The following is a 55,198-nucleotide window of genomic DNA, read 5'->3' as shown; positions in this document are numbered from 1 at the left end:
AACGGCGTGGACTTACGCGAGCCCTTGAAGCCGACGTGCCCGGAGGAAGCCCACGAGATCACAGCACCGTTCGGGTCGGTGATCGAAATGATCGTGTTGTTGAACGTGCTCTTGATGTGAGCATGCCCGTGGGCAACATTTTTCTTCTCTTTGCGGCGCACCTTCTTGGCGCCGCCACTGCGGGGTGGCATTGGGTGATCTCCTCGTTAGCGCGAGTGCTTCTCGTCGGCGGCCGCGGCGGCTTCCTGCTGCCCGCGCCGGATGATCGTTCCGGCGTCGGAGTACAGCTCGCGCAGCGCCATCGGACGGGCGTACAGCGACTTCGGCGACGTCGCGTGGTTGCGACGCGAGCCGACGCCCGCGCGCATCGCACGCCGCTTGGTCCGTACGACGGTCATCAGCGGCCCGCCTTCTTCTTGCCGGCGACCGTCTTCTTCGGGCCCTTGCGCGTGCGCGCGTTGGTCTTGGTGCGCTGACCGCGGACAGGCAGGCCACGGCGCCAGCGGAGACCCTCGTAGCACCCGATCTCGATCTTCCGACGGATGTCGGCGTTCACCTCGCGGCGGAGGTCACCCTCGACCCTGAAGTTCTCTTCGATGTGGTCACGCAGCTTCACCAGGTCGTCGTCGCCGAGGTCCTTGACCCGCGTGTCCGGGTTCAGCTCCGTCGCGACGGCGATCTGCTTGGCGCTGGTACGGCCGATGCCGTAGATGTATGTCAGCGCGATCTCCAGCCGCTTCTCGCGGGGGAGATCGACGCCAGCGAGTCGTGCCATTGGCGCTTGTGCTCCTCGTAGTTTCTCTTCAGGTCTGCTCCCCGACCACTTCCGGGACGACTCGCGTCTCCACCCGCTCGCGCGGGCGGTGTCCCGGCCCCGGCCTGAAGTCCGGGGGTCGGCGCTGTCCGGCTCACCGGTCAGCGCAGGTTCGGGGAGGCTGTAGTTGTCACAGTGCTCTTGTGATGTGCCAGTGCTCTGGTGTCACGTCACTGTCGACAAGTGGACGAGCTGCTCAGCCCTGCCGCTGCTTGTGCCGCAGGTTGTCGCAGATCACCATGATCCGGCCGTGCCGCCGGACCACCTGGCACTTGTCGCAGATTCGCTTGACGCTCGGCTTGACCTTCACGTCTCCTGCTTTCGTCGTGTCGAATAACCGCGTGCCCTACCGGGGAGGGCACCTCAGGCATCCGCCACGCCCTCCGTGATCACTTGTAGCGGTAGACGATGCGACCACGAGACAGGTCGTAGGGCGACAGCTCCACAACCACCTTGTCCTCAGGCAGGATGCGGATGTAGTGCTGCCGCATCTTGCCGCTGATGTGGGCCAGGACCTTGTGGCCGTTCTCCAACTCGACACGGAACATCGCGTTGGGGAGCGGCTCGATCACGCGGCCTTCTACCTCAATGGCCCCGTCTTTCTTCGCCATGTACTCCGCAATTCGTGATTGGTTGAGCGATGGTGCTTACCTGGACTGACGAGCGCCCCATCCTGCGTCCGAACACGTCGAGTGGCCGGGAGGATTCCGGAACCGGAAATCCGCACCTGCCCCGAACGGGCGTCGGAGAACAGCATGGAAGGCACGCCAGCTGTACAGTCTACGCACCTCGTGTCACGACTCCCAAACCGGGGCCGGTTGTGATAGGTGCGGGTAGCATCCGTGCGCTCCGCGGACGCGGAGAGTGAGCGACTCTACACCGTCCGAGTGACGGTTCGCAGCAACGTCGCCTGCCGGTCCAGGTTACCCCGCCGACGCCGCCTCCGGCGCGGTGAGCACCCACGGTCCGTCCTCGGTGACCGCCACGGTGTGTTCCCAGTGGGCCGCGCGGGAGCCGTCGTCGGTGATGACGGTCCACCCGTCGTCGAGCTCCACCGTCCCGCCGGACCCGCCGGTCAGCATCGGCTCGATCGCCAGGGTCACCCCCGGCCGCAGCTCGGGACCGCGACCCGGTTTGCCGACGTTCGGCAGGAACGGCTCCATGTGCATCTCGCGCCCGATGCCGTGCCCGCCGTACTCCTCGATCATCCCGTACTCGATGCCGTCCTCGAGGATCTTGCTCAGGGCTTCCATCTCGACGGCGTGGGAGATGTCGGTGAGCCGGCCGCCGGGGCGGGCCGCGTCGATCCCGGCCTGCATCGCCGACTTCGTCGCCGCCGACAACTTCCGGTCGGGCTCGCTCACCTCGCCGACCGAGATGGTCACGGCCGAGTCGCCGTGCCAGCCCTCGAGGATGGCGCCGCAGTCCACCGACAGCAGGTCGCCCTCCGCGAGGACCAGCTCCGACGACGGGATGCCGTGCACGATCTGGTCGTTCACCGACGCGCAGATCGACCCCGGGAAACCGTGGTAGCCCTTGAACGAGGGCACCGCGTCGGCGTCCCGGATCAGCTGCTCGGCCAGAGCGTCGAGTTCGAGCGTGCTCACGCCCGGCCTGGCCGCGGTCGTCACGGCGGCCAGGGTGCGCGACACGACGAGGCCCGCCGCACGCATGGCCTCCAGCTCACCGTGCGACTTCGCCTCGATCGAACCGCCGCGGCGCATCCACCGCGGCATCCTCAGGCCGAGCAGGTTCACGAGCTCTTGCCGAGCGCGTCCAACACGCGCTGCGAAACCTCGTCGACCTCGCCGATGCCGTTCACGGTCACCACGATGTCGGCGTAGTACTCGAGCAACGGCGCCGTCTCCTGCCGGTAGACCTCCTGCCGACGGCGGATGATCTCCTCGGTGTCGTCGCTGCGGCCGCGGGCCAGCAGGCGCTCGACCAGCTCGTCCTCGCTCACCTTCAGCTCGATCACACCGTCGAGCGCCGTGTTCTGCGCGGCGAGCATCTCGCCCAGCACGTCGGCCTGCTTCGTGTTGCGCGGGAACCCGTCCAGCAGGAAACCGGCCTTCGCGTCCGGCTCCTCCAGACGTTCGCGCACCATCTCGTTGGTCACCGAGTCGGGTACGAGCTCGCCGGCATCCATGTACCGCTTGGCTTCGAGGCCCAGCGGCGTTTCGTTGCCGACGTTGGCACGAAACAGATCACCTGTCGAGATGTGCGGAACGCCCAGTCGCTCGGAGAGAGAGACCGCCTGCGTCCCCTTGCCCGCTCCGGGAGGACCCACAAGGAGCACACGCGTCATCGGAGGAACCCTTCGTAGTTGCGCTGCATGAGCTGGCTTTCGATCTGCTTCACCGTGTCCAGTCCGACACCGACCATGATCAGAACCGCCGTGCCGCCGAGCGGGAAGTTCTGGTTCTGGCCTTCGCCGGTGAGGGACAGGAAGAAGTTCGGCAGGATTGCCACGATGCCAAGGTAGATCGATCCGGGCAACGTGATCCTGCTCAGCACGAAGCGCAAGTACTCGGCGGTCGGCCTACCCGGACGGATACCCGGGATGAAACCGCCGAACTTCTTCATCTCCTCGGCGCGATCGTCAACGTTGAAGGTGATCGTGATGTAGAAGTACGTGAAGAAGATGATCAGAGCGAAGTACAGCAGCATGTGCAGCCAGCTGCTCTGATCACTCAGGTACGTCTGGATGAACTGCGTGAAGCCACCCGGGTTCTGCGGGTCGCCGGTCAGGTTCACCAGCAGGTCCGGCAGGTACAGCAGCGACGAGCCGAAGATCACCGGAATGACACCGGCCTGGTTGACCTTGATCGGCAGGTACGTCGACGTGCCCCCGTACATGCGCCTGCCGACCATGCGCTTGGCGTACTGCACCGGGATCCGGCGCTGCCCCTGCTCGACGAAGACGACGCTCGCGATGATCACCAGTGCCAGCAGGCAGACGAACGCGAACACGAGCGGCGTGTTCTGGTTCAGGATGTTGGCGCCCTCGGCCGGGATCTGCGCCGCGATGTTGAGGAAGATCAGCAGCGACATGCCGTTCCCGACACCGCGCTCGGTGATCAGCTCACCCATCCACATCATCACGGCGGTACCGGCGGTCATCGTGAGGACCGTGATCGCCATGGTGACGACGCTGTTGTCCGGGAAGATCGACTCGGTGCAGTTCGGGAACATCCCGCCGCGCTCTGCCAGCGCGATGACACCGGTGGCCTGCAGAATGGCCAGCGCGATCGTCAGGTAGCGCGTGTACTGCGTCAGCTTGCCCTGCCCGGACTGGCCCTCCTTCTTCAGCTCTTCGAAGTGCGGAATGACCACCGTGAGCAGCTGCACGATGATGCTCGCCGTGATGTACGGCATGATGCCCGTCGCGAAGACGGAGAGCTGAAGGAGCGCTCCACCGCTGAACAGGTTCAGCAGCGTGAAGAAACTCTGACCCTCGACCTGCGCCTGACAAGCCTGAACGCTGTTGTACGACACGCCAGGCGCTGGAATGACCGCGCCGAGCCGGTACACGGCCACGATCATCAACGTGAACAGGATCTTCTTGCGCAGGTCCGGCGTGGCGAGAGCCGAGCGGAAGGCGCTGAGCACGCGGGGGACCTCCTCAGGCGTCGCCGGCGGGTTCCGGCGAGCGGCTTGGCCGGCGGTCTCGGACGCCGGCGGGACGACTCACTTCGCTGGCGAGCTGGCCAGACGGACGCTTGAAGACAGGGGACGTCCCCAGGCGCCTCGACGACTCTAACAGCCGCTCAGGGTGGCGATTCACCGAGTTGCCGAACTGACCGCAGGGTACCGACGGAAGTCGCGCAGCCCTCGGCCGCACCCTCCGCGACGCGACGAACGCCACTCCCCTGAGGCCCGGCTGTAGCACGCACCACACCCGCCGACCGACGAGGCGAGCCCCTCCGGCACACACGACCGCACACACGCAGCGGCCCGCCCGGGTGTCGCCGGACGGGCCGCTGCCGCGAATCCTCGAACGTCAGAGCGAGGTGGCCGAGCCACCCGCCGCCTCGAGCTTCTCCTTCGCGCTCTTGGAGAACGCGTCGGCCGAAACCTCGAGCTTGACGCCGTCGACGTCGCCGTTGCCGAGAACCTTGACGAGGTGGCCCTTACGGACGAGACCGTTCTCGACGAGTTCGTCCTTGCCCACCTTGCCGCCGTCGGCGAACACGCGGGCGATGTCGCCCACGTTCACCGGCTGGTACTCGGTACGGAAGCGGTTCTTGAAGCCACGCAGCTTCGGGAGCCGCATCTGGATGGGCATCTGCCCACCCTCGAAGCCGGCGGGCACGTTCTTCCGGGCCTTGGTGCCCTTCGTACCGCGACCGGCGGTCTTGCCCTTCGAACCCTCACCACGGCCGACGCGCATCTTCTCGCGCTTGGCGCCGGGTGCGGGCTTCAGGTCATGGATCTTGATGGTCATGAGTTGACCTCCTCCACGCTCACCAGGTGCCGCACCGTGCGAACCAGGCCGCGAACGTCGGGAGTGTCCTCACGTACCACGGACTGACGGATCTTCCGCAGTCCCAGGGTACGCAGGGTGTCCCGATGACTCTGCCGCGAGCCGATCACGCTCTTGATCTGGGTGACCTTCAGCTGCGCCATCTCAGACCTCCTGACCCGCACGCTGACGCAGCATCCGCGCCGGCGCGACGTCCTCGAGCGGCAGACCGCGACGGGCCGCCACCTCCTCCGGACGGGACAGCCCCTTCAGCGCGGCGACGGTCGCGTGCACGATGTTGATCGCGTTGTCGGAGCCCAGCGACTTCGACAGCACGTCGTGCACACCCGCGCACTCCAGCACGGCACGAACCGGGCCACCGGCGATGACACCGGTACCGGCGGAGGCCGGGCGGAGCAGCACCACACCCGCGGCGTCCTCACCCTGAACCGGGTGCGGGATGGTGCCGGCGATGCGGGGCACGCGGAAGAAGTTCTTCTTGGCCTCCTCGACGCCCTTGGCGATCGCCGAGGGCACCTCCTTGGCCTTGCCGTAGCCGACGCCGACCTGACCGTCGCCGTCGCCGACCACGACCAGAGCGGTGAAGCTGAAGCGACGACCGCCCTTGACGACCTTGGCCACGCGGTTGATCGCTACAACGCGCTCGAGGTGCGGGTTCTTGTCCTGGGCCGCCCCGCCACGGCCACCGTCACGACGGTCCCTGCGGTCCCGGCCGCCACCGCGCTCGCGGTTCTGCTGCTCGCCGGGCCCGCCCTGGCCGCCGGATTGCCGCGTACGTCCCGGCATCAGGCGTTCCTTCCGTTCTCGAACTTGTTCACCATCAGAATTCCAACCCCGCTTCGCGAGCGGCGTCGGCCAGCGCCGCGATCCGGCCGTGGTAGGCGTTGCCGCCGCGGTCGAACACCGCGGACTCGACACCCGCGTTCTTGGCGCGGGAGGCAACCAGCTCGCCGACCTTGGCGGCCTTGGCCTTCTTGTCGCCCTCGACGGCGGCCACGTCGGCCTCGAGCGTCGACGCCGAGGCCACGGTGTGGCCCGCCACGTCGTCGATCAACTGCACGTAGATGTGCCGGGAGGAGCGCTTCACCGACAGCCGCGGACGCTCCGCGGTGCCGAAGATCTTCTTGCGCAGCCGGGTGTGCCGGCGAGCCTTGCTCACGCGGCGACGGGTCGAGACGTCCTTGCCGATCGGCCTGCGCTTCGTAACCGTTTCGCTCATGATCACTTACCCGTCTTTCCGACCTTGCGACGGATGCGCTCACCCTCGTAGCGCAGGCCCTTGCCCTTGTACGGGTCAGGGCGCCGCAGCTTGCGGATGACCGCAGCGGTCTGGCCGACCTTCTGCTTGTCGATGCCGGCTACCGAGAACTTCGTCGGGCTCTCCACGCTGAACGTGATGCCCTCCGGAGCCTTGATCAGTACCGGGTGGCTGTAGCCGAGGGCGAACTCGAGGTCCGAACCCTTGGCCTGCACGCGGTAACCGACCCCGTGGATCTCCATCTTCTTCTCGTAGCCTTCGCTGACGCCGACGACCAGGTTGTTCACCAGCGTCCGCGTGAGGCCGTGCAGCGACCGGTTCTCACGCTCCTCGTCCGGGCGCTTCACCACGATCGCGCCGCCGGAGTCGCGCTCGACGACGATCGGCTCCGGCACCGTGTGCTCAAGGGTGCCCTTCGGGCCCTTCACCGACACGTGCTGGCCGTCGATGTTCACCTCGACCCCGGAGGGGACGGTGATCGGCAGCTTTCCAATGCGTGACATTGCCTTGTCCCCTCCCTTACCAGACGTAGGCGAGGACTTCGCCGCCCACGCCGTTGCGCATGGCCTGCCGGTCGGTCTGGAGGCCGGCGGACGTCGAGATGATCGCGACGCCGAGGCCACCGAGAACCTTCGGCAGGTTGTTGGATTTCGCGTACACACGCAGACCCGGCTTCGACACGCGGCGGAGGCCGGCGATGCTGCGCTCACGGTTCGGCCCGAACTTGAGGTTCACGACGAGGTTCTGGTGCTTCTCGCCGGGCTCCGTCCGGTAGTCCGCGATGTAACCCTCGCGCTTGAGGATCTCGGAGATGTTCTGCTTGATCTTCGAGTGCGGGAGCGTCACCTCGTCGTGGTGCGCCGAGTTCGCGTTCCGCAGACGTGTCAGGAAGTCTGCGATCGGGTCGGTCATCGTCATGGTGACCTGTCAACCTTTCTCGCCCTGGTTCCCCGGCACTGCCGGGGCCTGTGGCGAAGTGGGAGTTATCGGGGCGCCTTCACCAGCTGGACTTGCTCACGCCGGGAAGCTGTCCCGCGTGCGCCATTTCCCGCAGGCAGATGCGGCAGAGGCCGAACTTGCGGTAGACCGAGTGCGGCCGGCCGCAACGCTGGCAACGCGTGTAGGCCCGCACCTTGAACTTCGGCTTCCGAGCGGCCTTGGCGATGAGGGACTTCTTAGCCATGGCTCACGCCTCCTTAAAGGGGAAGCCGAGCTTGCGGAGCAGCGCACGGCCTTCGTCGTCGTTGTTGGCGGTGGTCACGACCGTGACGTCCATGCCGCGCGCGCGGTCGATGGAGTCCGGGTCGATCTCGTGGAACATCGACTGCTCCGACAGGCCGAACGTGTAGTTGCCGTGCCCGTCGAACTGCTTGCTCGACAGCCCGCGGAAGTCGCGGATACGCGGCAGCGCGATGTTCAGCAGCCGGTCCAGGAACTCCCACATGCGGTCGCCGCGCAGCGTCGCACGCGCACCGATCGGCATGCCCTCACGCAGCTTGAACTGCGCGATGGACTTGCGGGCCCTGCGCACCTCGGGCTTCTGCCCGGTGATGGCGGCCAGGTCACGCACTGCGCCTTCGATGAGCTTGCTGTCGCGGGCGGCGTCGCCGACGCCCATGTTCACGACGACCTTCGTGACACCCGGGATCTGGTGCACGTTCTCGAGGTCGAACTCCTCGCGCAGCTGGCCCGCGATCTCGTCACGGTAGCGGACCTTGAGCCGCGGGGTCGGGTATGTCGTCTCTGCGGTCGTCATCAGATGTCCTTGCCCGTCTTACGCGAGATCCGAACCTTCTTGCCGTCCTCGTCGAAGCGGTAGCCGACCCGGGTCGGGTTGCCGTCGGAGTCCACGACCATCACGTTCGACACGTGGATCGGGGCCTCCTGCGTGACGATGCCGCCGGACTCGGCGCCACGCTGGTTCTGGGAGATCCGCGTGTGCTTCTTGATCCGGTTCACGCCCTCGACGAGGACCTTGCTGCGCTCCGGGTCGGCCTTGATGACCTTGCCCTTCGCACCCTTGTCCTTGCCTGCGACGACGAGAACGGTGTCGCCCTTCTTGACCTTCATTCAGAGCACCTCCGGCGCCAGCGAGATGATCTTCATGAACTTACGCTCGCGCAGCTCGCGACCGACCGGTCCGAAGATGCGCGTGCCTCGCGGCTCGTTGTCGTTCTTGATGAGTACCGCGGCGTTCTCGTCGAAGCGGATGTAGGAGCCGTCGGGGCGACGCCTCTCCTTCGCTGTACGGACGATGACCGCCTTGACGACGTCACCACGCTTCACATTGGCGCCCGGGATGGCGTCCTTGACGGTGGCGACGATGACGTCGCCGAGGCCCGCGTAGCGCCGCCCCGAGCCACCGAGCACGCGGATGGTCAGGATCTCCTTGGCACCCGTGTTGTCGGCGACTCGCAGTCGCGACTCCTGCTGGATCACGTCAACTCCTGTATGTCGCGCCGGTTCTCGGGGTTTCTACCGAGCCTGGCGGAACGAATGGGGCTGCTTGCCGCCCCCTGATTACTTGGCCTTCTCGCGGATCTCGACCAGCCGGTACCGCTTGGTGGCGGACATCGGGCGGGTCTCCATCACGATGACGCGGTCGCCCACGCCGGCCGTGTTCTGGTCGTCGTGCGCCTTGACCTTCTTGGTCGAGCGCATGACCTTGCCGTACAGCGGGTGCTTCTTGCGGTCCTCGAGCTCCACGACAATCGTCTTGTCCATCTTGTCGGACACGACCAGGCCCTCACGGACCTTCCGGTAGTTCCGACCGGAGTCAGCCTTCTGCAGCGGCTCGCTCATGCGGCACCTTCACTCTCGTCAGTCTCGTCAGGCGCGATCGAGAGACCGAGCTCGCGCTCGCGCATCACGGTGTAGATGCGCGCGATGTCCGCGCGGACCGTGCGAAGCCTGCGGTTGTTGTCGAGCTGGCCGGTCGCCATCTGGAACCGGAGGTTGAACAGCTCCTCCTTGGATTCCTTCAGACGCAGCACGAGCTCTTCCGCAGTAAGCTCACGCAGCTCCGACGCAGCAACTCCAGCTGCCGCCATCAGAACTCACCACCTTCACGGCTCACGATCCTGCACTTCATCGGCAACTTGTGGATCGCGCGGCGCATGGCCTCGCGGGCCACGGCCTCGTTCGGAAAGCTCATCTCGAACATCACGCGGCCCGGCTTGACGTTGGCGACCCACCACTCCGGCGAACCCTTACCGGAACCCATGCGGGTTTCGGCCGGCTTCTTCGTGAGCGGACGGTCCGGGAAGATGTTGATCCAGATCTTCCCGCCACGCTTGATGTGGCGCGTCATGGCGATACGAGCGGACTCGATCTGCCGGTTCGTCACGTAGGCGTGCTCGAGCGCCTGGATGCCGTAGTCACCGAAGGTGACCTTCGTGCCGCCCTTGGCGGCACCCTTGCGCTTCGGCGCGTGCTGCTTACGGTGCTTGACCTTGCGTGGGATGAGCACGCCTCAGCCCTCCGTCTTCTCTGCAGCGTCCGGCGAAGCCACCTCGGGGGCGTTCGCGGACGCGACGTCTGTGTCGGCCTTGGCGGCACCGGAGCCGGACTCCTGCGCGGCCGCGCGGCCTGCCTCGGTCGAGGTCGGCGTGGTACCGGAGGCACCACCACGACGCCGCTGCGGACGCTCGCGGCGCGGCTGACGCTCGGACGCCGCTGCGGCGTCACGCTCGGCCTTGGCCTTCAGCCCACCGACGAGCTCGCCCTTGTAGATCCACACCTTCACACCGATGCGGCCGAACGTCGTCTTGGCCTCGAAGAAGCCGTAGTCGATGTCCGCACGCAGCGTGTGCAGCGGGACCCGACCGTCGCGGTAGTGCTCGGAGCGGGACATCTCGGCACCGCCGAGACGACCGCTGCACTGCACGCGAATGCCCTTCACCTGCGGCGACCGCATGGACGTCTGGATCGCCTTGCGCATGGCGCGGCGGAACGCGACACGGTTCGACAGCTGCTCCGCGATGCCCTGTGCCACCAGCTGGGCGTCGGACTCGGAGTTCTTCACCTCGAGGATGTTCAGCTGCACCTGCTTGCCGGTCAGCTTCTCCAGCGAACCGCGGATGCGGTCGGCCTCGGCGCCGCGGCGGCCGATGACGATGCCCGGCCGCGCGGTGTGGATGTCGACGCGGACCCGGTCACGGGTGCGCTCGATCTCCACCTTGGCGATACCCGCGCGCTCCATGCCCGTGGACAGGAGCTTGCGGATCTTGACGTCCTCGGCCACGTAGTCCGAGTACTGCTTGTCGGCGTACCAGCGAGACTTCCAGTCCGTGGTGATCCCGAGCCGGAAGCCGTGCGGGTTGATCTTCTGGCCCACTACCGGCCACCTGCCTTCTTGCTCTTCTTCGCCTCAGGACGGGACTCGACCTCGACGGTGATGTGGCTCGTCCGCTTGCGGATCCGGAACGCACGCCCCTGGGCGCGCGGCTGGATGCGCTTCAGCGTCGGACCGTCATCGGCGTAGGCGTTCTTCACCCACAGCGTGTCGGGGTCCAGGTCGAGGTTGTTCTCGGCGTTGGCCATCGCACTCGCGAGGACCTTGGACAGCTGGTACGCCGCGGCCTGCGGCGAGTACTTCAGCGTCGTCAGAGCGTCGTTCGCGTTCTGACCCTTGATCAGCTCGATCACCCGGCGCACCTTGGTCGGCGAGTCCCGGACGAAGCGAGCCCGCGCGAAAGCCGTCGGCAGGGTCTCCTGCTCGGCTACCGCGTCGTTACGCGCGTTCATCGTTACTTCCTTCTCTTAAGGTGCGCTGCTTCAGCGGCGACGAGATTTGCGGTCGTCCTTGACGTGGCCCTTGAAGGTCCGCGTCGGGGCGAACTCGCCCAGCTTGTGGCCGACCATGGCCTCGGTGACGAAAACCGGGACGTGCTTGCGGCCGTCGTGCACCGCGAGGGTGTGGCCCAGCATGTCCGGAATGATCGTGGACCGGCGCGACCAGGTCTTGATCACGGTCTTCTTGCCCGACTCGTTGAGCGCGTCCACCTTCTTGAGCAGGTGGTCGTCCACGAAGGGGCCCTTTTTCAGGCTACGCGGCATGTTCTTCTACCTCCCTGCTCAGCGCTTCTTCTTGCCGGTCTTCCGGCGGCGGACGATCATCTTGTCGCTTTCCTTGCGACGGCGGGTGCGGCCTTCCGGCCTGCCGTTCGGGTTCACCGGGTGGCGACCACCGGAGCTCTTGCCCTCACCACCACCGTGCGGGTGGTCGATCGGGTTCATGACGACACCACGCACCGTCGGACGCTTGCCGCGCCAGCGGCTGCGGCCCGCCTTACCCCAGTTGATGTTGGAGTGCTCCGAGTTGCCGACCTCGCCGACCGTGGCGCGGTTGCGCACGTCCACGTTGCGGATCTCGCCCGAAGGCATCCGCAGCTGGGCGTACGGGCCGTCCTTGGCGACGAGCTGCACGCGGGCGCCTGCCGAACGCGCGATCTTCGCGCCGCCACCGGGGCGGAGCTCGATCGCGTGGATCACGGTGCCGACCGGGATGTTGCGCAGCGGCAGGTTGTTGCCCGGCTTGATGTCGGCCGACGGGCCGTTCTCCACCGTGTTGCCCTGCTTCAGCTTGTCCGGCGCGATGATGTAGCGCTTCTCGCCGTCCGCGTAGTGCAGGAGCGCGATCCGAGCCGACCGGTTGGGGTCGTACTCGATGTGCGCGACCTTGGCGGGGATGCCGTCCTTGTCGTTACGACGGAAGTCGATGATCCGGTAGGCGCGCTTGTGGCCACCACCCTTGTGACGGGTGGTGATCTTGCCGCCGGAGTTACGACCACCGGTCTTGCTGACCGGCTTGACCAGCGACTTCTCCGGCGTCGACCGAGTGATCTCGGAGAAGTCGGCCACGCTCGAGCCGCGACGGCCCGGAGTGGTCGGCTTGTGCTTACGGATACCCATGTCTACTCAGTCCCTTACGCGCCTGCGCCGAAGATCTCGATCGGCTTGCTCTCGGGCGACAGCGTGACGATCGCGCGCTTGGTGTCCTTGCGCTTGCCGAAGCCGGTGCGGGTGCGCTTGCGCTTGCCCTCCCGGTTGAGCGTGTTCACGCTGATCACCTTGACGCCGAAGACCTTCTCGACCGCGATCTTGATCTGGGTCTTGTTGGCGTCCGGACGGACCACGAACGTGTACTTGTTGTCCTCGAGCAGCCCGTAGGACTTCTCGGAGATCACCGGCGCGATGAGGATGTCACGCGGGTCGGGGATGGCCACCGAGCTCACTGCTGGTCACTCCCTTCCGAGACCTCGCCGGAGGTCGCCGTCGCCTTCGCACCCTTGCCCTTGACCGGGCCTGCGAGGAAGGCGTCCAGCGCCGCCTTGCTGAAGACCACGTCGTCGTTGACCAGCACGTCGTACGTGTTGAGCTGGTCCGCCGTGATCAGGTGGACGTTCTCGAGGTTGCGGGCCGACAGCCACTGCGTTTCCTCGTCGCGGTGCAGGACCACGAGGACGCGCTTGCCGCTCGTCAGGGCGGCCAGCGTCTTCTTGGCCTCCTTCGTCGACGGCGTGTCACCGTCGATGAGGGCGGTCACCACGTGGACCTGGTCGTTGCGAGCCCGGTCCGAGAGGGCGCCACGCAGAGCGGCGACCTTCATCTTCTTCGGGGTGCGCTGCGCGTAGTCCCGCGGCGTCGGCCCGTGGACGGTGCCACCGCCGGTGAACTGCGGCGCGCGCTCCGAACCCTGACGCGCACGGCCGGTGCCCTTCTGGCGGTACGGCTTGGCGCCACCGCCGCGGACCTCGCCACGCGTCTTCGTGTCGTGCGTGCCCTGTCGGGCAGCGGCCAGCTGAGCCACCACGACCTGGTGCATCAGCGGGATGTTCGCCTGGACGTCGAAGATCTCACCGGGCAGCTCGACGGAGCCGTCGGCAGCGCCGGCCGGGGTCTTCACCTCGATCGTCGCGGTCATGCGGTCACACCACCCTTCGCGGCGCTACGGACGAAGAGAAGGCCGCCCTTCGGGCCGGGAACCGCGCCCTTGATCAGCAGCAGACCGTCCTCGGCACGCACCTGGTGGACCTTGAGGCCCTGGGTCGTGACGCGGTTGTTGCCCATCCGGCCGGACATGCGGATGCCCTTGAACACGCGGCCCGGGGTCGCCGCACCGCCGATGGCGCCCGGCTTGCGGTGGGTGGCCTGGTTACCGTGGCTCGCACCCTGGCCGGCAAAGCCGTGACGCTTCATCGTGCCCGCGAAGCCCTTGCCCTTCGTCGTGCCGGTGATGTCGACGATCGCGCCGTCCTCGAACATCTCGACGGTCAGTTCCTGACCGACCTCGTAGGTGTCCGCATCGGACGTACGCAGCTCGGCGACGTGACGCCGCGGCGTCACACCGGCCCGGTCGAAGTGGCCCGTCTCCGGCTTGTTGACCTTGCGCGGGTCGATGGCGCCGTAGGCCAACTGCACGGCCGAGTAGCCGTCCTTCTCCTGATTGCGCACCTGGGTCACGAGGTTCGGCCCGGTCTGCACGACGGTCACCGGAACGATCCGGTTGTTCTCGTCGAAGACCTGCGTCATGCCGAGCTTCGTGCCCAGAATGCCCTTCACTTGCCTGTCAGACATGAGTCTCTTATCTCCGCCGCTCGCCCAACGCTTACTGGATGTTCACGTCGACACTCGCCGGCAGGTCGATGCGCATGAGCGCGTCGACCGTCTTCGGCGTCGGGTCCACGATGTCGATCAGCCGCTTGTGCGTGCGCATCTCGAAGTGCTCGCGCGAGTCCTTGTACTTGTGCGGCGAGCGGATGACGCAGTAAACGTTCTTCTCAGTGGGCAGCGGCACCGGCCCCACCACGGAGGCGCCGGTGCGCGTGACCGTCTCGACGATCTTGCGCGCACTCGAGTCGATCGCCTCGTGGTCGTAGGCCTTGAGCCGGATGCGGATCTTCTGTCCCGCCATGGTGGCAGCTCGTTCCTTCGTCTCGTGCCGCTTGTCTGAAGCCTCACAAGGTCCTCGTCGGACCCAGTTGGAGGTTTCTGCACGTCAACGATCCGGCCTCCGGTCCACGCGGTCGGGCGTGTCGCCCTTGTCGCGCACACGGATCCCGCAGGATCATTGTCGTGCCCTAGGTCTTTGCTCTACGAAGTGATCACTGCCGGAAAGGCAGGCGGATCACTCCCGACTCACAGTCGACTGTCGTCGCTGTCAGCCCAGGACGCTCGCGCCGGGGCGGCCGATTCTCGTGTACTCGTAGAATCGGCCGCCCCGCGTCGAGCAACCTAGATAGGATGCCATACCGAAATATGGCTCCCGCACCCGGGGGTGCGAATTACTTGCTGATCTTGGTGACCTGGCCGGCGCCGACGGTGCGGCCACCCTCGCGGATGGCGAACCGCAGACCCTCGTCCATGGCAATCGGCTGAATCAGCTGCACCGAGATCTCGGTGTTGTCGCCCGGCATGACCATCTCGGTGCCCTCGGGGAGGGTCACGACGCCGGTCACGTCGGTCGTCCGGAAGTAGAACTGCGGACGGTAGTTGTTGAAGAACGGCGTGTGACGGCCACCCTCGTCCTTGGACAGGATGTAGACCGAGCCCTCGAACTCCGTGTGCGGGGTCGTGGTGCCCGGCTTCACGATGACCTGGCCACGCTCGACGTCCTCACGCTTGATACCGCGCAGGAGCAGCGCCGCGTTGTCACCGGCCTGGCCGGCGTCGAGCAGCTTGTTGAACATCTCGATCGAGGTCACCGTGGTCTTGGTGGCCTTCTCGCGGATGCCGACGATCTCGACGTCCTCGTTGAGCTTGATCTCGCCACGCTCGATACGGCCGGTGACGACCGTGCCGCGGCCGGTGATCGTGAAGACGTCCTCGACCGGCATCAGGAACGGCTGGTCGACGGCGCGCTGCGGCTCCGGGATGTTGTCGTCGACGGCGTTCATCAGCTCGATGACGGCGTCGGACCACTTCTCGTCGCCCTCGAGGGCCTTCAGGCCGGAGACCTTCACGACCGGGGCGTCGTCGCCCGGGAACTCCTGCTCGGAGAGCAGCTCACGGACCTCCATCTCGACGAGCTCGAGGATCTCCTCGTCGTCGACCATGTCGGCCTTGTTCAGCGCCACGACGATGTACGGCACGCCGACCTGACGGGCGAGCAGCACGTGCTCACGCGTCTGCGGCATCGGGCCGTCGGTGGCCGCGACCACGAGGATCGCACCGTCCATCTGGGCCGCACCCGTGATCATGTTCTTCACGTAGTCGGCGTGACCCGGGGCGTCGACGTGCGCGTAGTGACGCTTCTCGGTCTCGTACTCGACGTGCGCAATGTTGATCGTGATGCCGCGCTGCTTCTCTTCCGGCGCGTTGTCGATCTGGTCGAACGCACGCGACTGGTTGAGCTCCGGGTAGCGCTCGTGCAGCACCTTCGTGATCGCCGCGGTCAGCGTGGTCTTGCCGTGGTCAACGTGACCGATGGTCCCGATGTTGACGTGCGGCTTGCTCCGCTCGAACTTCGCCTTCGCCACTGGAATGTCCTCCTGGACTGTACTTGCTCGCTCCCGGCGTGGCTGCGCCGATTGCGACTCGATCTGGTCGGTTGTGCGGACCTTAGGGGAGGCCCCTTTTCCGCCCGCTTTGGGTGCTGGTGGGAGTTACTCCCCTGTCGCCTTGGCGATGATCTCCTTCGCGACGTTCGACGGAACCTCGGCGTAGGAGTCAAAGACCATCGTGTAGTTGGCACGACCCTGGGTCTTCGACCGCAGGTCGCCCACGTACCCGAACATCTCCGACAGCGGCACGAGCGCCTTGACGACGCGCGTGCCAGACCGCTCCTCCATGGCCTGGACCTGGCCACGGCGGGAGTTCAAGTCACCGATGACGTCACCCATGTACTCCTCGGGTGTGGTGACCTCGACGGCCATCATCGGTTCCAGCAGTACCGGGTTCGCCTGCCGCGCGGCGTCCTTGAGCGCCACGGAGCCGGCGACCTTGAAGGCCATCTCCGAAGAGTCGACCTCGTGGTACGCACCGTCCAACAAGGTGAGCTTCAACCCGACGAGCGGGTAGCCGGCCAGGACGCCGTACTGCATGGCGTCCTGCGCGCCCTCGTCCACGGACGGGATGTACTCCCGCGGGATGCGGCCACCGGTCACCTGGTTGTCGAATTCGTAGAGAGCACCATCGCCGGTGGTCAGCGGCTCGAGCTTGATGATCACCCGCGCGAACTGACCGGAGCCGCCGGTCTGCTTCTTGTGGGTGTACTCGAACTTGTCCACCGTCTTGCGGATGGTCTCACGGTAAGCGACCTGCGGCTTACCGATGTTCGCCTCGACCTTGAAGTCGCTCTTCATCCGGTTGACGAGAACCTCGAGGTGGAGCTCGCCCATGCCCTCGATGATCGTCTGACCGGTCTCGTCGTCCTGGCTGACCCGGAACGTCGGGTCCTCCTCGGCGAGCTTCTGGATCGCCGTCGAGAGCTTCTCCTGGTCGGACTTCGTCTTCGGCTCGATCGCGACCTTGATGACCGGCTCGGGGAAGGTCATCGACTCGAGCACGATCGGGTTCTGCGGGTCCGTCAGGGTGTCACCGGTGGTGGTGTCCTTCAGGCCCTGCACCGCGTAGATGTGGCCGGCCTGCGCGTCGTCGACCGGGTTCTCCTTGTTGGAGTGCATCTGGAAGATCTTCCCGATGCGCTCCTTGCGCTCCCGCGTCGCGTTCATGATCTGCGTGCCGGAGGCGACCTTGCCGGAGTAGACCCGGATGTAGGTCAGCTTGCCGTAGAACGGGTGCACCGCGACCTTCGACACCAGCGCCGCGAACGGCTCCTGGGTCGACGGCTTGCGCTCGGCGGGCGTCTCGCCGTCGAGCAGCGTGCCCTGGACCGGCGGCACGTCGAACGGCGACGGCAGGTAGTCGACGACCGCGTCGAGCATGGGCTGCACGCCCTTGTTCTTGAACGCGGAACCGGCGAGCACAGGGAACGCCTCGCGGGCGATCGTCAGCTTGCGGATGCCGGTCTTGATCTCGTCGTTCGTGAGCTCCTCGCCACCGAAGTACTTCTCGAGCAGCTCCTCGTCGGACTCGGCGACCTGCTCGACCAGCTTCTCGCGGTACTCCGCGGCGCGGTCGGCCAGCTCGGCGGGGATGTCCTCGATCTCGTACTGCTCGCCCTTCTTGACGTCACCACGCCAGGTCAGGGCCTTCATCGAGACGAGGTCGACGACGCCCTGGAAGTCGGACTCGGCGCCGATCGGCAGCTGCAGCACCAGCGGCGTCGCGCCGAGGCGCTCCTGGATCGTGCCGACGGTGAAGTAGAAGTCCGCACCCAGCTTGTCCATCTTGTTGATGAAGCAGATGCGCGGGACGTCGTACTTGTCCGCCTGACGCCAGACCTGCTCGGACTGCGGCTCGACACCTTCCTTGCCGTCGAAGACGGCGACCGCGCCGTCGAGGACGCGGAGGCTGCGCTCCACCTCGACGGTGAAGTCGACGTGACCCGGGGTGTCGATGATGTTGATCTGGTAGTCGTCCCAGAACGTGGTGGTCGCAGCCGAGGTGATGGTGATACCCCGGTTCTGCTCCTCCTCCATCCAGTCCATCGTGGCGGCGCCGTCGTGGACCTCACCGAGCTTGTAGTTGATCCCGGTGTAGAACAGGATCCGCTCGGTCGTGGTGGTCTTACCGGCGTCAATGTGGGCCATGATGCCGATGTTGCGGACCTTTTTCAGGTCGGTCAGCACGTCACGTGCCACTTGAATGTTCCCCTGTCTCAAGCGTGGGGCCCGGCACTGGCTCGATCATTCACGTCGACCGGGCGTCGGTTTGCTTCGGTGGTGGCGGTTCACCAGCGGTAGTGCGCGAAGGCCTTGTTCGACTCGGCCATCTTGTGCGTGTCCTCGCGGCGCTTCACGCTGGCCCCGAGGCCGTTGCTCGCGTCGAGCAGCTCGTTCTGCAGGCGCTCGATCATCGTCTTCTCACGGCGCTGACGCGAGTACGTGACCATCCAGCGGAGCGCAAGGGTCGTCGAGCGACCGGGCTTGACCTCGATGGGCACCTGGTATGTGGCACCACCGACACGACGGCTCTTCACCTCGAGGGAAGGCTTGACGTTGTCGAGGGCGCGCTTCAGCGTGACGACCGGGTCGGTGCCGGTCTTCTCGCGAGCGCCTTCCAGGGCGCCGTACACGATGCGCTCGGCCAGCGAGCGCTTGCCGTCGGTCAGCACCTTGTTGATCAGCTGCGTGACGAGCGGCGATGCGTAGACCGGGTCAGCGATCAGCGGCCGCTTCGGGGCCGGACCCTTGCGGGGCATTAGCTCTTCTCCTTCTTAGCGCCGTACCGGCTGCGCGCCTGCTTACGGTTCTTCACGCCCTGCGTGTCGAGCGAACCGCGGACGATCTTGTAGCGGACACCGGGGAGGTCCTTCACACGACCACCACGCACGAGCACCATCGAGTGCTCCTGCAGGTTGTGGCCCTCGCCCGGAATGTAGGCGGTGACCTCGATGCCGCTGGTCAGCCGGACACGCGCGACCTTGCGGAGCGCGGAGTTCGGCTTCTTCGGCGTGGTGGTGTAGACGCGGGTGCACACGCCGCGCCGCTGCGGGCTCCCCTTGAGCGCCGCGGTCTTCTGCTTGGCAGCCTTGTCCTGGCGGCCCTTGCGGACCAGCTGCTGGATCGTGGGCAATGGACCAGCTTTCTCTCGCGTCTGTAAAAGCTTCTGCAGCTTTACTGTGGCTCTTATCTGTGTGTGGCTCTGTCTCCCCGGTCCCCGCGGTCGGGCGTGTCGGCCCGCATCAGGGTCGTCATGACCCGTGAACTCCCGTCGGGGTTTCCGGAGTTATGACTTCCGGAGCTCCGATCCACCGTCGTGCTGCAGATCCACGTTCTACTGCGGAGGCCTGCTGACCCGGTCCGGACATGAGAATCCGGCCCGTGAGCACTTCGGCGCACGGAGCAGCCCGGCAGCGTGCCGGGCACAGATGTCAAAGATACCCGCCCGTGCCGACAGCGACGACCCGGGGGTCCCTAACGGCCCCGGCGACCGGCGGCGACGGCGGTGGTCATCGGGTACGGTACCGCGATCACCGTCCGCGGATCACCGCTCGGGCCTGCGTGAGATTCGTGCACGCGCGGACGCGGAGATGCTGACGCTCAGCCTAACGCGACAGGCCGCCGGTTTCGAGTATCTCGGGCCGATCCGCGCGCCGACGGCGGAACGCACCGACACCGAGGGGAGTCCGACGGACATGCATCCGGGCACGTTGATGGTGATTCTGCTGGGGCTCTGCGCGCTCGGGGCAATCGTGGCGTTCCTCGTGTCCCGGCGGAACGCGGCGGCGAAGAAGGTCGGCAGGGAGGAGTTCGCCCGCCGGACCGGCGCGGTCGAGCACTACTACGAGCGGGGGACGCGGCCGAGCTTCGGCGTGTTCCCCGGGAAGGACGCCCACACGGGCGCACCGTTCACCTACGCCGTTGAGTTCACCTACGGGGGCTTTCCCGTCGTGGCCGCCGAGTGGCGCATGGGCGGCGGAACCATGCAGGCCCGGTACACCGGCATCATCCAGGTCCCCAGCGGCCTGCCCGCCGACGCCCCGTACCTGATGATCGGCGAACACATGCGTTACGGCGTCGACCCGGAGACCGGCGGCAGGCTGCCTGCGCTGAAGGGGTTCGCCGACGAGCGGCTGCGCGTGCTGTCCCCCGACGAGGAGTTCGCGCGGCGCATCGTCACCCCCGAGGTCGCCGCAATCTTCGCCGAGCACCGGCGCAGCCGCATGATGCCGCGGGTGACCGTCGAAGGCGGCGTCCTGCACATGCTGGCGGCGCAGCGGTTGGACCCGGACGGGCTGTTCCGCAACGCCGAGCTGCTCACCCGGCTCGCCCGGACCGTCGCCGCTCAGCAACACCCTCCACGCTGACGAATTTCCGCCGGGTGGGAACCGGCGGGCCCGCACCCCGGTCGAAGTGGACACAGTTGCCAGGGAGGCGGGCATGACCGGATTCAACGTCGAGATCGAAGCCCTCGAGGGCTACGGCGACAACCTCACGTCCTTCAAGGAACAGGCGAGCACGTTCGACGAGCTCACCGGCCGCGCCGATGTCGGCGACGAGTCGTGGGGCGTCGTCGGGATCATGACGAAGGGCAAGTACGACGAGGCCCTCGCCGAGCTGAAGAACCTGCTCGACGCGCTCAAGACGGGCCTGGACACGACGTCGGAGAAGATCTCGACGGCGGCGAAGGCGTACCGCGCCAACGACGATCAGCACGTCGTGACCCTGGGCGGTTACCAGGGTTCGATCGACACGACCGACGAGCCGCGAGTCTGAGGGGCGCAGCCATGACCGAGGTCAACGACGTCGCGGGCGACATCACTCTGAACGCGGACAAGGAATCGGGGTTCGGCGACTACGCCATGGGCGTCGCCAAGAACACCCCGGGTGTCGAGACCGCCATCAAGGGCGTCGACACCGTCACCAACTTCTGGCAGGGCCTTCCCGACGACCCGGACGCGGCCGACGTCGTGCTGCACGGGGCCAACTGCGCCACCGACACGGCGGGCTTCATCGCCGAGTGCGGCACCGAAGCGGCGACGGCGGTGCTCGACCCGGTCGGCTGGCTCGTGGGTCACGGCCTGGACTTCCTGCTGAACCTGATCACGCCGCTGCAGGACGCGCTGCACATGGTCACCGGCGACGGCCCGGCGCTCGAGAAGGCGGCACAGGACTTCCAGGGCATCGGTGACGGGCTCGTCGACTACGCGAACGAGTTCCGCCGGGTGGCCGACGAGGCCCTCGTCGACTGGAACGGCGACGCGGCAGGCGCGGCCAAGAGCGCGCTCGCCGATTTCTCCAAGGGCATCGACGGCGTGTCCACGAGCGCGGGCGGCGTCGTGGAGATCCTGAAGTTGTCCTCGATGCTCATGAAGGTCATCGAGGAGGTCATCAAGGCCATCATCACCGAGATCGTCAGCTGGCTCATCGCACTGTGGGTGCCCGCGCTCGCGGCCGCGGTGCCGACGGCGGGTGCCTCGACGGCGGCGGCCGGTGCCGCCACCGCCCCGAAGGCGGCCTCGACGATCTCGAAGGTGACCTCGAAGCTGGGCAAGCTCGGCAAGATCCTCGACGACATCTTCGCGTTCTTCCAGAAGTTCGGCTCGACGATGGTCAAGCTGGGTAAGCGCCTCGGCGTCAAGCCGAACAGTCTTGGAACGAAGGCCGACGAGCTCGCCGAGATCACCACGAACGCAGGCAAGATCGGCAAGATCGCCGCGGAAGCCGGCAAGGCGGGAGCGGGCAAGCTGGCGCAGGAGACCATCGGCGTCGACCCGACGAAACCGGTCGGTGACGACCCGCTCCAGGCCACCAAGCTCGTCACCGACCACTACGGCAAGATCACCGACAACACGCGTGGTCTCAAGGAAGCCGCCGACGGTGCGAACACCGGCAACGGCGCGTCGGCCGAGGAGACCGAGGAGAACCTGCGCATGTGACGCCTCGTTCGGCCTCCCACCGCGGGGCCGGACGACGCGTGGCAGCGGGTGTGCGCGCACGCACCCGGCGCAGCGGGGAGGATGGGCGGCAGCCGCCGTCCGATTGTCGTCGAGGGAGAAGCAACGTGTCAGCTGAGTTCGACCGGCTCGTCGCGGAGTTCGAGAAGTTCCAGTCGAAGATGAAACACGTCGACCAGCAGATGGCCGGCGTTCAGGACATGCAGAACGAACTGTCCGAGCTCGAGGCGACCGCCTCGAACGCCGACCGTTCGGTCACCGTGGTCGCCGGTCCGGGCGGTGCGGTCAAGGATCTGCAGCTCACGGACAAGGCGATGAACCAGCCGCCGCAGGCACTCGCCGCCGCCATCAAGTCGACCCTGTCCGAGGCCGTCGCCGAGGCCGCGCGCAAGCAGGCCGGCATCGTCGACAACCACATGGGCGACATGGGCATCAACGCCACCGAGCAGGTCATCGAGACTCAGGCCGAGGCGTTCGGCATCCCGGCCGAGGAGCTGCGGCAGCGCATGGCGGAGGAGCAGCCGGTGCGCAGGGACGTTCCGGTCGAGGAGGAGTACCAGGAGGACTACTCCCGCCAGAGCGTCTTCGGCGACGGCTCCGAGGAGGACCGCCCCACTCCCCCGCCCGCGCAGGGCGGCGGTTCGGCGGGCGACGACTTCCTCAAGAACCTCTTCAACGAGGACGACCGCTGAGGTAGGCCCACCCGCGGCCCGTCTGCCGCGGCGGCTCCGCTCCCGGCGGCATCCACCGTCACGTTCGAGGCGGCGCTCGCACCCTGCGGGCGCCGCCTTCTCGGGTTCCGGTGGCCGCCCGGTCGACGGACGCCACACGTTCGAGGTCTGCACCGCGGATCCGCACGGTGCGGTGTCACGTCCGAGGGCGAAACGGCATCATGTCCTGTCAGACGCGCGCCGAGCCGCCGCAGGCGCCGCGCGCGACGGCGACAACGAGGAGGGGGCCAATGAGCGGCTTCGACGTCAATGCGGACGAACTGGATACCTACGCCGGGAAACTGGGCGGTCAGCGGCAGACCGCCAACCAGATCTCCGGCCTCGTCGACAAGGCGGACGTGGGAGACGAGTCCTGGGGGATCGTCGGCATTTTCGTCCTTCAGCAATACAAGGAAATGCTCGGCGACCTCAAGGATCTCTTCACGAGCCTCGACGAGGGTTTCGCGTCCGGTGAGGACAAGTTCGCCAGCGCGGCCAAGGGCTACCGCGAGAAGGAACGAGCGGTGAAGGAGCTCCTGGACAAGTTCGACATCACGATCGGGGACAAGTAGCGATGGCCGAAGAGAAGACCGAAGCCGGCGGCGTCGAGATCACGACCGGCGACAAGGACATCGGCATGACGGCGGTGGAATCCGCTCCGGTCCTCGGCGGCGCGGTCAAGACCTTCCAAGCGGGCGGCAATCTCACCGACGGCGCAACCGATTCGGAGATCGGCGATCTGCTCTCCGAAGGTACGGGCTTCATTTCATCCTGTACGGGGCTTGCCGGCGACATCGCCATGGACCCCATCGGCTGGCTGGTCGGACAGGGCCTGGACTTCCTCATCTCCATCTGCCAGCCACTGCAGGACGCCATCCACATGGTCAGCGGCGACGGGCCCGCTCTGAAGCAAGCAGGCGACAACTTCACCGCCATCGGCCAAGGCATCGAAGAGCTGAGCGGCAAGTTCAGCGAGGAACTCAACTCGTCACTGCAGAACTGGGGCGGCGAGGCCTCCGAGGCAGCAGGCACCAAGCTTGCGGACTTCGCCAAGGGCATCGACGGTGTTGCCGGTCAGGCGGGCGAGCTCGCCAAGACTCTTCAGTTGTCCAGCATGGTGATGACGGTCATCGAGGAGGTCATCAAGGCCATCCTGACCGAGCTCATCACCTGGCTGATCATGATCTGGATCCCTGCCCTCGCGAGTGCGGGGCCGACCTTCGGCGGGTCCACCGCCGCGGCCTCAGCCGCCACCGGGGTCCGCGCGGCGAGCACGGGCAGCCGGGTGTCCCGGCTGGTGCAGAAGCTGAAGGACGTCCTGAGCAAAATCATGGACTTCCTGCGCAGGATGCGGACCCGCATGGGAAACCTCAACCAGGGCGTTCGCCAGGCGATGGACCACAGGCGGATGCGCAGCGGCCTGGCCGATCTGGCGGTCGAGGACGGCACCGCCGGCGCCCGGGAGAAACTGCTGAGCGGCAAAGGCCTGGTCGGTGAACGACTGCAGGACGGTTTCGGCCGGTCCATGTGGGAAGCGGGCAGAGACGCCGGGCTGCAACAGGTCGGCATGAAGGGCGGACAGGGCAAGCTTGCCGGCAATCTCAACCAACTCAACAGGGCGGGTGAGGGCCAAGCGGCCGGCGAGGACCAGTCGAAGAGCGAGACCGAAGACCACCTGGACATCTGAGGCATGGAATCCCTACTCGAAGGCATCGGGGATTGGTTCGACAGCTCCTCGGTCCTGCTCGACATGTGGCCGCTGCTGCTCGGCCTCGCCGCCATTTTCGGCGGCGGCCAGTACCTCGCCAGCCGGAAAGACCGGCAGGAGGAAAAGGCCCACCTCGACGCGCTCCGCGAGATGGCGACGCCCCTGAGCGGCACCGTGCAGACCCGCGACGAGGCCGGCGCCTGGTCGGCTGCACTGTGGCCGCCGTTCGAGATGGAGACCCGCGGGGCACGCCGGTTGGCCGTGCGACGCAAACCGCGGTTCGAGGTGGCCGTCGAGTTCACTCGCGGTCCGTGGCGGGTGCGCATCAGCGAGGCATCGATACGGCAGAGGAGCACAGGCCCCAGCAAGATCAGCACCTCGTACGAACACCGCATCGACATCGTCACAACGGACCTGCCGCCGCTCCGGCTGACCGAACAGCCGGACACGGACGTCACGGGCAGAGCGATCGATCCGGACAGCCCGTTCACACCCCAGGACGGCTCGCTGGTCACCGAGCCCCCGGTCACCGTGGCCCAGCGACAGGGTCACTGGGTGCAGGCCGCGATCGCCTCCCCTGCGAACCGCTACCTCGCTGCGTTCACCAGCGATCACGCCGCGGCGGCGCGCATGCTGAACACCGAGGCGACGTCGTGCCTGCTCAACCGGCAACGCATGTTTCCCCGCGTGTACACGTTCGAATCCGGCCTGCTGTACACCACGGCGCCCGGTCGCATCGACCCGTTCGAAGTCACCCGGACCGTCAACACGATGCTCGGCCTCCTCGACTGCATCCCCGGAGCGGCGCCCGCCGGGGCCGTGGCCGGGGCGACGCCCGCTCAGGCAGGCGACGCGACACCCGTGCATTCCCAGGTCGAGAACGAGAACCATCTGATCGCCGAACCGGCACCGTCGGCGGCCGAGGACGACGAACAGAAGTCCAAGGAGATCCCGACCCTGGGCATCATCGGCATCGTGATCGCCGCGATCGCTCTGCTGCTCGGTCTTCTCGGCTACGGCAGCGTCGCCATGATCAACGGAGTCGGAATGGCGACCGGACTGTCCGAAGAGATCGAGGTGCACCTCGTCCGTGAATCCGACTGGCGTTCCAGTCGCCAAGGCAGCATTACCTCGAAGTTCGTCGGCGAGTACACGATCGACGGTCGGACTCACCAGGTCGGTGTGAGCAGCGGCGAGGTCGGTGACGTGATCGACGGGAACCTCCCGCCACTGCCGGTCGAGTGGCTCGGATTCCACTACGACGAGCCGACGACCGACACCAACTGGTGGGAGCCGTACCTCTACATCTTCATCGGCCTCGTCTGCTACGGCCTGCTCGCGGTGCCGATATGGCTGGGCCGTTCGGAAAGGAAGGAGCTCGCCGCCGCAGCGCAGGATCCGCCGTCCGGCGACCCGTCGATGCGGCCGGAATGAGCCGACCGGTGTGATTCCGCGGCGGCGGTGCGGGCACGTCCCGGGCCGCCGCCGCGCCACTTCCCTACCTGCAACAACGTCGCACCGGTGCCGAGCAGCGCCGTCGCGCTCCGGCCTGGCGTCGCCATGAACCGCTCGGCCACGCCCGACGCGCCGGTGAATCCCGCGCCGGCGACTCCCGCGTCGGCCACCCCCGCGGCAACGAAGCGGAAACACCCCCGAACACGAAAACGGCCCTCGGTCCGATGTGGACCGAGGGCCGTTCCCGTTACTGCTTACCGGAAGTCGCGACCGAAGTCGTAGTCGTCCAGCGGCACCGCGGCACCGGTACCCGTACCGAACACGTCCGGCGTGTAGTAGCCGTCGTCGTAGGACGGGATCGCGTACGCCGCGACCCGGGCCTCCTCGGTCGGCTGCACCTGGATGTTGCGGTACTTGTTGATGCCCGTACCGGCCGGGATCAACTTACCGATGATCACGTTCTCCTTCAGGCCGACCAGGGAATCGCTCCGGCCGTTGATCGCCGCGTCGGTCAGGACCCGCGTGGTCTCCTGGAACGACGCCGCCGACAGCCACGAATCCGTGGTCAGCGAGGCCTTCGTGATACCCATCAGCACCGGACGACCCGAGGCCGGCTCGCCGCCCTCGGCGACCGCCTGCCGGTTGGTCTGCTCGAAGCGCGTGCGCTCCGGCAGCTCGCCCGGCAGGAACTCGGTGGCGCCCGAGTCGATGATCGTCACGCGGCGCAGCATCTGCCGCACGATGACCTCGATGTGCTTGTCGTGGATGCCCACACCCTGCGCCCGGTAGACCTTCTGGACCTCCTCGACGAGGTGCATCTGCGCCTCGCGCGGGCCCATCACACGGAGCACCTCGTGCGGGTCCGGCGTGCCCTCGAGCAGCGGCTGGCCGACACCGACGTGGTCGCCGTCGGCGAGCGGGCCGTTCGGGCCGACGGCGAGACGCTGCCGCTTCGACAGCTTGTCGAAGACGATCTCCTCGCTGCCGTCGTCCGGCACGAGCGTGATCTTCCAGAACCGCTCGCTCTCCTCGATGCGCACCCGGCCGTCGACGTCGGCGATCGGCGCCTTGCCCTTCGGGACACGGGCCTCGAACAGCTCCGTGACACGCGGCAGACCGGTCGTGATGTCGTCACCGGCGACACCACCCTGGTGGAACGTACGCATCGTCAGCTGCGTACCCGGCTCACCGATCGACTGGGCGGCGACGATACCGACGGCCTCGCCGACGTCCACCAGCTTGCCGGTGGCCATCGAACGGCCGTAGCAGGTCGCACACACACCGACCGACGACTCACAGGTCAGCACGCTGCGCACCTTGACCTTGGTGATGCCGCTGGCGATCAGCTTCTCGATCGCCGGGTCACCGAGGTCGTCGCCCGCGTTGAGCACCACGTTGCCGGAGGAGTCGACCGCGTCGGCGGCGAGGCTCCGCGCGTAGGCGCTCGTCTCGACGTTCTGCCCACGGACGATCCTGCCGTCGCCGAGGTCCTCACCGACGACCATGTTGATGCCGCGGTTCGTGCCGCAGTCGACCTCGCGGACGATGACGTCCTGCGAGACGTCCACCAGCCGCCGGGTCAGGTAACCCGAGTCGGCCGTACGGAGCGCCGTGTCGGCCAGACCCTTACGGGCACCGTGCGTGGCGATGAAGTACTCCGCCACCGACAGGCCCTCACGGAAGTTGGCCTTGATCGGACGCGGGATGTACTCACCCTTCGGGTTGGACACCAGACCACGCATACCGGCCAGCGACCGGACCTGCGTCATGTTGCCCGCCGCACCGGACTTCACGATCATCGAGATCGGGTTGTCGTCCGGGAAGTGGTCCTCCATGACCTTGGCGACGTCCTCCGTCGCCTGGCCCCACACCTTGACGAGCTCGTTGTTGCGCTCGGAGTGCGAGAGCTGACCACGCTGGTAGCGCTTCTCCACCTGGGCGGCCTTCGACTCGAAGTCGTCCAGGATGTCCTTCTTCTCCGGCGGCACGAGCACGTCGGAGATGGCGACCGTGACGCCCGAGCGCGTGGCCCAGTGGAAGCCGGCGTCCTTGAGCCGGTCCAGGGTCTGCGCCACCTGCGTCATGGAGTACCGCTCGGCGAGGTCGTTGACGATCGCACCCTGGCGCTTCTTCGCCAGCGGCTCGTTGACGAACGGGTAATCCGCGGGGAGCAGGTCGTTGAACATGACCCGGCCCAGCGTCGTCTCGGCCAGCCACGACTGACCGGGCTCCCAGCCCGCCTCGCGCAGCTTCGGCTCGTCCTCACGGGAGGGCTGCCGGTCCGTCACACGGATCTTGATCGGCGCGTGCAGGCTCAGCTGCTGCATGTCGAAGGCCATGATCGCCTCGGCCTCGGACGAGTACGCGTTGCCCGCACCGGTCGCGTTCTCGTCGAGACGGGTGAGGTGGAACAGGCCCGTGACCATGTCCAGTCGCGGCATCGCCAGCGGACGACCGGAGGCGGGCGACAGGATGTTGTTCGCCGACAGCATCAGGACGCGCGCCTCGGCCTGCGCCTCCGCGGACAGCGGAAGGTGCACGGCCATCTGGTCACCGTCGAAGTCCGCGTTGAACGCCTCGCAGACCAGCGGGTGCAGCTGGATGGCCTTGCCTTCCACCAGCTGCGGCTCGAAGGCCTGGATACCGAGACGGTGCAGCGTCGGAGCACGGTTCAGCAGCACGGGGTGACCACTGATGACCTCTTCCAGCACGTCCCACACGGCCGGCTTCGACCGCTCCACCATCCGCTTGGCGGACTTGATGTTCTGCGCGTGGTTGAGGTCCACCAGCCGCTTCATGACGAACGGCTTGAACAGCTCGAGCGCCATGTCCTTCGGCAGACCGCACTGGTGCAGCTTCAGCTGCGGGCCGACGATGATGACCGAACGGCCCGAGTAGTCGACACGCTTACCGAGCAGGTTCTGCCGGAACCGGCCCTGCTTGCCCTTGAGCAGGTCGGACAGCGACTTCAGCGGCCGGTTGCCGGGACCGGTCACCGGGCGACCGCGACGGCCGTTGTCGAACAGCGCGTCGACGGACTCCTGCAGCATCCGCTTCTCGTTGTTGACGATGATCTCGGGCGCGCCGAGGTCGATCAGTCGCTTGAGGCGGTTGTTGCGGTTGATGACCCGGCGGTACAGGTCGTTGAGGTCCGAGGTGGCGAAGCGGCCACCGTCGAGCTGCACCATCGGGCGCAGCTCCGGCGGGATCACCGGGACGGCGTCGAGCACCATGCCGCGCGGGTCGTTGCCCGTCGACTGGAAGGCCGCGACGACCTTCAGCCGCTTGAGCGCACGCAGCTTCTTCTGCCCCTTGCCGCCGCGGATGACCTCCCGCAGCGCCTCGGCCTCGGCGTCGACGTCGAAGTCCTCGGCCAGCTTCTGGATGGCCTCGGCACCCATGCCGCCGGTGAAGTACTCGCCGTAGCGGTCGACGAGCTCGCGGTAGAGCAGCTCGTCGACGATCAGCTGCCGCGGCTCGAGCTTGGTGAAGGTGTTCCAGACCTCCTCGAGTCGGTCCAGCTCGCGCTGGGCCTTGTCGCGGAGCTGGCGCATCTCACGCTCGCCGCCCTCCTTGACCTTGCGCTTGACGTCGGACTTCGCGCCCTCGTTCTCGAGCTCGGCCAGGTCGGCTTCCAGCTTCTGCGCGCGCTCCTCGATGTCGGAGTCGCGCTTGGCCTCGATGTTCTTGCGCTCCACGCCGATCTCGCTCTCGAGCGTCGGCATGTCGTTGTGGCGCAGCTCCGTGTTCACGCTCGTGATCACGTACGCGGCGAAGTAGATGATCTTCTCGAGGTCCTTCGGGGCCAGGTCCAGCAGGTAGCCCAGCCGGGAGGGAACGCCCTTGAAGTACCAGATGTGCGTGACCGGGGCGGCCAGCTCGATGTGGCCCATGCGCTCACGACGCACCTTGGCGCGGGTCACCTCGACGCCGCAGCGCTCACAGATGATGCCCTTGAAGCGCACCCGCTTGTACTTGCCGCAGTAGCACTCCCAGTCCCGGGTCGGACCGAAGATCTTCTCGCAGAAGAGCCCGTCCTTCTCCGGCTTGAGGGTGCGGTAGTTGATGGTCTCGGGCTTCTTGACCTCGCCGAAGGACCACTGGCGGATGTCGTCGGCGGTGGCCAGTCCGATTCGAAGCTCGTCGAAGAAATTGACGTCCAGCACTAGTCCGCCCCTCCGGAACGTTGCAATACGAAGAAAGTGTTACGACACATGGCTTTCCTTTGGCCGGCCACGGGGCGGATCCGCAATGGAACCGCCCCGCGGCCATGGCGGGCCGTTAACCCTGGACGATCTCGTCGGCGGACGGCGACTCGTTGCGGGACAGGTTGATGCCGAGGTTCGCCGCGGCGCGCTCGAGGTCCTCGTCGTCGGAGTCGCGCATCTCGATGGCGGCACCGTCGCTGGAGAGCACCTCGACGTTCAGGCACAGCGACTGGAGCTCCTTCAGCAACACCTTGAAGGACTCCGGGATGCCCGGGGACGGCATGTTCTCGCCCTTGACGACGGCCTCGTAGACCTTCACGCGGCCGAGCACGTCGTCGGACTTGATGGTGAGCAGCTCCTGCAGCGTGTACGCCGCGCCGTAGGCCTGCATCGCCCAGCACTCCATCTCACCGAAGCGCTGGCCACCGAACTGTGCCTTACCACCGAGCGGCTGCTGCGTGATCATCGAGTACGGACCCGTCGACCGCGCGTGGATCTTGTCGTCCACCATGTGGTGCAGCTTCAGCATGTACATGTAGCCGACGGCCACCGGGTACGGGTACGGCTCGCCGGAACGGCCGTCCAGCAGCGTGGCCTTGCCGTCCTCGCCGACCATGCGCTCGCCGTCGCGGTTCGGCTTGGTCGACGACAGCAGGCCCATCAGCTCGGCCTCCCGCGCACCGTCGAACACCGGCGTCGCGGTGTTGGTGCCCGGCTCGACGTCCAGCAGGTCCTCGGGCAGCTGCTGCGCCCACTCCGGGGAGCCCTCGACCTTCCAGCCCTGTGAGGCCAGCCAGCCGAGGTGCAGTTCGAGGATCTGCCCGATGTTCATACGACGCGGCACACCGTGCGTGTTCAGCACGACGTCGACCGGGGTGCCGTCCGGGAGGAACGGCATGTCCTCGGTCGGCAGGATCTTGCCGACGACGCCCTTGTTGCCGTGCCGGCCCGCGAGCTTGTCGCCGTCCTGGACCTTCGACTTCTTCGCCACGTACACGCGGACGAGCTCGTTGACGCCCGGGGGCAGCTCGTCGTCCTCCTCGCGGGAGAACACGCGGATGCCGATGACCTTGCCGGTCTCGCCGTGCGGCACCTTCAGCGAGGTGTCGCGCACCTCGCGGGCCTTCTCGCCGAAGATGGCGCGCAGCAGGCGCTCCTCCGGCGTCAGCTCCGTCTCGCCCTTCGGCGTGACCTTGCCGACCAGGATGTCGCCGTCACGGACCTCGGCACCGATGCGGATGATGCCGCGCTCGTCGAGGTCGGCCAGCACGTCCTCGGAGACGTTCGGGATGTCCCGGGTGATCTCCTCGGCACCGAGCTTGGTGTCGCGGGCGTCGATCTCGTGCTCCTCGATGTGGATCGAGGTGAGCACGTCGTCCTGGACCAGCCGCTGCGAGATGACGATGGCGTCCTCGTAGTTGTGGCCCTCCCACGGCATGACCGCCACGAGCAGGTTCTTGCCGAGCGCCATCTCGCCGTCCTCGGTGGACGGGCCGTCGGCCAGCACCTGGCCCTGCTCGACGCGGTCGCCCTCGGTGACCACCGGGCGGTGGTTGAAGCACGTGCCCGCGTTGGTGCGGCGGAACTTGTAGAGCCCGTAGGTCTTCCGCGTCCCGTCGTCGTGCATGACGGTGATCATGTCCGCGGACAGTTCCTCGACCACGCCGGCCTGCTCGGCGACGACCACGTCACCGGCGTCGACGGCAGCGGTGAGCTCGACACCCGTGCCGACCAGCGGCGACGAGGCCTGCAGCAGCGGCACCGCCTGCCGCTGCATGTTGGCGCCCATGAGCGCACGGTTGGCGTCGTCGTGCTCGAGGAACGGGATCATGCCGGTCGCGACGGAGACCATCTGCCGCGGCGACACGTCCATGTAGTCGATGTCCTGCGGGTCGATCAGCTCGACCTCGCCACCCTTACGGCGACCCAGGACGCCTTCCTCGGCGAACGTGCCGTCCTCGTTCAGCGGCGCGTTGGCCTGCGCCTTGACGTAACGGTCCTCCTCGTCGGCGGTCAGGTAGTGCACCTCGTCGGTGACCCGGCCGTCGACGACCTTCCGGTACGGCGTCTCGATGAAGCCGAACGGGTTGACGCGCCCGTAGGAGCACAGCGAACCGATCAGGCCGATGTTCGGGCCCTCAGGGGTCTCGATCGGGCACATGCGGCCGTAGTGGCTGGGGTGGACGTCTCGCACGTCCATGCCCGCGCGCTCACGGGACAGACCGCCCGGGCCCAGCGCCGAGAGACGGCGCTTGTGGGTCAGGCCCGACAGCGGGTTGTTCTGGTCCATGAACTGCGACAGCTGCGAGGTACCGAAGAACTCGCGGATCGCGGCGACGACCGGGCGGATGTTGATCAGCGTCTGCGGCGTGATGGCCTCGACGTCCTGGGTGGTCATCCGCTCGCGGACCACGCGTTCCATGCGGGACAGGCCCACGCGGATCTGGTTCTGGATCAGCTCGCCGACCGTGCGCAGGCGACGGTTGCCGAAGTGGTCGATGTCGTCGGTCTCGACGGGCACCTCGGTCTCGCCCGGCTGCATCGTCTCCTCGCCCGCGTGCAGGCGGACGAGGTACTCGATGGTCGTGACGATGTCTTCCTCGGTCAGCGTGCCGGTCTCGTACGGCAGGTTGATGCCGAGCTTCTTGTTGATCTTGTACCGGCCGACCTTGGCGAGGTCGTAGCGCTTGTCCTTGAAGAACAGGTTCTCCAGGAGCGTCTGCGCGCTCTCCTTGGTCGGCGGCTCACCGGGGCGCAGCTTGCGGTAGATGTCGAGCAGCGCCTCGTCGGTGCCGGCCGTCGAGTCCTTCTCGAGCGTCGCGAGCAGCGTCTCGGAGAACGAGAAACGCTCGCGGATCTGCTCGGTCGTCCAGCCGAGGGCCTTCAGCAGGACGGTGACCGGCTGGCGGCGCTTGCGGTCGATGCGCACACCGACGGTGTCGCGCTTGTCGACGTCGAACTCGAGCCACGCACCACGGCTCGGAATGATCTTGACGCTGAAGACGTCCTTGTCCGTCGACTTGTCGATCGCCTGGTCGAAGTAGACGCCGGGCGACCGGACGAGCTGCGAGACGACGACACGCTCGGTGCCGTTGATGATGAACGTGCCCTTGTCGGTCATCACGGGGAAGTCGCCCATGAAGACCGTCTGGCTCTTGATCTCGCCGGTGTTGTTGTTGACGAACTCGGCGGTGACGAACAGCGGCGCCGCGTACGTCATGTCCTTGTCCTTGCACTCCTCGACCGAGGCCTTCACCTCGTCGAAGCGCGGGTCGGAGAAGGAGAGGGACATCGAACCGGAGAAGTCCTCGATGGGCGAGATCTCGCCCAGAACTTCTGCGAGGCCACCGAGCGGGTTCTCCTCGCCGTCGTTGACGGCGCGTTCGAACCATGCCTCGGAACCGGTGAACCATTCGAAAGACCGGATCTGCACGTCGAGCAGGTCAGGAGTAGCCAGCGGTTCACGGATCTTCGCGAATGAGACCCGCTTCGGTGCTCCTGGAATTCCCGTTGACGAGCGCGTCGAGGTGGTCGCAGCAGTGGCCTGATTCGCGGGAGAGACTGCCAAGATGCGTCCTTCCGGGGACATAAGCGGTTGAGCAGCCGCGTAGCGACGAGCAACACGAACTGTCAAGGGTGCGGTAGTGCCGACCATCCTAGCTACCACGAATGGGCAGCATGAAAGTGGGCAGCGCAAAGGAGCAGTCTAGCCCCGAAGACGGCGGCTTGTCGAGGGGGCACGCCCAAGACGTGGGGCCCAGCCTCGTTCGCTCGTCTCCGGCTCGCCTCCCGCAAGGCTCGCCATTGCCTGTAAGCGTGAACCCCCGTGAGCGCTGAGTCAAGCATTCACACGCCGGATGCGCCGGGCGGAGGAGTACGAAATAGATCACGTACGCCCGGCTCTGGACAGCCCGGCCACCGGTGTGGCAGCCGGGCCGCCCGGGCGATCCGTGTCAGTTCCCGCCCTGGTCACCACCGTTCTGTCCACCCTGTTGGCCACCCTGTTGGCCGCCGTTCTGGCCACTGTTCTGACCGCCCTGCTGGCCGCCCTGCTGACCGTCGCCGGGCAGCGGCGCACCGGACGGGTCCTGCGACTGGCCGGGTGCAGGCGCGGGCTGCTGCGCGGCGTAGGTGTCGAGGTTCGTCACCTTCCACGCGTCGCCCTGCTTCTGTGTCTCCAGCCACATCGCGGCGCCGCCGACGGCAGGCTGTTCGTCCTGCGGCCGCGTGGCCGCCTGGTCGATGAACACCATGACGCGAGCACGGTCGCCGTCGAGGTTGACCACCGCGCTGCGCGTCGCGTGCACCGTCACGACGATCTTCTGGTCCGGGGCGAGCCGCTTGATCTCGCCCATGAGCGCGTCGTACTTCTGCTTCACCTCGCCACCGGCGAACAGCTCGTTCGCCGCCTTCTCCGTCTTGCCGAGGTTGTTGTGGTCGATGGAGAACAGCCGCTCGGCCGCCTTCTCCATGGCCTCCTTGACCTCGCTCGTGGCCGGACCGTCGACCAGCGCGGAGTTCGACGTCGCCGCGCGCGCCTCGCTGCCCTTGAGCTGGAAGAACACCGCGGCGCCCGCCAGAACCAGGCCCACGACGAGCAGCGCCGCGAGCGCGACGTAGCCCGGCTTCCTGCGGGTCTTGCCGCTGCCGCCGAGTGTGCGCACCGCGACCGCAGGCGTTCCCGGTTCCTCGGCGTCGAGCGTCTCGGCCTCGTCGAGGCTGGCAGGCTTGGCCCTGCCGCCGTCCTTCGCCTTGCGCCGCGGTCCCGGGCGCGGCGCCGACTCCGCGGCGTCGGCGCCGTCGTCCGCATCGGTGCCGTCGGTGTCGTCGGCCTCGTCGGCCTCGTCGGTGCCGTCGTACTCGGTGCCGTCGTGTTCGGTGCCGTCGTGTTCGGTGCCGTCGTGTTCGGTGCCGTCGTGCTCGCGGTCGCCGATCGTGCCCGTCTCGTCCTCGGGTTCGGACGCCGCCGCCCCGCCGCGGTCCGACACGCGCCCCGCGGCGTCCGTATCGGCGGCGGACGCCTCGGCGGACCCGGTCGGCCGGGCAGGCTCGACCGACTCGGCGTCCTGCGCCGACTCGGTCGGCTCCACGTCCTCGGCGGAACCCGGCTTGCGCAGGCCCGCGACCTTGGGACGACGCGTCGGCGTCGGGCGCGGCTGCGGGGTGGGCTTGCGACGGTTCGGTGGCACGGTGGGACTCCGTTCTGAGCTGCTGCGCGGTTCGTGGGCGCTGCGCGGGTTCAGGGTGCGCTACGGGTGCGCTACTGCTGCCCGCCGCCGGTGACGGGCACGTCGCCGATCTGCGACACCTTCCACGGGCCGTCCTCGCCGTCCCGCGTGAGCTGCACCTCGAGGCGCATGGTCTTCATGCCCTGCTGCTGGCCGCGCTTGATGTCGGCACTCGCCGCGACGATCGCGCTGGCCTTGCCCTCACGATCGTTCAGCTCGCTGACGGCGACGTCGTGCACGGTGGTCGTCACCTTGGACTTCGCCTTGGTGATCGCCTCGCGGTAGGTCTTCTCGGCCTGCGAGATCTGGTTCGCCAGCTCGCCGGTGGCGAGCTCCTTCTGCCTGCTGAAGTACTCGTCCAGCTTCGTGTGGTCGAGTTCGGTGAACGCCGTCACGGCCTGGCCCGCGACCCGCGTGACGTCCTGCCGCTCCGCGGCGATCTCGGCATCGTCCCCGGTGGCGCTCACCAGCCACCACACGCCGAACACCGCGGCGACGACGAACGCCGCCGTGGCGAACGCGGCCGCACCCAGCAGCGCCCAGCGCGGCGGTCCCGATCGCCGTTCCCCGTCGGTGCTGTCGTCGTCGGAGTCGTCGGCACCCGGTTCGGCCGTCCCGTCATCGGCGTCCGTGCCGGTGGCGTCCGTGTCAGACGCGGCGTCGGCGGACTCGGTGCCGTCCGACGCCGAGTCCGCGTCCGGCGACTCCGCCACGTCCACACCGGCCGCCTCCACATCGGCCGTCCCGACGTCGGCCGTGGCCGTGTCCTCCGTGTCCGCGGTTCCCGGAACGCCGGTGCCGGCCGCGCCGGTGCCGTCTTCCGCCTCGCCGGTGGCGCGGGCCTTCTCCGGCTCGTCCGAACTCATAACGCTCCAGGGTATTGCGGTCGTGTCAGCTTGCTGTGTGTCACCGGGGCGGCATCACCTCGCCCGACGTGGGTCACGGCCGGGCCAGTCCTGCGAGCTGGTCGAGGCTCGTGATGTCGAGCCCCGGGCTGCTCGCCACACCGGGAGTGCCGGCCAACGACGCCAGCTCCTCCTCGTCCCGCGTCGAGTTCTGCTCGACCTGCTGCTCGGTGGGCTTCACCGGGACGCCGTTGTACGGCGCGTTCTGCGAACCGCGCACGCTGATCGGGCTGCCGACCGGTTCGGCGCAGTACGCGTCCTCCTTGGGAGGCCGGTCCGAGGTGTCGTTGCCCGGACGGTACTCGTCGGGCGAACGGTATCCCTTGGTGCACGACGGCGGGTTGAACATGTTCAGCGCCAGGCCGAGGTGGGCGGTGCCGTCGCCGGGTGCGACGGAGAACGCACCGCCACTCACCATCGGGTAGGCGATGAACATCATCTCCAGCCCGTCCTGCCGTGTGACCAGCAGATTCGACGTCGTCAGCAGGTTCGCGGTGAGCGCCGACAGGCCGGGGCCCGTCTCCGCGAGTACCTGCTGCACCTGGTCGCCGACCTGCGGGGCGACGTCGACGAGGTTGCGGATGTCGGCGTCCGAGTCCTTCAGCGTCTGCGACAGGTCACGCAGGTCGCGGCTGAACGAGCGCATCGACCCGGTCAGCTCGTTCTGGGTGCGCAGCACGGTCGTTCCGGAGTCGAGCAGCTCCACCGTCTGCGGCAGGTGCTCGGAGGCGACCTCCGTGAACTCCTGCGTGGTGTCCATCAGCTGCTGCAGGTCGCGGCCGGTGCCGTTGAACGCGTCGTAGGACTCGTCGACGACGGTGCGCAGCGAATCGGTCGGCACCGACCTGGCCAGTGAGGACAGATCGCCGATCAGCTTCTCGGTGGGCACGGGGGTCTTCGTGTTGCGCGAGTCGATGACCGACCCCGCCTCGAGGAACGGCCCGCCGGAGCTCTGCGGCCGCAGATCGACGTACTGCTCACCGACCGCGGACCGGTTGGCCACGACGGCCTTCAGGTCGGCGGGCACGGGCGGCATGCCGGGTTCGATGTCGAGTTCGGCCTGGGTGCCGTCCTCGGTGAGGCTCAGCGGGCCGACGGTGCCGATGTTGTACCCGCGGTAGGTCACCTCGGCGCCCTCGAAGATGCCGCCGGATTCGGTGAGTTGCAGCTTCACGCTGTAGCCGCCCTGGCCGAACGCCTCCTCGACGTCGGTGAACCGCACGAGCGCGTACACCACCGCGACCACCGACATGATCGCGAACACGACGAGCTGGATCTTGGTCTTGCGCAACAGCATCAGCTACCGCCCCCTGACAGGGTGTCGAAGATCCCCTCGACGCCCGACGACTCCTGCGGCGCCGGCTCGTCCTGCCCGCCGGACTGCTGCTGTTGCCCGGACGACTGCTGGGACGCCACGCCCAGCGGCAGCGGCGGCGGATTGTCACCCGTCCCCTCGCGCGGCGACGTCAACTCGCCCAGGCCAGGCAGGTCCTGGATCGGGTTCTGCCTGCTGCGGCCGAGGTTGGCCAGCACGTTCTCCAGGTCCAGGTCCAGGTCGAGGTACAGGTTGAAGAAGTCGCCCTTGGCGCCCTTCACGGCCTGGTCGGTGAACGGATAGCTGAGCAGCAGTTCGAGCGACTTCGGCAGGTCCGAACCCGCCTCGCCGAGCTTGCGCAGCACCGGCATGAGGGCCTTCAGGTTTGCGACCAGGTCCTCCTGACTCCGGTTGATGGTCTGCGTGGCGACACCCGAGACGCGGTTCAGCGCCTGCAGCATCGTCACCAGCTGACCGCGCTGCTGCTCGAGCACCTCGAGGCCGGGGCCCAGGTTGTCGATGGCGCCCGCGATGCGGTCCTTCTGCCCCTTCAGGCTCATCGACAGGCGGTTCAGGCCGTCGAGTGCGCTGGTGATGTTGCCGGACTGCTCGTCGAGCGCCGACACCAACTTGTCGGCATTGCGCAGCAGGCCCTTGATGTCCTGCTCGTTGCCCGACAACGCCGTGTTGAGTTCCTTGGTGATGTTGTTGAGCTGTTCCACGCCACCGCCGTTGAGCAGCATCGACAGCGCGCCGAGCACTTCCTCGACCTCGACGCTGCGGTCGGTGCGCTCGACCGGGATCGTGTCGCCCTCGGACAGGTCCGCCTCCGCCGGGTCCTGGCCGGGTTCGCTCAGCTCGACGTACTTCTCGCCGAGCAGACTCGACTGGCGGAGGTTCGCGATCGCGTTGGCCGGCAGCTCGACGTCGCCGTTGACCAGCAACGTCACCTCGGCGGTCCAGCCGTCGCGGGCCAACGCGATCTTCTCCACCCGGCCGACCGGTACCTCGTTGACCTTGACGCCGGACTGTGGGACCAGGTCGAGCACGTCGCGGAACTGCACCTTCACCCGGTACGGATCGTCGCCCAGGTCGGCACCGCCCGGCAACGGCAGGTCGTAGACGCCGGAGAACCCGCAGCCGGACACGGCCAGCATCGCGGCCACGGCACCCGCGGACAGCAGTTTGCGGAACTTCACTGGCCACCTCCCGAGGACAGCACCTGCTGCGTCACCGGCAGCGGCAGTGGCGGCAGCTTGCCCTGGTTCAGCGCGTTCACCGACTGCGCCAGCGACGGCAGCGGCACCGCACCCTCCACGGCGTCGGCCACGCCCTGGCAGAGGTTGCCGACGGCGTCGAGCGCGTCCGGCGTCTGTTTGAGCAGGTTGCACACCATCGTGATCGGCGGCTGCGTCAGCTCGTTGAGGTTCGGCCGCGCGTCGAGCGTGCCCGACGAGGCGTTGTAGGTGTTGGCCAGGTTCGTCAGGGCCAGCGGGGCGACGTCGAGCGTCTCGGCGAGCGCTCCGCGCTGTTCGACGAGCACGCGCGTCACGCTGGCGAGCTTGTCGACGTTGGACTTGAGCTTGCCACGGTTGTTCTCGACGAAGCCCTTGACCGAGGTCAGCGCCTCGCCGAGCTGTTTCACCGTGGCCGACAGGTTCTCGCGCTCGCCCGACAGGTATCCGCTGACGTCGGCGAGTTGCCGTTCGAACTTCCGCACCGTTTGGTCACTGTTCGCGAGCGTCGTGGAGAACTTCGCCAGGTTCTCGACGGTGTCGAACAGGTCGCCCGAGTTGCCGGACAACGTTCCCGCCGCCTTGCCGAGCTTGGTGATCGTGTCGTGCAGGGCCTTGCCGTTGCCGTCGAGGTTGTTCGCGGTGGTGTCGAGCAGGTCCGACAGCGAACCGTTCTTGTTGGCACCGTTCGGGCCGAGCGATTCGGACACGCGGCTGAGGCTCTCGGCGAGCTGGTCGATCTCCAGCGGCACCTCGGTGCGGTCCTGGCTGATCACCGCGCCCGCGTCGAGCGTCGGACCGCCGGTGTAGGCGGGCGCGAACTGCACGTACCGGTCCGACACCAGCGACGGGGCGACGATGATCGCCTTCGCGTCGGCCGGGATCTTCACGTCGCGGTCGTAGGTCATCTCCACGAGCACGCGCTCACCCTGCGGCTCGACCTTCGTGACCTCGCCCATGTCGACGCCGAGCACCCGGACGGTGTTGCCCTCGTACAGGCCGATCGCGCTCGGGAAGTAGGCGCTGACGCGCTTGCTGTCGGCGTCCTTCAGCGTCCACCACAGTCCGCCCGCCACGACGAGCGCGAGGACGACGGCGAGTGTGACGCCGCGTGCGAGCCGCTGACCGAGTCGAGTGGTGATCATTTGACGTTGCACCCCTCTTCGTTCACCGGCCCGACGGACGGGAGCAGGAAGCCGCAGATGTAGTTGTCGAACCAGCGGCCGTTACCGATCGTGTTGTTGAAGACACGGATGAACGGGGCGAACCGGCGGATGCCCTCGCTCAACGACTCCTCGTTGCGCTGCAGCATGCCGGTGAGCCGGTCGAGCTTGTTCAGCACCGGGCCGATCTGCTCGTTGTTGTCGTTGACGAAGCCCTTCAACTGGGTCGACAGCTCCTGGCTGCCCTGCAGCATCGTGGTGATCGCCTGCTTGCGCCGCTGCAGTTCGCCCAGCAGCTTCGACCCGTCGTTCATCAACTTCACGAGCTGCTCGTCGCGGCCCGCGAGCGTGCCCGAGATCTGCTTGGTGTTCTGCAGCAGGTTCTTGAGCTGCTGATCGCGCTTGGAGATGGTGTCCGACAGTTTCGACAGCCCGTTGAGCGCGCCGCGCACGTCCTCGGGGGTGTCGGAGAACGTCTCGGACAGCACGTCGAAGCTCTGCGCCAGCTGGTCGGTGTCGATCTCGTCGACGGTTCCGGACAGGTCGCGGAACGCCTCGAGCACGTCGTACGGCGCCGTGGTGCGCTCACGCGGGATCGTCGCGCCCGGGTCGAGCGGCTGCTCCCCCACCGGGTCGAGCGCCACGTACTTCTGCCCCAGCAACGTCTTGATCTTGATCGTCGCCGAGGTGCGATCGCCCAGCCAGGCGTCGCGCACCTTGAACGTCACGTTCACGCGGTCGCCGTCGAGTTCGACGTCGCTGACGTTGCCGACCTTCACGCCGGCCACGCGCACCTCGTCGTCGGCCTTCAGTCCCGCCGCCTCGCTGAAGTCGGCCTGGTACGTCGTCCCGCCGCCGATGATCGGCAGGTCCTCGGTGTTCAGCGCGGCCACGATGCCGAGCACGATCACGACGATGCCCGCGATCGCGATGGGGATCGGGTTGCGCTTCTGGAAGCTCTTCATTCGCTGATGCACCGCTCCCTGTTGACCGGCGCGATTTCCGCGTTGACGGGCTGTTGCATGAGACCCGGGATCCGGACGCTGCCGCTCGCACTGCACATGAAGAAGTTGAACCACGAGCCGTAGTCGGCGGTCGCGGTCATCTTCCGCGCCTTCTCGGGCAGGAACCGGATGAAGTGCTCGACCACCTGCTCCTGCTCGTTGAGGTTGCCGGTCAGCTCACCGAGGGCCTTGATGTCCTGCTTCAGCGGGCCGCGGCCCTCCTTCAGCAGGCCTGCGGTGGTCTGCGCCAGACCGCCGAGCGCGTCGATCGACTGCCCGATCGGGTCTTTGTCCTTGGCCAGGCCCGACACGAGCTTCTGCAGCCGCACGATCAGCTGGTCCAGCTGTGGCGTGCGCTGGTTGACCGTCGTCAGCACGCTGTTGAGGTTGTTGATGACCTGGCCGATGACCTGGTCCTTCTCGGCGAGCTTCGTCGTCAGCGACGCGGTGTGCGACAGCAGGCTCTCGACCGTGCCGCCCTCGCCCTGCAGGACCTGGATGATCTCGTACGACAGCTTGTTGACATCGTCCGGTGAGAGCGCCCTGAACAGCGGCTTGAAGCCGTTGAACAGTTCGTTGAGGTCGAGCGCGGGCGTCGTCCGTTCCAGCGGGATCGTGTCCCCCGGTTCGAGCGTGCCCTGCGGCCCCGCCCCGCCCGGCTGGTTGCCCCCGCCGGAGCTCGCAGCCTGCACCTCGCCCTGGCCGCCCCGCTCGAGCGAGATGTAGCGCTGGCCCACGAGGTTGCGGTACTTGATCGAGGCGTGCACGTTCGCGGGCAGCTCCCGTCCGGCGTCGACCTCGAACTCGACCTCCGCGAGCCTGCGGTCGACGATCTCGACGGAGTTGACCTGGCCGACGCGCACGCCCGCGATGCGGACGTCGTCGTTGGGGATCACCATCGTCGCGTCGGTGAACCGGGCCTTGTACGTCGCGGTGTCGGACAGGTTGAGGTTCGCGATGCTGATCGCGAGCACACCGGTGAACAGCACCGTGACGGTGATGAAGACACCGAGTTTGACCAGTGGTGCGGTGAGTCCACGCATTATTCGACCGTCACCTCAGCTCCTCGGTACATCGGGGCGATGAGCAGCGCGCCCCAGCCGGGCACGTCGTCGGCGGCCATGCCGAGCTGCGGCGCGGTCAACTGCGAGATCAACCGCAGCTCACCCGGCGAGCCCGCCGGGTCGCCGCCCGCAAGCCCCGGAGCGGCCGCACCGCCACCACTGTTGTCGTAGCCACCCGCGGTGGCCTGGTCGTCGGCCTGGCTGAGGCCGTTGTTCGACGACCGTGCGGGCGGCGGCGACGTGCTGCCGTCCTTCACCGGCCCGTCCGGCGGATACTGCGGGAACGGGTCCGGCATCTCCGCGAAGTCGTAGCAACGCGGCCCCCGGTGGTCGTTCCACGCCGGCTCGTCCTGACCCGGCTTGTACGGACCGCGGTTGTTGGTGATCTCGAGCGTCGCGTGCAGGCCGGGCTTGTTGGTGCCCTTGCCGAACGCCTTGTCGATCCGCGGCACCAGTTCGGCCATCTGCCCGAGGAAGCACGGGTACGACGGCGCGTACTTGGCCAGCAGTTCGGCTGTCGGCCGGGCGGTCTCGCCGAGCTGGATGAGGTTCGACGAGTTGGCCTTCAGCCACCCGTGCAGGTCGGTCGAGGCGCCCGTGATGCTCGTGTACATGGTGGACAGCGCCTGCTTCTTCTCGACGATCGTCCTGCTCGTCGTCGTCAGGTTGTCGAGCGTCTGCACCAGGTCCGGGGTGACGTCGGACAGGTTGTGGGAGAACTTCGCCAGCTCCTGCAGGTTCTCCTGCAGCTTCGGCACGTGCGGGTTCAGCTTGCCCAGGTAGTCGGCCAGGTCCGACACCGTCCGGCCCAGCTGCTCACCGCGGCCGTCCAGCGCCGTCGAGATCGCGGTCAGCGTGGCCGAGAGTTTCTGCGGCTGCACCGCCTTCAACACCGGCATCAGGTCCGAGAGGGCCTGTTCGAGCTCGATCGCGCTCTCGGTGCGGTCCTGTGGGATGACGTCGCCGGACCGCAACGGCGTCGACTCGGCACCCTCCGGGACCTCCAGGTTCACGAACCGTTCACCGAAGAGCGTCTTCGGCAGGAATCGGGCGGACACGTTCGCGGGCACGAGCTCGGCCTGCTCCGGGTCGAGGTTCAGCGTCAGCTCCGTGGAACCGCCCTCGACCGGGGTGATCTCGCCGACGTGGCCGACGATCAGCCCCCGCACCTTCACGTCCGAGTTCTCGGACAGCTGGTTGCCGACCTCGTCGGCCTGCAGCGTCACCGTGACGTACGAGCTGAACGCCTTGTTGTAGATCGCCACACTCAGGGCCACTCCGCCGACCAACAGTCCGACGAGCAACAGCCCCAGCAGCCTTCGACGCAGTGTCGCCATCATCCCGCGATCCTCACCGTCGTGTCGGTTCCCCAGAGCGCGAACCCGACGAAGAAGTTGACCACCGCGACCGTGACGATCGACAACCGCACGGCACGGCCGACGGCCACACCGACGCCCGCGGGGCCGCCGCTGGCCTTGTAGCCGTAGTAGCAGTGCGTGAGGATGATCAAGACGCTGAATATCAGCACCTTGATGAACGAATACAGCACGTCCTGCGGTGGCAGGAACATCTCGAAGTAGTGGTCGTAGGTACCCGCCGATTGGCCGTAGATGTAGATGACCACGGCCCGCGACGCCAGGTACGACGACATCAGGCCGATGACGTACAGCGGGATGACCGCGACGAAGCCGGCGATGATCCGTGTCGTGACCAGGTACGGCAGGCTCGGCACGGCCATCACCTCGAGCGCGTCGATCTCCTCGGAGATCCGCATCGCGCCCAGCTGGGCGGTGAAGCCGGAGCCGACCGTCGCCGACAGCGCGAGACCGGCCACCAGGGGCGCGATCTCACGGGTGTTGAAGAACGACGTCAGGAAGCCGGTGAACGCCGACGTGCCGATGGAGTCCAGGGCCGAGAAGCCCTGCAGGCCGACGAGCACACCGGTGAACAGGGTCAGGCCGACCATCACGCCGACGGTGCCGCCGATCATCGCCAGCGAACCGGAGCCGAAACTGACCTCGGCCAGCAGGCGCAGCACCTCCTTGAGGTACCGCCGGATCGTCCGCGGCGCCCACGCAAGGGCGCGCAGGTAGAACGACATCTGGTCGCCGAGATCGTCGAGCGTCTCGAGCGGGCGGTTCGCGATCTTTTTCGCGCGCTGGGTCGCGGAGGCCATCGGTCAGCCCAACTTCGGCGGGACGAGCTGCAGATAGATCAGCGTCATGACGACGTTGACCACGAACAGCAGCAGGAACGTGATGACGACGGACTGGTTGACCGCGTCGCCGACGCCCTTCGGCCCGGGCGGCGGGTTCAGCCCCCGGTAGGAGGCCACGACGGCGGCGAGGAACCCGAAGATGAGCGCCTTGATCTCACCGACCCACAGGTCGGGCAGCTGCGCCAGTGCCGAGAAGCTGGCCAGGTACGCACCCGGGGTGCCGCCCTGGAGCACGACGTTGAAGAAGTAGCCGCCCAGCACACCGATGACGCTGACCATGCCGTTCAGCAGCACCGCGACGAGCATGCACGCCAGCACCCGCGGCACGATGAGACGCTGCACCGCGGAGACGCCCAGCACCTCCATGGCGTCGATCTCCTCGCGGATGGTGCGGGCGCCGATGTCGGCGCAGATCGCCGACCCGCCCGCACCGGCGACGAGCAACGCCGTCACCAGCGGCGCGGCCTGCTGCACGGTCGCGAGCACGCTGCCGGCACCGGTGTAGGACTCCGCACCGAGCTGGCTCGCGAGCGACCCGAACTGCAGCGAGATGATCGCGCCGAACGGGATCGCCACCAGCGCCGTCGGCAGGATCGTGACGCTGGCGATGAACCAGGCCTGCTGGATGAACTCGCGCAGCTGGAACGGACGCTGGAACAGGCCCCGGGAGATGTCGAGGCCGAGAGCGAACAGCTTGCCCGTCTCGCGCAGCATCCCGAGGCCGGGGACGGTGGCCGAGCGTGAACTCATGCGCCGCCTCGCCGCGGCCGCAGCGGCTGGGTCGGCGCCGACTGCTCGGCGCTCGGCCATGCGGGCGAGCCGGGCAGGTCGGCGACGTCACCCGCGGGGAGGTTGCCCTGGACCTGTGTCCGGCCGCCCGCGGTGACGGCGGGTTCCGGAATGCCGTAGTGCCTGCGCTCCTCGGGCGTCAGCGAGGCGATGATGCCCTCGCGGGCGGGCTCGGGAAGGGTGTGGAGCACCTGCACCACGCGGTCCTTACGGCGGATCGCGCCCTGTCGCTCCGGCAGGCCGGGCGTGGGCTGCAGCTGCGGGACGATGCCGCGCAGGTCCTCGGTCGACCCGTCGTGGTGGCCCGCGTCGGCCTGCTCCTGCTCGAGCGCCATCTGGGCCGAGTCCTTCTCCTCGCTCATGCCGATCGGGCCGAGCCTGCGGCCGTTGAGGAACTGCTCGACGACCGGCTCGTCCGAGGTCAGCAGCACCTCGCGCGGGCCGAACATCACCAGTTCCTTGCGGAACAGCATGCCGATGTTGTCCGGCACGGTACGGGCGAGGTTGATGTTGTGCGTGACGATCAGGATCGTCGCGTCGATCTGGGCGTTGAGGTCGATCAGCAGCTGCGACAGGTATGCCGTGCGCACCGGGTCCAGACCCGAGTCCGGCTCGTCGCACAGGATGATCTCGGGGTCGAGCACCAGCGCGCGGGCCAGACCGGCACGCTTGCGCATACCGCCGGAGATCTCACCGGGCAGCTTGTCCTCGGCGCCGGACAGTCCGGTCAGCTCGAGCTTCTCGAGCACGATCTTCCGAACCTCGGTCTCCGACTTCTTCGTGTGCTCCCGCAGCGGGAACGCCACGTTGTCGTAGAGGTTCATCGACCCGAACAGCGCACCGTCCTGGAACAGCACCCCGAACAGCTTGCGCGTCTCGTACAGCTTGCGCTCGGAACACCGCACGATGTCGGTGCCGTTGATCTCGCACTTGCCCTTGTCGGGCTTGAGCAGACCGATCATCGACTTGAGGAACACCGACTTGCCGGTACCCGACGGGCCGAGCATCACCGACACTTCCCCAGGCGGCAGGTTCAGCGTCACGTCACGCCAGATGGCCTGCTTGCCGAAGGACTTGGTCAAGCCCTCGATGACCACCTCGGCACCCATCGCACCCTCCCGGAGCGGTTCCGCGGCCACGGCCGATGCCCACCCGTTTCCGGTGGTGCACCCGGCGGTGCCCACCTCCCCAGGAGGTGCCGACCGCCATGTCCGCAGCGTCTTCCTTCTACGAGCAACGACCGAAGCCCGGATAAGTTACTCACTGGTTCACACCCGGATCGCGCGCTCGGAGTAATCCCCGACACAGACCGTGTGATGTGGATGTGCAAGGTAACCCACCACGCACTCGCGGAACGAACAGCACTCCCACGAATGTGATGAATGGACACGCCGCGTGCCCACGGAAGATCATTTTCCGCCGCATTCTTCCGACATACGAAAACCGCCGACCGCCGACGACACCCCGGGTAGAACGCCCCCAAGGGCACATTGGTCGCGTTGAGTGCAACCAGGGTGCCCCTGGGGGCATCACGGGGCCTCACCGCGGACACGAAAAAGCGGGCGGACACCCCGTGGGATGTCCGCCCGCTTTCGCTGTAATCGATGCGCCCGCAGGCGTCAGATCACTTGAGCGAGACCTTGCCGCCGGCCTCCTCGAGCTTGGCCTTGGCGGCCTCGGCGGCCTCCTTGTCGACCTTCTCGAGCAGCGGCTTCGGGACGCCCTCGACGAGCTCCTTGGCCTCCTTCAGGCCGAGACCGGAGATGACCTCGCGGACGACCTTGATGACCTGGATCTTCTTGTCGCCGGCGTCCTCGAGGACGACGTCGAACTCGTCCTGCTCCTCCTCGGCGGCGGCACCGGCGTCGGCGCCCGGGGCGGCGGCGACGACCTGGGCGGCCGGGGCGGCGGCCGTGACGTCGAAGGTCTCCTCGAACTTCGTCACGAACTCGGACAGCTCAAGCAGCGTCAGCTCCTTGAAGGCGTCGAGCAGTTCGTCCGTGCTCATCTTCGCCATGGTGGCGTTCCTTCCTTGCTTGCGACTCGGGAGTCGGTGGGTGTGTGTCGGTCAGCTCTCGGCGTCGGACGCGGAGCCGGATTCGGACTTCTGCTTGTCCTCGAGCGCGGCGGCGGCGCGGGCCATCTTCGACAGCGGCGCCTCGAACAGCGACGCGGCCTCGGACAGCTTGGCCTTGAACGCACCCGCGGCCCTGGACAGCAGGACATCGCGGCTCTCGAGGTCGGCGAGCTGGTTGATCTCGCTGACGCTCATCGTGCGGCCATCCATGTAGCCGCCCTTGATGACAAGCGCGTTGTTGTCCTTCGCGAAGTTCTTCAGAGCCTTCGCGGCCTCGACCGGCTCGCCCTCGATGAAGGCGATCGCGGTGGGGCCGATGAAGAGCTCGTTCAGTTCCTCGACGCCCGCATCCTCAGCGGCACGCTTGGTGAGGGTGTTCTTCGCGACCCGGTACTTCACGGTGGAGCCGAGAGCGCGGCGCAGCTCGCTGAGCTGGGACACGGAGAGGCCGGAGTACTCGGTGATGACCGTGGCCGAGCTGTTGCGGAACGAGTCCGCAATCTCGGCGACCGCCTCCACCTTTTCGGGCTTCGCCATGGTCGCCTCCTCTCTTGGCTGGTGACCACTGCCTTGCCCGCGACTACCCTGGAAACGACGAAACGCCCCGGCGCGCGCGGCAGAATCCAGCGCAGCAGGCTCGGGGCGTCGATACACACGGGTGCCCGTGTGGCGATCCTCGTTCCTCCCTGCGCGGGTCGCCGCCCGTTCGGCGGACCTTCGTTCCCGGAGTAGCCCCGGGAAGACCAGCGGTCTTCGGTAGAACCGTCGACGACTATACGCCCACGTCGCGGCGGCACCGACACCCGGGTCGGCACACGACTCCCGCACGCGGAGCGTGAGCAGGCATCATGGGCGCGTGACGGAACAGCGAACCGATCCGGCGGGCGGCGAACCGGACCGACCCGGCGAGTCCCCCGACGCCTCGCGCCCGCCGGAAGGCGCAGCCACGAGTCCCGGCAGCACGAGCAGGCCCGCGGATGCAGCCGGCACGGCGGGTTCCGCCGGTCCGGACTCCGGCGCCGGTGCGGACGTCCCGGGCGATACGGCGCCGACACCGCCCTCCGGCACGGAGATCCAGCCCGCGGTCGCGGCGACACCGGACGCGGCCGGCCCCGTCGACGAGGAGCAGCTGCGACAGTTCCGCCAGTTCCAGCAGTTCCAGGAGTTCCTCAAGTTCCAGGAGGCCCAGCAGGGCGGACAGGGCGGCGCGGTCGTCCCCGGCACTCCTCCCGCCCAGCACCCGCCTGCTCCGTACCAGGGCTCGCAGGTCCCGGCCGCGCCGTCCGGCCACGCGGCACCGCTGCCCGAGGCGGCACCCGGCAGGCTGCCCGAACCCGCACAGCGGCCGCGGAGGCGACCCCCGCGCTGGCTGACCTGGCTCGGCAAGAAGCTGCTCGGCTGGCTCGTCGCGTTCCTGCTGTTGGCACTCGCCGCGACATGGGCCTACAACCACTTCTTCGGCACCGGCGACAGCGACCAGACCACCGAGGAGTACGCACGCGGGGGCGGCGGTTCGTACCACGCCACCGAGCTGCTGGCCGACAATCCGTACGCGGCGGTGCGTTCGGTCTACGACGCGATCGCGCAGGCGGACCCGGACACCGGCATGCCGGACGCCGACAAGGCGTGCGGCCGGTTCGAGGAGGCCACGCAGCAGCGCTTCGCCGACAACATCGGTTCGGCCGACTGCCGCGAGGCCGTGAACGGGCTCCACGAACAGGTCACACACGTCAACGACTACGCGGAGTCCATCTACCCCCGCGGCTACCTGCCGACCTCGAAGACCGAGCGGATCGATTCCTGTTCGTTCACGATCAGCGGCGGCCCGGCGCTCGGCGTGTTCACCGTCGAGAAGGTCGAACACGACCAGTGGCTGATCACCGGGCACGACGACGGACCGGAGACGTGCCCCGGGCAGGGGCCGTCGCGGCAGCAGCCGTCGGGCCCCGCGCAGCAGCCGGGCAACTGAACGTTCCCGCCCGCGCCCGACCGGACCCACCGACGAACGACCCGCGGACGAACGACAGCGGGGCGGCTCACCCGCGATGGGTGAACCGCCCCGCTGCGACGCTGTGCGTCCTGATGACGCGGTGCGCCCGGTGACGCCTCAGGCGTTCGCGTCCTCCGCGAGGAGGTCGCGCGTACGCGTCGGGTCGACCGGGATGCCCGGGCCCATGGTCGTCGTGAAGGTGACCTTCTTGACGTAGCGGCCCTTGGCGGCGGACGGCTTCGCACGCAGCACCTCGTCGAGGGCCGCGGCGTAGTTCTCGACCAGCTTCTCGGTGTCGAACGACGCCTTGCCGATGGCCAGGTGCAGGTTCGACTGCTTGTCGACGCGGAAGCTGACCTTACCGCCCTTGATCTCGCTGACGGCCTTCGTGACGTCGGGCGTCACGGTGCCCGTCTTCGGGTTCGGCATCAGGCCACGCGGGCCCAGAACGCGGGCCACGCGGCCCACCTTCGCCATCTGGTCCGGGGTCGCGATCGCGGCATCGAACTCGAGCCAGCCACCCTGGATGCGCTCGATCAGATCGTCGGAACCGACCACGTCGGCACCGGCGGCCTCGGCCTCTGCGGCCTTGTCACCGGTGGCGAAAACAGCGACGCGGACGGTTTTACCCGTGCCGTGCGGCAGGTTCACGGTGCCGCGGACCATCTGGTCTGCCTTGCGGGGGTCGACGCCGAGCCGCATCGCGATCTCGACCGTGGCGTCCAGCTTGTTCTTGCCGGACGTCTCCTTGGCCAGCTTCACCGCGTCGAGCGGGGCGTACAGCCGGGTCTGGTCCACGAGCTCGGCGGCCTGACGGTAGGCCTTGCTGCGCTTGGTCATGCTCTGTCCTTACATGCGAAGTGGATCAGTTGTGGTGCGGGCCAGCGCCTGGCCCTTCCACGGCTCGCCTCGGAACGAGGCGTCGAGGCGACTCAGTCGACGACGTTCAGGCCCATCGACCGGGCGGTACCGGCGATGATCTTGGCCGCCTGCTCGTCGTCGTAGGCGTTGAGGTCGGTCCTCTTGGTCTCGGCGATCTCGCGGATCTGGTCCATCGTGACCTTGCCGACCTTGTTCTTGTGCGGCTCGCCGCTGCCCTTGTCGACACCCGCGGCCTTCAGCAACAGCTTGGCCGCCGGCGGCGTCTTGAGCTTGAAGTCGAACGACCGGTCCTCGAACACGGAGATCTCGACCGGCACGACGTTGCCACGCTGGTTCTCCGTGGCCGCGTTGTACGCCTTGCAGAACTCCATGATGTTGACGCCGTGCTGACCGAGCGCGGGGCCGACCGGGGGCGCCGGGTTCGCGGCACCCGCCTGGATCTGCAGCTTGATGATCGCTGCAAGCTTCTTCTTCTTGGGTGGCATTTCCGTTTCCTAGTTCAGCGTTGCTCTCCCCACGCACCTGCCGTGGCGCGGGGGCCTTCCGGCGTGCTCCCGGCTGCGGGAGCGGCCGTCAGATCTTGGAGACCTGGTTGAACGACAGCTCGACCGGCGTCTCGCGGCCGAAGATCGACACCAGGACCTTCAACTTCTGGCCACCGGCGTCGACCTCGCTGATCGTCGCGGGCAGCGTCGCGAACGGGCCGTCCATGACGGTGACCGATTCGCCGACCTCGAAGTCGACCTGCACCGCGGGGGCGGACGACGACGCCGCGGCCTGCGTGTCCGGCGCGGCGGACTCGCCCTTCGCGGCCTTCGCCGGCGCCTCCTTCTCGACCTGCGGCGCGAGGAACTTCAGCACCTCGTCCAGCGTGATCGGCGACGGCCGCGACGTGGCACCGACGAATCCCGTCACACCGGGCGTGTTGCGCACGGCACCCCAGGACTCGTCCGTGAGCTCCATGCGGACCAGGATGTAGCCGGGCAGGACCTTGCGGTTGACCTGCTTGCGCTGGCCGTTCTTGATCTCGGTGACCTCTTCGGTCGGCACCTCGATCTGGAAGATGTAGTCCTCGACGTCCAGCGTCTGCCGCCGGGTCTCGAGGTTGTTCTTCACGCGGTTCTCGTAACCGGCGTACGAGTGCACGACGTACCACTCGCCGGGCAGCGACTTCAGCTCGGCGCGCAGCTGGGCCACCGGGTCGTCGGACTCGGTCGCGTCGGCGTTCTGGTCGGTGGCGTCGTCGGCCGCCGTCTCACCGTCGTCGGCGCTCTCGGCGTCGGCCCCACCGGCGGACTCGTCAGCACCGGCCGTCTCGGCGGTGCCGGCCTCCGCGTGCTCGTCGACCTCTGCAGTCTCGGCGGCCGGCGCAGGCGTGTCGGCGGCCTCGGCCGGGTCCACGTCGGTGGCCGCGAGCACCTGCTCGTCTGAGCCGTTCTCGGAGGTCACTTTCCGTCCTCTCAGTTGATCGCGTGTGTCGTCACGGGCGCGGCGATCCGCTCCCGCCACCCGCGAGGCCTGGCCAAGGCGCTAGTTGCCGAATACGAAGTCGACTCCCTCGAGGAAGACGAAGTCGAGCAGGTAGACCAGGGCGATCATGAAGGCCACGAACACCAGCACCACGCCGGTGTAGGTGATCATCTGCTTGCGGGTCGGCCAGATGACCTTCCGCAGCTCGCCCCAGACCTCGCGAAGGAACCGCACGATCCGGGCGAAGAGCGAATGCTTCTCGGTCTTCTCTTGTGTCGTGCCGCTCCGCTTCGGCGTGGGCCGGTCCTTGCCGGCGGTGGTGCCCTTACCGGGACCGGTGCCCGCCTTCCCCTTGGGAGCGGACTTGCCCGCCTTGGCGTCACTGCCCGTGCCGGAGGCAGCGGCGCGCCGCTCGCGGCGAGCGGCGGCGGTGTTCGGACGGGGGGCGGAGCTCTTCTGCTCCTTCCCCGGGTCCTTCTCGCCGTCCTCGCTCACGAGCCACTCCTCTGCCTAACCTGACACATCAACGCAGGGGCGACAGGACTCGAACCTGCGACCTGCGGTTTTGGAGACCGCTGCTCTACCAACTGAGCTACACCCCTTCGAACGTTCACGCAGTTCATACCTCCATCCGATCGCGGACAGAAGGGCAGGAGCAACCGTCGAACGTTCCAAGTGCCGTAGTCTACGGCAAGGCCGATCGCGCTCTGCAACCGAGGCCCGTTTCACCGTCGACCACCGCCGCCACATCCGCTTCGGCCCAGGTGACACGGCCCGGCGGATGCGTGGAAAACTGTAGTCATGGCCACACCTGGAACGACATCCGCCCGCCCCCGCTCCCGAGTGTCCGCGCGGATCGCGGGCATCACGCCGTCCGCGACGCTCGCGGTGGACGCGAAGGCGAAGGCCCTCAAGGCGGAGGGCCGCCCGGTGATCGGGTTCGGCGCGGGGCAGCCGGACTTCCCCACGCCCGACTACATCGTCGAGGCCGCGGCGAAGGCCACGCGCGAGCGGGTCAACCACGGCTACACCGCCGCGGGCGGCCTGCCGGAGCTGCGCGAGGCGATCGCGGAGAAGACGCTGCGCGACTCCGACTTCCGCTGCGACCCCTCCCAGGTGCTCGTGACCAACGGCGGCAAGCAGGCCGTGTACTCGGCGTTCGCGACGCTGCTCGACCCGGGCGACGAGGTGCTGTTGCCCGCGCCCTACTGGACGACCTACCCCGAGTCGATCACGCTCGCGGGCGGCGTCCCGGTGCAGGTCACCGCCGACGAGACGACCGGTTACCTCGTGACGGTCGACCAGCTCGAGGCCGCGCGCACCGAGAACACGAAGGTGCTGCTGTTCAACTCGCCGTCCAACCCGACCGGCGCCGTCTACCCGCGCGAGCAGGTCGAGACCATCGGCAAGTGGGCACTCGAGAACGACATCTTCGTGGTCACCGACGAGATCTACGAGCACCTCGTCTACGACGGTGTCACGGCCGCGTCGATGCCGGCAGTCGTGCCGGAGCTCGCCGACCGGACGCTGATCCTCAACGGCGTCGCCAAGACCTACTCGATGACCGGCTGGCGCGTCGGCTGGATCATCGGCCCCGACGACGTCGTCAAGGCCGCCTCCAGCCTGCAGTCCCACATGTGCGGCAACGTCTCCAACGTCGCCCAGCGCGCCGCCGAGGCCGCGGTCGCCGGCCCGCTCGACGCCGTGCACGCCATGCGTGAGGCGTTCGACGCGCGGCGCAAGAAGATCGTGTCGCTGCTGTCGGACATCCCCGGCGTCGAATGCCCGACCCCGGAGGGTGCGTTCTACGCCTACCCGTCCGTGAAGGCGGTGCTCGGCAAGGAGATCCGCGGCGAGCGGCCCGAGGACACGGTCGCGCTGGCCGACCTGATCCTGCGCGAGGCCGAGGTCGCGGTCGTGCCCGGCGAGGCGTTCGGCACCCCGGGTTACTTCCGCTTCTCCTACGCCCTCGCCGAGGACGACCTCATCGAAGGCGTGAACCGCGTGGCGGGCCTCCTCGCCGAGGCGAAATAACCCGCCCCAGGTCGGCAACACGCCGGCCCCGCCGGCGCACACGAACGAAGCCCGGCGCAGCCTCCCGAAACGGCCCCTCGGACACCACTCCGAGGGGCCGTTTCGCGTCTCCTACGTCCACGCCGCCGTGTTGCGGATTCCGGGGCTCGTGTTGCGGATTCCGGAGGCCATGTTGCGGATCCAGGGGCTCGGGGTGCGGACTGCGGGGGCCGTGTTGCGGATTCCGGGGGGGCGTGGTGCGCCCGACCGTCGCGGCAACGGTCGGTCATCGATGCGCCGGCCCACGCGACCGACGTCGGGGTCCACGTGCGGATGCGACTCGACAACGACATTTGTTCTAGTACAGTTAGAACAATGTTGATTCGGATCGATCCGGCGTCCCAGGCGCCGCTGTTCGAGCAGGTCGCCGCTTCGGTGCGGCGAGCCCTGTCCGACGGCGAGCTCGCCCAGGGACAGCAGCTGCCGCCCGCGCGGGAGCTGGCGACGTCGCTCGACATCAACGTGCACACCGTGCTGCGCGCCTACGGCCTGCTGCGCGACGAGGGGCTGATCGAACTGCGCCGCAGGCGCGGCGCGGTCGTCACCGGCGCCGCCGACACGCGGGCACGTCTGAACACCCTGGCCGGAGAGCTCGCCGACGAGGCACGTCGCGTGGGAGTCGATCTGGACGAGCTCACGGAGATCGTGAAGGAGAAGTTCACATGAGGACGACGAGACTCGCACTGGCCGCGGGAGCGGTGCCGCTCGCGGCGCTCGGCGGTGTCTGGGCGTTGCAGGCCGCCTGGTCGGCCCGGCTCCCCGAGGTGGTGGCGATCCACTGGGGTACGGACGGTCCCGACCGGTCGTCGGCACTGTCGACGTTGACCGGCGTGACCCTCGGTATCGGCGCCGCGCTGACCCTGGGGACGCTGGTCGCTGTGCTCGTGTCCCGTGCCCGGGGGTCGGCCGTGCCGCGCAGCGCGGTCGGGTTCACGGCGGGAGTGGCGGCACTGCCCGCGGGAGTTCTCGCAGGTTCGATGTACGCCGCACTGGACACGACGTCGTGGCGCGATGCGGGTTCGGCCTGGTCGGCGGTCGTGTGGGCGCTGGGGCTGAGCGTCGTGGCGGGCGCGGTCGCGGCGCTCGTCGCGGGACCGACCGAACGGCGGGCGCCCGCGGAGCCGCGTGACCTGCCGTCGGCCGGCCTGCGGCCCGGTGAACGGGCGACGTGGATCGGCGGCGGCACCAACTACCCGATGACGTTCGGCGGCCTCGCCGTCGCGGGCGGGTACGCGCTGCTGCAGGTGTCGCTGCCCGGTTTCGACGTCATGCCGCTGGCGCTGGTGGTGCTGGTCGTCGTGCTGGCGATGGCGGCGACCTGCCGGGTGCGGATTCGCGTCGACGCCGACGGCGTGGCGCTGTCGCTCGGGCTGTTCGGCTTCCCGCACCGGACACTGACGTTCGACGAGATCGCGTCCGCCGACACCGAGCAGCTGACGATGTGGAGCGCCGGCGGATACGGCCTGCGCCGGGGTGTCGGCTACACGGCGTTCAAGGTGCGTGCGGGCGAGGCGCTCGCGGTCACGTTGACGTCGGGACACGTCGTCAAGGCCACCGTCGACCACGCCGACCGAGCGGCGGGACTCGTCAACGACCTGGTCGCCGCCCGCGAGAGCGCCTGACGCGGTTACGCCCGCACGACCGCCTGGGCCTTGCCGAGGACGGTCTTGCCGTCGAACTTGG

General features: G+C 67.6%; 64 protein-coding genes and 1 tRNA gene (2 of these 65 running past the window's edge). 11 read left to right on the top strand and 54 right to left on the bottom strand.

Features of this window, described 5'->3' with window-relative positions; translation table 11 throughout:
* The 33 genes from rpsK to rpsL all read right to left on the bottom strand — a co-directional run.
* Positions 1-191: the 5' portion of a 30S ribosomal protein S11 gene (rpsK, locus tag LY13_RS09070; RefSeq protein ID WP_030532865.1), read on the bottom strand. Its footprint begins 208 nt before the window's first position; 191 of the gene's 399 nt are visible here — the first part of the coding sequence; the start codon lies at positions 189-191; the stop codon falls past the left edge of the window.
* 15 nt (positions 192-206) lie between these two features.
* Entirely contained in the window at positions 207-398 is a 192-nt protein-coding gene (locus LY13_RS09065; protein ID WP_183651247.1) for a hypothetical protein, read from the bottom strand.
* Positions 398-775, bottom strand: coding sequence for a 30S ribosomal protein S13 (gene rpsM, locus LY13_RS09060; RefSeq protein ID WP_183646120.1), 378 nt, complete (start codon positions 773-775; stop codon positions 398-400). Before rpsM ends, LY13_RS09065 begins: the two co-directional genes overlap by 1 nt.
* Before the next feature lie 235 nt (positions 776-1,010).
* Positions 1,011-1,124: a 50S ribosomal protein L36 gene (rpmJ, locus tag LY13_RS09055; protein WP_005453284.1), complete on the bottom strand. Its 114-nt coding sequence runs from the start codon at positions 1,122-1,124 to the stop codon at positions 1,011-1,013.
* Positions 1,125-1,203: 79 nt separating this feature from the next.
* Positions 1,204-1,425 carry a translation initiation factor IF-1 gene (infA, locus tag LY13_RS09050; RefSeq protein WP_030532868.1) on the bottom strand — a complete coding sequence of 74 codons (222 nt, stop codon included), beginning with the start codon at positions 1,423-1,425 and terminating at the stop codon, positions 1,204-1,206.
* Between the two features lie 312 nt (positions 1,426-1,737).
* Positions 1,738-2,538: a type I methionyl aminopeptidase gene (gene map, locus LY13_RS09045; RefSeq protein WP_253827850.1), complete on the bottom strand. Its 801-nt coding sequence runs from the start codon at positions 2,536-2,538 to the stop codon at positions 1,738-1,740.
* 29 nt (positions 2,539-2,567) lie between these two features.
* Entirely contained in the window at positions 2,568-3,122 is a 555-nt protein-coding gene (locus LY13_RS09040) for an adenylate kinase (RefSeq protein WP_253827849.1), read from the bottom strand.
* Entirely contained in the window at positions 3,119-4,426 is a 1,308-nt protein-coding gene (gene secY, locus LY13_RS09035; protein ID WP_253827848.1) for a preprotein translocase subunit SecY, read from the bottom strand. The genes LY13_RS09040 and secY overlap by 4 nt, the downstream gene beginning before the upstream one ends.
* A 391-nt stretch (positions 4,427-4,817) precedes the next feature.
* On the bottom strand, positions 4,818-5,261 hold the full coding sequence (gene rplO / locus LY13_RS09030) for a 50S ribosomal protein L15 (RefSeq protein WP_253827847.1): 444 nt from the start codon (positions 5,259-5,261) through the stop codon (positions 4,818-4,820).
* Complete coding sequence (gene rpmD, locus LY13_RS09025; RefSeq protein ID WP_253827846.1) at positions 5,258-5,443, bottom strand: 50S ribosomal protein L30; 186 nt, start codon at positions 5,441-5,443, stop codon at positions 5,258-5,260. Before rpmD ends, rplO begins: the two co-directional genes overlap by 4 nt.
* Position 5,444: 1 nt before the next feature.
* Positions 5,445-6,086, bottom strand: a complete 642-nt coding sequence (rpsE, locus tag LY13_RS09020; RefSeq protein ID WP_183646129.1) for a 30S ribosomal protein S5 — start codon at positions 6,084-6,086, stop codon at positions 5,445-5,447.
* 34 nt (positions 6,087-6,120) lie between these two features.
* Positions 6,121-6,519: a 50S ribosomal protein L18 gene (gene rplR / locus LY13_RS09015; RefSeq protein WP_253827845.1), complete on the bottom strand. Its 399-nt coding sequence runs from the start codon at positions 6,517-6,519 to the stop codon at positions 6,121-6,123.
* Positions 6,520-6,521: 2 nt separating this feature from the next.
* A complete protein-coding gene (rplF, locus tag LY13_RS09010; protein WP_253827844.1) occupies positions 6,522-7,061 on the bottom strand; it encodes a 50S ribosomal protein L6 in 540 nt (179 codons plus the stop codon).
* A 16-nt stretch (positions 7,062-7,077) separates the two neighbouring features.
* Positions 7,078-7,476: a 30S ribosomal protein S8 gene (rpsH, locus tag LY13_RS09005; RefSeq protein WP_253827843.1), complete on the bottom strand. Its 399-nt coding sequence runs from the start codon at positions 7,474-7,476 to the stop codon at positions 7,078-7,080.
* A gap of 79 nt (positions 7,477-7,555) precedes the next feature.
* Complete coding sequence (locus LY13_RS09000; protein WP_183646137.1) at positions 7,556-7,741, bottom strand: type Z 30S ribosomal protein S14; 186 nt, start codon at positions 7,739-7,741, stop codon at positions 7,556-7,558.
* A gap of 3 nt (positions 7,742-7,744) precedes the next feature.
* Positions 7,745-8,314, bottom strand: a complete 570-nt coding sequence (gene rplE, locus LY13_RS08995; protein WP_253827842.1) for a 50S ribosomal protein L5 — start codon at positions 8,312-8,314, stop codon at positions 7,745-7,747.
* Entirely contained in the window at positions 8,314-8,628 is a 315-nt protein-coding gene (gene rplX, locus LY13_RS08990; protein ID WP_183646142.1) for a 50S ribosomal protein L24, read from the bottom strand. Before rplX ends, rplE begins: the two co-directional genes overlap by 1 nt.
* The gene (rplN, locus tag LY13_RS08985) at positions 8,629-8,997 is read right to left on the bottom strand and encodes a 50S ribosomal protein L14 (RefSeq protein ID WP_253827841.1); all 369 of its coding nucleotides are present in this window, start codon (positions 8,995-8,997) and stop codon (positions 8,629-8,631) included.
* Positions 8,998-9,078: 81 nt separating this feature from the next.
* Positions 9,079-9,360: a 30S ribosomal protein S17 gene (gene rpsQ / locus LY13_RS08980; RefSeq protein WP_253827840.1), complete on the bottom strand. Its 282-nt coding sequence runs from the start codon at positions 9,358-9,360 to the stop codon at positions 9,079-9,081.
* A complete protein-coding gene (rpmC, locus tag LY13_RS08975; RefSeq protein WP_030532883.1) occupies positions 9,357-9,608 on the bottom strand; it encodes a 50S ribosomal protein L29 in 252 nt (83 codons plus the stop codon). The genes rpsQ and rpmC overlap by 4 nt, the downstream gene beginning before the upstream one ends.
* Positions 9,608-10,027, bottom strand: coding sequence for a 50S ribosomal protein L16 (rplP, locus tag LY13_RS08970; protein ID WP_183779642.1), 420 nt, complete (start codon positions 10,025-10,027; stop codon positions 9,608-9,610). The genes rpmC and rplP overlap by 1 nt, the downstream gene beginning before the upstream one ends.
* A 3-nt stretch (positions 10,028-10,030) precedes the next feature.
* Positions 10,031-10,894, bottom strand: coding sequence for a 30S ribosomal protein S3 (gene rpsC, locus LY13_RS08965; RefSeq protein ID WP_253827839.1), 864 nt, complete (start codon positions 10,892-10,894; stop codon positions 10,031-10,033).
* Positions 10,894-11,304 carry a 50S ribosomal protein L22 gene (gene rplV, locus LY13_RS08960; protein WP_183646167.1) on the bottom strand — a complete coding sequence of 137 codons (411 nt, stop codon included), beginning with the start codon at positions 11,302-11,304 and terminating at the stop codon, positions 10,894-10,896. The genes rpsC and rplV overlap by 1 nt, the downstream gene beginning before the upstream one ends.
* Before the next feature lie 30 nt (positions 11,305-11,334).
* The gene (gene rpsS, locus LY13_RS08955; protein WP_075849106.1) at positions 11,335-11,616 is read right to left on the bottom strand and encodes a 30S ribosomal protein S19; all 282 of its coding nucleotides are present in this window, start codon (positions 11,614-11,616) and stop codon (positions 11,335-11,337) included.
* 18 nt (positions 11,617-11,634) lie between these two features.
* Complete coding sequence (gene rplB / locus LY13_RS08950; protein WP_253827838.1) at positions 11,635-12,471, bottom strand: 50S ribosomal protein L2; 837 nt, start codon at positions 12,469-12,471, stop codon at positions 11,635-11,637.
* Between the two features lie 14 nt (positions 12,472-12,485).
* A complete protein-coding gene (gene rplW, locus LY13_RS08945) occupies positions 12,486-12,794 on the bottom strand; it encodes a 50S ribosomal protein L23 (RefSeq protein WP_253827837.1) in 309 nt (102 codons plus the stop codon).
* Entirely contained in the window at positions 12,791-13,483 is a 693-nt protein-coding gene (gene rplD, locus LY13_RS08940) for a 50S ribosomal protein L4 (RefSeq protein WP_253827836.1), read from the bottom strand. Before rplD ends, rplW begins: the two co-directional genes overlap by 4 nt.
* A complete protein-coding gene (rplC, locus tag LY13_RS08935; protein WP_253827835.1) occupies positions 13,480-14,136 on the bottom strand; it encodes a 50S ribosomal protein L3 in 657 nt (218 codons plus the stop codon). The genes rplD and rplC overlap by 4 nt, the downstream gene beginning before the upstream one ends.
* Positions 14,137-14,167: 31 nt before the next feature.
* Positions 14,168-14,473: a 30S ribosomal protein S10 gene (gene rpsJ, locus LY13_RS08930; protein WP_028848712.1), complete on the bottom strand. Its 306-nt coding sequence runs from the start codon at positions 14,471-14,473 to the stop codon at positions 14,168-14,170.
* Positions 14,474-14,843: 370 nt separating this feature from the next.
* Complete coding sequence (gene tuf / locus LY13_RS08925) at positions 14,844-16,037, bottom strand: elongation factor Tu (RefSeq protein WP_253827834.1); 1,194 nt, start codon at positions 16,035-16,037, stop codon at positions 14,844-14,846.
* A 126-nt stretch (positions 16,038-16,163) separates the two neighbouring features.
* Positions 16,164-18,263, bottom strand: coding sequence for an elongation factor G (gene fusA, locus LY13_RS08920; RefSeq protein WP_253827833.1), 2,100 nt, complete (start codon positions 18,261-18,263; stop codon positions 16,164-16,166).
* 89 nt (positions 18,264-18,352) lie between these two features.
* Entirely contained in the window at positions 18,353-18,823 is a 471-nt protein-coding gene (rpsG, locus tag LY13_RS08915) for a 30S ribosomal protein S7 (RefSeq protein WP_253827832.1), read from the bottom strand.
* A complete protein-coding gene (gene rpsL / locus LY13_RS08910) occupies positions 18,823-19,197 on the bottom strand; it encodes a 30S ribosomal protein S12 (protein WP_030532894.1) in 375 nt (124 codons plus the stop codon). The genes rpsG and rpsL overlap by 1 nt, the downstream gene beginning before the upstream one ends.
* 457 nt (positions 19,198-19,654) lie before the next feature.
* Between rpsL and LY13_RS08905 the strand changes: the two genes are divergently transcribed.
* From LY13_RS08905 to LY13_RS08875, 7 genes are all read left to right on the top strand, one after another.
* Positions 19,655-20,431: a hypothetical protein gene (locus LY13_RS08905; protein ID WP_253827830.1), complete on the top strand. Its 777-nt coding sequence runs from the start codon at positions 19,655-19,657 to the stop codon at positions 20,429-20,431.
* A 73-nt stretch (positions 20,432-20,504) separates the two neighbouring features.
* Positions 20,505-20,840: a type VII secretion target gene (locus tag LY13_RS08900; RefSeq protein WP_253827828.1), complete on the top strand. Its 336-nt coding sequence runs from the start codon at positions 20,505-20,507 to the stop codon at positions 20,838-20,840.
* A gap of 11 nt (positions 20,841-20,851) precedes the next feature.
* Entirely contained in the window at positions 20,852-22,003 is a 1,152-nt protein-coding gene (locus LY13_RS08895) for a hypothetical protein (RefSeq protein WP_253827826.1), read from the top strand.
* Positions 22,004-22,128: 125 nt separating this feature from the next.
* Positions 22,129-22,713 carry a YbaB/EbfC family nucleoid-associated protein gene (locus LY13_RS08890; protein ID WP_253827824.1) on the top strand — a complete coding sequence of 195 codons (585 nt, stop codon included), beginning with the start codon at positions 22,129-22,131 and terminating at the stop codon, positions 22,711-22,713.
* A 269-nt stretch (positions 22,714-22,982) separates the two neighbouring features.
* A complete protein-coding gene (locus LY13_RS08885; protein ID WP_253827822.1) occupies positions 22,983-23,303 on the top strand; it encodes an ESX-1 secretion-associated protein in 321 nt (106 codons plus the stop codon).
* A 2-nt stretch (positions 23,304-23,305) separates the two neighbouring features.
* Positions 23,306-24,418 (top strand): hypothetical protein, encoded by a 1,113-nt coding sequence (locus LY13_RS08880; protein ID WP_253827820.1) that lies wholly within the window; start codon positions 23,306-23,308, stop codon positions 24,416-24,418.
* 3 nt (positions 24,419-24,421) lie between these two features.
* Positions 24,422-25,873 carry a hypothetical protein gene (locus tag LY13_RS08875; protein ID WP_253827818.1) on the top strand — a complete coding sequence of 484 codons (1,452 nt, stop codon included), beginning with the start codon at positions 24,422-24,424 and terminating at the stop codon, positions 25,871-25,873.
* 275 nt (positions 25,874-26,148) lie between these two features.
* Here LY13_RS08875 and LY13_RS08870 read toward each other — a convergent pair whose 3' ends face one another.
* The 15 genes from LY13_RS08870 to rplJ form a co-directional block, all read right to left on the bottom strand.
* Positions 26,149-30,060, bottom strand: coding sequence for a DNA-directed RNA polymerase subunit beta' (locus tag LY13_RS08870; protein WP_253827816.1), 3,912 nt, complete (start codon positions 30,058-30,060; stop codon positions 26,149-26,151).
* 115 nt (positions 30,061-30,175) lie between these two features.
* A complete protein-coding gene (rpoB, locus tag LY13_RS08865; RefSeq protein ID WP_253827814.1) occupies positions 30,176-33,670 on the bottom strand; it encodes a DNA-directed RNA polymerase subunit beta in 3,495 nt (1,164 codons plus the stop codon).
* 385 nt (positions 33,671-34,055) lie between these two features.
* Positions 34,056-35,291, bottom strand: coding sequence for a hypothetical protein (locus tag LY13_RS08860; protein WP_253827813.1), 1,236 nt, complete (start codon positions 35,289-35,291; stop codon positions 34,056-34,058).
* A 71-nt stretch (positions 35,292-35,362) separates the two neighbouring features.
* Complete coding sequence (locus LY13_RS08855) at positions 35,363-36,196, bottom strand: prolipoprotein diacylglyceryl transferase (protein WP_253827812.1); 834 nt, start codon at positions 36,194-36,196, stop codon at positions 35,363-35,365.
* 73 nt (positions 36,197-36,269) lie between these two features.
* A complete protein-coding gene (locus LY13_RS08850) occupies positions 36,270-37,532 on the bottom strand; it encodes an MCE family protein (protein ID WP_253827811.1) in 1,263 nt (420 codons plus the stop codon).
* Positions 37,532-38,707, bottom strand: a complete 1,176-nt coding sequence (locus LY13_RS08845; RefSeq protein ID WP_253827882.1) for an MCE family protein — start codon at positions 38,705-38,707, stop codon at positions 37,532-37,534. The genes LY13_RS08850 and LY13_RS08845 overlap by 1 nt, the downstream gene beginning before the upstream one ends.
* A gap of 38 nt (positions 38,708-38,745) precedes the next feature.
* Positions 38,746-39,930: an MCE family protein gene (locus tag LY13_RS08840; RefSeq protein WP_253827810.1), complete on the bottom strand. Its 1,185-nt coding sequence runs from the start codon at positions 39,928-39,930 to the stop codon at positions 38,746-38,748.
* Complete coding sequence (locus tag LY13_RS08835) at positions 39,927-40,913, bottom strand: MCE family protein (protein ID WP_253827809.1); 987 nt, start codon at positions 40,911-40,913, stop codon at positions 39,927-39,929. The genes LY13_RS08840 and LY13_RS08835 overlap by 4 nt, the downstream gene beginning before the upstream one ends.
* Positions 40,910-41,995, bottom strand: a complete 1,086-nt coding sequence (locus LY13_RS08830) for an MCE family protein (RefSeq protein WP_253827808.1) — start codon at positions 41,993-41,995, stop codon at positions 40,910-40,912. The genes LY13_RS08835 and LY13_RS08830 overlap by 4 nt, the downstream gene beginning before the upstream one ends.
* On the bottom strand, positions 41,995-43,356 hold the full coding sequence (locus LY13_RS08825; protein WP_253827807.1) for an MCE family protein: 1,362 nt from the start codon (positions 43,354-43,356) through the stop codon (positions 41,995-41,997). The genes LY13_RS08830 and LY13_RS08825 overlap by 1 nt, the downstream gene beginning before the upstream one ends.
* A complete protein-coding gene (locus LY13_RS08820; protein ID WP_253827806.1) occupies positions 43,353-44,192 on the bottom strand; it encodes an MlaE family ABC transporter permease in 840 nt (279 codons plus the stop codon). The genes LY13_RS08825 and LY13_RS08820 overlap by 4 nt, the downstream gene beginning before the upstream one ends.
* 3 nt (positions 44,193-44,195) lie before the next feature.
* Positions 44,196-44,948: an MlaE family ABC transporter permease gene (locus LY13_RS08815; protein ID WP_372493799.1), complete on the bottom strand. Its 753-nt coding sequence runs from the start codon at positions 44,946-44,948 to the stop codon at positions 44,196-44,198.
* Between the two features lie 32 nt (positions 44,949-44,980).
* Positions 44,981-46,132 (bottom strand): ABC transporter ATP-binding protein, encoded by a 1,152-nt coding sequence (locus LY13_RS08810; RefSeq protein WP_253827804.1) that lies wholly within the window; start codon positions 46,130-46,132, stop codon positions 44,981-44,983.
* Positions 46,133-46,647: 515 nt separating this feature from the next.
* Positions 46,648-47,040, bottom strand: a complete 393-nt coding sequence (gene rplL, locus LY13_RS08805) for a 50S ribosomal protein L7/L12 (RefSeq protein ID WP_183646230.1) — start codon at positions 47,038-47,040, stop codon at positions 46,648-46,650.
* Between the two features lie 51 nt (positions 47,041-47,091).
* The gene (rplJ, locus tag LY13_RS08800; protein ID WP_253827803.1) at positions 47,092-47,637 is read right to left on the bottom strand and encodes a 50S ribosomal protein L10; all 546 of its coding nucleotides are present in this window, start codon (positions 47,635-47,637) and stop codon (positions 47,092-47,094) included.
* 319 nt (positions 47,638-47,956) lie between these two features.
* Between rplJ and LY13_RS08795 the strand changes: the two genes are divergently transcribed.
* Positions 47,957-49,069: a hypothetical protein gene (locus LY13_RS08795; RefSeq protein WP_308216288.1), complete on the top strand. Its 1,113-nt coding sequence runs from the start codon at positions 47,957-47,959 to the stop codon at positions 49,067-49,069.
* Between the two features lie 138 nt (positions 49,070-49,207).
* Here LY13_RS08795 and rplA read toward each other — a convergent pair whose 3' ends face one another.
* The 5 genes from rplA to LY13_RS08770 all read right to left on the bottom strand — a co-directional run bounded on the left by rplA (position 49,208) and on the right by LY13_RS08770 (position 52,044).
* Positions 49,208-49,930, bottom strand: a complete 723-nt coding sequence (gene rplA, locus LY13_RS08790) for a 50S ribosomal protein L1 (protein ID WP_253827802.1) — start codon at positions 49,928-49,930, stop codon at positions 49,208-49,210.
* Between the two features lie 92 nt (positions 49,931-50,022).
* Positions 50,023-50,457, bottom strand: a complete 435-nt coding sequence (gene rplK, locus LY13_RS08785; RefSeq protein WP_253827801.1) for a 50S ribosomal protein L11 — start codon at positions 50,455-50,457, stop codon at positions 50,023-50,025.
* 88 nt (positions 50,458-50,545) lie between these two features.
* Positions 50,546-51,421 carry a transcription termination/antitermination protein NusG gene (nusG, locus tag LY13_RS08780; protein ID WP_253827800.1) on the bottom strand — a complete coding sequence of 292 codons (876 nt, stop codon included), beginning with the start codon at positions 51,419-51,421 and terminating at the stop codon, positions 50,546-50,548.
* An 81-nt stretch (positions 51,422-51,502) separates the two neighbouring features.
* Complete coding sequence (gene secE, locus LY13_RS08775; protein ID WP_253827799.1) at positions 51,503-51,937, bottom strand: preprotein translocase subunit SecE; 435 nt, start codon at positions 51,935-51,937, stop codon at positions 51,503-51,505.
* Between the two features lie 34 nt (positions 51,938-51,971).
* Positions 51,972-52,044, bottom strand: a tRNA-Trp gene (locus tag LY13_RS08770).
* 199 nt (positions 52,045-52,243) lie between these two features.
* Between LY13_RS08770 and LY13_RS08765 the strand changes: the two genes are divergently transcribed.
* From LY13_RS08765 to LY13_RS08755, 3 genes are all read left to right on the top strand, one after another.
* On the top strand, positions 52,244-53,476 hold the full coding sequence (locus LY13_RS08765) for a pyridoxal phosphate-dependent aminotransferase (protein WP_253827798.1): 1,233 nt from the start codon (positions 52,244-52,246) through the stop codon (positions 53,474-53,476).
* 354 nt (positions 53,477-53,830) lie between these two features.
* The gene (locus LY13_RS08760) at positions 53,831-54,181 is read left to right on the top strand and encodes a GntR family transcriptional regulator (protein ID WP_253827797.1); all 351 of its coding nucleotides are present in this window, start codon (positions 53,831-53,833) and stop codon (positions 54,179-54,181) included.
* Entirely contained in the window at positions 54,178-55,137 is a 960-nt protein-coding gene (locus LY13_RS08755; protein WP_253827796.1) for a DUF1648 domain-containing protein, read from the top strand. The genes LY13_RS08760 and LY13_RS08755 overlap by 4 nt, the downstream gene beginning before the upstream one ends.
* A 5-nt stretch (positions 55,138-55,142) precedes the next feature.
* Here the strand turns inward: LY13_RS08755 and LY13_RS08750 are convergent, their stop codons facing one another.
* Positions 55,143-55,198: the end of a MaoC family dehydratase gene (locus LY13_RS08750; RefSeq protein ID WP_253827795.1), read on the bottom strand. 343 nt of this gene lie beyond the right edge of the window; only the last 56 of its 399 coding nucleotides appear in the window; its start codon lies beyond the right edge, outside the window — the gene reads right to left on this strand; the stop codon is at positions 55,143-55,145.

The organism is Prauserella aidingensis (genome assembly GCF_024171865.1).
Classification (GTDB): domain Bacteria; phylum Actinomycetota; class Actinomycetes; order Mycobacteriales; family Pseudonocardiaceae; genus Prauserella; species Prauserella aidingensis.
The sequence above is the reverse complement of the archived record's forward strand: the minus strand, read 5'-3'. Positions and strand labels throughout refer to the sequence as shown.

Excerpts from the sequence above, each read along its gene's own strand:
- rpmD (WP_253827846.1), bottom strand. The coding sequence starts at position 5,443 with ATGGCGCAGCTGAAGGTCACCCAGATCAAGAGCGTGATCGGCTCGCGG.
- LY13_RS09040 (WP_253827849.1), bottom strand. The coding sequence starts at position 3,122 with ATGACGCGTGTGCTCCTTGTGGGTCCTCCCGGAGCGGGCAAGGGGACG.
- LY13_RS08835 (WP_253827809.1), bottom strand. The coding sequence starts at position 40,913 with ATGAAGAGCTTCCAGAAGCGCAACCCGATCCCCATCGCGATCGCGGGC.
- LY13_RS08755 (WP_253827796.1), top strand. The coding sequence starts at position 54,178 with ATGAGGACGACGAGACTCGCACTGGCCGCGGGAGCGGTGCCGCTCGCG.
- LY13_RS08760 (WP_253827797.1), top strand. The coding sequence starts at position 53,831 with ATGTTGATTCGGATCGATCCGGCGTCCCAGGCGCCGCTGTTCGAGCAG.
- rplV (WP_183646167.1), bottom strand. The coding sequence starts at position 11,304 with ATGAACGCGCGTAACGACGCGGTAGCCGAGCAGGAGACCCTGCCGACG.
- rplC (WP_253827835.1), bottom strand. The coding sequence starts at position 14,136 with ATGTCTGACAGGCAAGTGAAGGGCATTCTGGGCACGAAGCTCGGCATG.
- LY13_RS08900 (WP_253827828.1), top strand. The coding sequence starts at position 20,505 with ATGACCGGATTCAACGTCGAGATCGAAGCCCTCGAGGGCTACGGCGAC.
- LY13_RS08905 (WP_253827830.1), top strand. The coding sequence starts at position 19,655 with ATGCTGACGCTCAGCCTAACGCGACAGGCCGCCGGTTTCGAGTATCTC.
- LY13_RS08830 (WP_253827808.1), bottom strand. The coding sequence starts at position 41,995 with ATGCGTGGACTCACCGCACCACTGGTCAAACTCGGTGTCTTCATCACC.
- rpsE (WP_183646129.1), bottom strand. The coding sequence starts at position 6,086 with ATGCCGGGACGTACGCGGCAATCCGGCGGCCAGGGCGGGCCCGGCGAG.
- rpsQ (WP_253827840.1), bottom strand. The coding sequence starts at position 9,360 with ATGAGCGAGCCGCTGCAGAAGGCTGACTCCGGTCGGAACTACCGGAAG.
- LY13_RS09065 (WP_183651247.1), bottom strand. The coding sequence starts at position 398 with ATGACCGTCGTACGGACCAAGCGGCGTGCGATGCGCGCGGGCGTCGGC.
- LY13_RS08840 (WP_253827810.1), bottom strand. The coding sequence starts at position 39,930 with ATGATCACCACTCGACTCGGTCAGCGGCTCGCACGCGGCGTCACACTC.
- LY13_RS08895 (WP_253827826.1), top strand. The coding sequence starts at position 20,852 with ATGACCGAGGTCAACGACGTCGCGGGCGACATCACTCTGAACGCGGAC.
- LY13_RS08810 (WP_253827804.1), bottom strand. The coding sequence starts at position 46,132 with ATGGGTGCCGAGGTGGTCATCGAGGGCTTGACCAAGTCCTTCGGCAAG.
- rplO (WP_253827847.1), bottom strand. The coding sequence starts at position 5,261 with ATGACCATCAAGATCCATGACCTGAAGCCCGCACCCGGCGCCAAGCGC.
- LY13_RS09000 (WP_183646137.1), bottom strand. The coding sequence starts at position 7,741 with ATGGCTAAGAAGTCCCTCATCGCCAAGGCCGCTCGGAAGCCGAAGTTC.
- rplD (WP_253827836.1), bottom strand. The coding sequence starts at position 13,483 with ATGACCGCGACGATCGAGGTGAAGACCCCGGCCGGCGCTGCCGACGGC.
- LY13_RS08880 (WP_253827820.1), top strand. The coding sequence starts at position 23,306 with ATGGCCGAAGAGAAGACCGAAGCCGGCGGCGTCGAGATCACGACCGGC.
- rplJ (WP_253827803.1), bottom strand. The coding sequence starts at position 47,637 with ATGGCGAAGCCCGAAAAGGTGGAGGCGGTCGCCGAGATTGCGGACTCG.
- LY13_RS08855 (WP_253827812.1), bottom strand. The coding sequence starts at position 36,196 with ATGAGTTCGGACGAGCCGGAGAAGGCCCGCGCCACCGGCGAGGCGGAA.
- LY13_RS08875 (WP_253827818.1), top strand. The coding sequence starts at position 24,422 with ATGGAATCCCTACTCGAAGGCATCGGGGATTGGTTCGACAGCTCCTCG.
- rplF (WP_253827844.1), bottom strand. The coding sequence starts at position 7,061 with ATGTCACGCATTGGAAAGCTGCCGATCACCGTCCCCTCCGGGGTCGAG.
- rplB (WP_253827838.1), bottom strand. The coding sequence starts at position 12,471 with ATGGGTATCCGTAAGCACAAGCCGACCACTCCGGGCCGTCGCGGCTCG.
- rplR (WP_253827845.1), bottom strand. The coding sequence starts at position 6,519 with ATGAGCGAAACGGTTACGAAGCGCAGGCCGATCGGCAAGGACGTCTCG.
- LY13_RS08850 (WP_253827811.1), bottom strand. The coding sequence starts at position 37,532 with ATGCTGTTGCGCAAGACCAAGATCCAGCTCGTCGTGTTCGCGATCATG.
- LY13_RS08820 (WP_253827806.1), bottom strand. The coding sequence starts at position 44,192 with ATGGCCTCCGCGACCCAGCGCGCGAAAAAGATCGCGAACCGCCCGCTC.
- rpsG (WP_253827832.1), bottom strand. The coding sequence starts at position 18,823 with ATGCCCCGCAAGGGTCCGGCCCCGAAGCGGCCGCTGATCGCTGACCCG.
- LY13_RS08825 (WP_253827807.1), bottom strand. The coding sequence starts at position 43,356 with ATGATGGCGACACTGCGTCGAAGGCTGCTGGGGCTGTTGCTCGTCGGA.
- rpsS (WP_075849106.1), bottom strand. The coding sequence starts at position 11,616 with ATGCCGCGTAGCCTGAAAAAGGGCCCCTTCGTGGACGACCACCTGCTC.
- LY13_RS08815 (WP_372493799.1), bottom strand. The coding sequence starts at position 44,948 with ATGCTGCGCGAGACGGGCAAGCTGTTCGCTCTCGGCCTCGACATCTCC.
- rplX (WP_183646142.1), bottom strand. The coding sequence starts at position 8,628 with ATGAAGGTCAAGAAGGGCGACACCGTTCTCGTCGTCGCAGGCAAGGAC.
- rpmC (WP_030532883.1), bottom strand. The coding sequence starts at position 9,608 with ATGGCGGCAGCTGGAGTTGCTGCGTCGGAGCTGCGTGAGCTTACTGCG.
- rpsJ (WP_028848712.1), bottom strand. The coding sequence starts at position 14,473 with ATGGCGGGACAGAAGATCCGCATCCGGCTCAAGGCCTACGACCACGAG.
- rplL (WP_183646230.1), bottom strand. The coding sequence starts at position 47,040 with ATGGCGAAGATGAGCACGGACGAACTGCTCGACGCCTTCAAGGAGCTG.
- LY13_RS08765 (WP_253827798.1), top strand. The coding sequence starts at position 52,244 with ATGGCCACACCTGGAACGACATCCGCCCGCCCCCGCTCCCGAGTGTCC.
- infA (WP_030532868.1), bottom strand. The coding sequence starts at position 1,425 with ATGGCGAAGAAAGACGGGGCCATTGAGGTAGAAGGCCGCGTGATCGAG.
- rplK (WP_253827801.1), bottom strand. The coding sequence starts at position 50,457 with ATGCCACCCAAGAAGAAGAAGCTTGCAGCGATCATCAAGCTGCAGATC.
- map (WP_253827850.1), bottom strand. The coding sequence starts at position 2,538 with ATGCGCCGCGGCGGTTCGATCGAGGCGAAGTCGCACGGTGAGCTGGAG.
- rpsM (WP_183646120.1), bottom strand. The coding sequence starts at position 775 with ATGGCACGACTCGCTGGCGTCGATCTCCCCCGCGAGAAGCGGCTGGAG.
- LY13_RS08885 (WP_253827822.1), top strand. The coding sequence starts at position 22,983 with ATGAGCGGCTTCGACGTCAATGCGGACGAACTGGATACCTACGCCGGG.
- rplA (WP_253827802.1), bottom strand. The coding sequence starts at position 49,930 with ATGACCAAGCGCAGCAAGGCCTACCGTCAGGCCGCCGAGCTCGTGGAC.
- rpsH (WP_253827843.1), bottom strand. The coding sequence starts at position 7,476 with ATGACGATGACCGACCCGATCGCAGACTTCCTGACACGTCTGCGGAAC.
- rplE (WP_253827842.1), bottom strand. The coding sequence starts at position 8,314 with ATGACGACCGCAGAGACGACATACCCGACCCCGCGGCTCAAGGTCCGC.
- LY13_RS08845 (WP_253827882.1), bottom strand. The coding sequence starts at position 38,707 with ATGCTGGCCGTGTCCGGCTGCGGGTTCTCCGGCGTCTACGACCTGCCG.